We start from the raw sequence: 56,063 nt of genomic DNA on the forward strand, positions 1-56,063 counted from the left end.
GATGGCGGAGGCGGCGACGAGCAGGCCCCAATGCATGCGCGGGGCGGGCGGTGCGGCGGGCAGGGCGCTCATGCGGGTTCTCCGGCGGGGAGGGCGTGGTCGAGCTGGTCGAGGAGGGCGTTGAGGCGTGCGGTGGGGGCAGGGCCGAAGGTGGCCTCCACGGCGTCCTGCGCGCGCCGCCACAACGGGCGTGCCCGGCGCAGCACGGCCTTGCCGGCAGGCGTGATGGCAATCAGGCGTTGGCGCGCATCGTCGCCACGCGTGGCCTCCAGCCATCCGGCGGCGAGCAGGGGCTTGAGGTTGCGGGTAAGGGTGGTGCGGTCCATGCCGAGTGCATCGGCAAGTTCACCGAGCTGGCGTGGCCGTGGGGCGCGGCGAAGGATGGAATAGGCGTTGAGGCTGAGCCCCGCCGGCGCGAGGTGGGCGTCGTAGAGCTGCGAGAGCTGGCGCGAGGCACGGCGCAGGCGGAAGCAGGTGCAGGGGCTGGCGCTGAGCGGGTCCATGGCGGGCTGGCCGGATGGGATGGCCGATCATACGTGTATATGCACGCAAGTGGTCAAGGCAGCGTCGGTGGGCCGGGCGCTGGGCCACCATGGCCCACAGAAAAAGCCGGTGTTCCCGCCCCTTTGTTTTGCCCAGGGGCCTGCCGGCCGCCACGGGGCTCGGCTTGCGGCGCGACAGATCCGATTGGAGGCGCTCCCGCCAAGCATGGAGGGACCCAAAAAAAGGGGGCCTTTCGGCCCCCCGGGGGTGATGCGACTACCCCAGTGGTGGAGAGAACATCAGAAGAAGGCGCGGATGCCGAAGGCGACGCCACGGCCCGGCAGCGGGGAGTAGTCGCGCAGCAGCGAGGTGTGCGGGCGCACTTCCTGGTTGGTCAGGTTGTTGCCGTCCAGGAACACCTCGTAGCTGTTGCTGTCCGAGCGGTCCCAGCGGTAGGCGAGGTGTGCGTCCACCAGCGTGTAGCCGTTGCTCGGGTCCTCGTTCTGGGCCACGTCCTTCTGGCTGCTGTAGCGCACCGCGCCCACCGACGCGCGCCACCCGTCCCGGGACCAGCGCAGGTCGGCACCGACACGGGCCGGGGAGATGCGCGGCAGGTAGCCGGTGTTGGCCAGTTCCACGGTGTAGTTGTGGTTGTGGTCGCCGTGCGGTACGGCGATGTCCACGTTGCGGCTGCCACTGCCGTCCAGTTCGGCCTTGACGTAGTCACCGAACACGCGCAGGTCCCAGTCGCCGGCCACGCCTTCAAACAGGTGGAACACCGCTTCGGCCTCGGCGCCCTTGAAAGTGGCGTCCTGCTGGGTCCACAGGCGTACCGGCAGCGATTCGACCACGCCGGTGTCGGCCAGGTAGATGAAGTTCTTGAACGTGGTCTGGTAGATCGAGGCGGAGAATTCCACGCGGTCGCTGTGCGTGTGGATGCCCAGTTCCACGCGCTGGCCGCGTTCGGTCTTCAGGTCGGCGTCGCCGATCTCCAGCGAACGGGTGGCGATGTGCGCGCCGGCCGCGTACAGCTCCTCGTTGGTCGGTGCGCGCTCGGAGCCGTCCACGCCGAAGCGCAGGTCCACGGCGTCGTTGAGCGTCCAGATGCCGGCCGCGGACAGGTTGGTGGCATCGAACGTCCGCGCACGGTAGTCGCCGGTCGGGTCCAGCTTGACCTGGTCGTGGCGGCCGCCGAGTTCCAGCTTGAACGGCCCGAACTGCTTTTCCTGCAGCACGAACAGGCCGATGTTCTTTGTACTGGTATCCGGCACGAAGGCTTCCTCGCCCCTGGCGCCGAAATCGCCGTTGCCGAACTGCAGGCCGAACGCGCCGTCCCAGCCGCCGATCTGCTGCTGCACCGCTTCCAGGCGGCCTTCGATGCCGCGGTTGGTGAAGCGCGTGGACGGCGTGCCCGCCTCCAGTTCCACGTGCTCGTAGTCGGTGTAGGCGGTACGCAGGTTGATGTTCTTCAGGAACGAGGTCGGGTTGTAGATGCCGCCCTTGGCTTCGAAGCGGTTCTGCACCATGTCGATGCGCACGTCGTGCTCGTCGCCTTCTTCCTCTTCGTCGCCATGGTCATGATCGTGGTCATGGTCGTCGTCGGCATGCACGTGCGCGCCGTTGGGGATGCCGTAGTTGGTGCGGTAGGTGCTGGCCGACGCACCGAAGTAGCCGCCTTCGCCGAGCCAGGTGGCGCCGACGCCGCCGGCGCGGGTGCGCACGGAACTGTTGTCCAGGCGGCCGCGACGCGGTTCATCGGTGTCGCCTTCCTCATGGTCGTGGCCGCTGTGGTCTTCCAGGCCATCGATCACCGCATAACCGGGGATGCGGTAGTCATCGCCATTGCGCACCAGGCCGTCCACATGCAGCACCCAGTTGCCGTTGACGCCATCCAAGCGGAACATGCCGCTGCGCTCGTCGTTGACCGAATTGCCGCGCAGTTCGGCGCGGCCGCTGAGCGGTCGGTCGGGCAGTTCGCGTGCGATGCGGCCATCGACCACGTTGACCGCGCCGCCGATCGCGCCGCTGCCGAACAGCAGCGTGGCCGGCCCCTTCAGTACTTCGATCTGGTCGGCCAGGAACGGCTCGATGCTGGTGGCGTGGTCGGCGCTCACGGTCGAGGCGTCCATGTTGCCCATGCCGTTGGACAGCACGGCCACGCGCGGGCCTTCCTGGCCGCGGATGATCGGCCGGCCGACGCCGGGGCCGAAGAAGGTGCTCTGCACGCCGGGCAGCTTGGCCACGGTGTCGCCCAGGGTGCCCGCCTTCTGCTCGTCCAGGCGTTCGCCGGCAAGCACGTCGACCGGGCGCGCCAGCGATTCGGCATCGCCCTGCAGCGGCGAGGCGGTGACTTTCACCGCGGACAGCTCGGTCAGGTGGTGGTCGCGGGTGCCGTCCGCGTCGTCGGCGGCCAGCGCCAGCGAAGGAAGAAGCGCGGCGGCGAGTGCCAGGGACAGGGCGTGGGGCTGGAGGGAGCGGGAAGAACGCATGGGCAGAGGGTCCGTCGTCAATTGTTACAATGTATCAATGGTGGGGCGCGCGAATCCGATCGGGTGGGGCTGAACACGGGGGTACAGGGGGGAGGAGCGGAGTGCGGGAGTGCGCGCGGGATTGATGTTATATTATTCCATAACGCTTCGCCGACCCTGCTGGAAGTCATGCCCCTGTTCGCTCGAGTCCGTCATCTGCTGGATCGCTTCGGTGCCACCGGTTCGCTGCTGTGCGCGGTGCACTGCGCCCTGCTGCCGGTCCTGCTGGCCGCGGCGCCATCGCTGGGCCTGTCGGTCTGGTTGGGCGACGGCGTGGAACTGGCGCTGGTCAGCTTCGTGACCCTGCTGGGGCTGTTCAGCCTGGTCTGGGGCTATCGGCGCCACGGCGCGCTGCGCGCGCTGGGCTTCCTGGTGCCCGGTCTGGTCGCGTTGTGGGCCGGGCTGCTGTACGACCCGCTGCACCATTCAGCCGTGCCGCATGCGGTGGTGATGACGCTCGGCGGCGTGCTGGTGGGCGTGGCCCACCTGGTGAACCTGCGCCTGAACCACGGCCACATCCATGACGCCAGCTGTGCGCATTGAGGCGCTGTGGTAGGCTTTCAGATCGTGCGCGGGGGCGCCTGAGAGGGCGGCCCCGCCGAACCCGTGTCAGTACGGGGTTATCAGATTTCAGACTAAGGAGTTGACGACATGGGTAAGGGTGACCGCAAGACCGCCAAGGGCAAGCGCTACAACGCCAGCTACGGCAATTCGCGCTCGCACGCGGTGAGCAAGGTGGCCGTGGGCGCAGCTGCGCCGGTCGCCAAGAAGACCGTTGCCAAGGCACCGGCAAAGAAGGCCGTTGCCAAGAAGGCTGTCGCCAAGGCCGGTTGATCCCGCCTCGCGGGTCGAAGAAAACGCGGCGCTTGCGCCGCGTTTTTTTTTGCCGTTTTTCCAGGGCCGGATCAAGGTCCGGATCACGGCCCCCAGCGCAGTCGCGGCGCCTCGTGCGCGATCAACGCAGCGCCGGCAGCAGGGTCTGCGGGTCGCCGTCGTTGGGCGCAGCGGGGATGCCGAGCAGGCGGGTCAGCAGCGGATAGACATCCACGTTGTCGAACCCCGGCAACGTCTGGCCCTGCTTGAACGACGGACCGCGTGCAATGAATACCGCACGCATCGACGGCAGCGCGTTGTCGTAGCCGTGCGAACCGCGATTGCCGGGCGTGCGCTTGGCGATACTGGCGCGGCTCAGCGCGTTCCAGCCCTCGTGCATCTGGCAGATGATCGGCGGAATGCGCGGGTTGCTGCCGTAGTGCCAGCGTGCCGGCAGGGTCTGCCGGGTCCAGCAATCGTACTGCGCATGCGCGCCGAGCAGGGTCTTCTCCGCCTCGCGGCGCTTGCCCGGCAACGGCGCGAAACCGATCGACTGCCCCACCGACACGTCCTTGGCGATCGACGGATCGACCATGTCCTCGACGGCGATGGTGTGGCCTTCGGCGACAGTGGCCATGCCGTGGTCGGACATCACGATCACGTTGGTCCGCGCCTCCAGCCCGCGGGCCTGCAGGCCGTCCAGCAGCCGCCCCACGGCCGCATCCACCTCGACGACGGCCGCGGCGTACGCGGGCGAATCCGGGCCGTGGTCGTGGCCGGCATGGTCCACCTGTTCCATGTACAGGGTGACCAGGCGCGGTGCCTGCGCGTCGCTGCGCCCGACCCAGGCCAGCACCTGGTCCACGCGGTCGTCCAGCGGCACGCTCGCGTCGTACACGCGCCACGCACTTGGGCGCACGCCCTGGATCGCCGCCTCGCTCCCTGGCCAGGACCAGGTGGCCGTGCGCACGCCGGCCTTCTCCGCCCCCACCCAGATCGGTTCGCCGCCCCACCAGCGCGGGTCGGTCACCGCTTCGCGCTTGCTCAGCCGGAACGTGCCCAGCTCCTCGGCCTGCATGCTGTTGTGGATGATGCCGTGGTGGTCCGGACGCAGGCCGGTCACCAGCGTGTAGTGGTTGGGAAAGGTCAGCGACGGGTACGACGGCGTCATCCAGCGCGCGCGCACGCCGCCATCGATGATGCGAGAGAGGTTGGGCGTGATGCCGCGATCGAGCATGTCCGCGCGCAGACCGTCGATGGAGACCAGCAACAGGGTTGGCGCGGCGGCCGCGGCAACGGGCGCGCCGGGATCACGCGGCGGGGTGGGGGGAACGCTGGCACAACTGGTCAGCGCGAGGGCGGCGGCGAGCGCCAGCGAAAGGCGGACGGAAATCATCCGGCCATGATAGTTCGCGGCGGTGACGCGGCGAAGACACCGCATGGCAGGCGTGCGCTCAGGCGAACAGCGATTCCCGCCGCGCTTCCAGTTGCAGCAGCGCGGCCTTGGTCGGCAGCCCGCCGCCGAAGCCGGTGAGCGCACCGCTGCTGCCGATCACGCGGTGGCAGGGCAGCACGATCGGCAGCGGGTTGCGCCCGTTGGCGGCGCCGACGGCGCGGCTCGCGGTGGGATGGCCGATATGGCGGGCCAGGTCGACATAGCTCCAGGTGTGCCCGAACGGGATGTCGGCCAGTGCCTTCCACACGCGCAGCTGGAAGTCGGTGCCGTGCGGGGCGAGCGGCAGTTCGAAACGCTGGCGTTGCCCGGCCAGGTACGCCAGCAACTGGCCGCGCGCATCGCGCAGCGCATGCGCATCGCGCTGCCAGTGTTCGCGACCCTTGGCGTCGTAGCGGTTGTTCTCGAACAGGATGTGGTGGATGCCCTGGCTGTCGCCGGCCACGGTGAGGGGCCCGATCGGGCTGTCGAAGGTGTCGTAGAGCAGGGTCACGGGCGGTCTCCAGGAGAGGGGGCGGACAGGTACCACAGGTGCAGCACTGCATAGGCACGCCACGGCCGCCACGCGTGCGACCGCGCTTCGGTGGCCCGCTCGCTCAGCCGCGTGTCGCCGCCGAGCACCTGCTGCAGTACCAGGTCACCGGCGGGGAAGGCATCGGGCAGCGCCAGCGCGCGCAGCGCCATGTAGTGGGCGGTCCACGGCCCGATGCCGGGCAGCGCCACGCAGCGTGCGACGAAGGTTTCCAGGCGTTGGCCGGCACTGAAATCCAAGCGCCCATCGACCACGGCGGCCGCCACTGCGCGCACCGTGGCCGCGCGGGTGCGGGGCAGGCCGATGCTTTCCAGCGGCGCATCGGCCAGTGCCTGCGGGGTGGGGAACTGGCGGTCCAGGCCCGCCGGCATGCCGTCCAGGGCGCCGCCGAAGCGATCGACCACGCGGCGCGCCAGCGTGGTGGCCGCCGCAACGCTGACCTGTTGGCCCAGCACCGCACGCACCGCCACTTCGAAGCCATCCCAGCCGCCGGGCACGCGCAGGCCGGGGCGTTGCGCGATGCCACGCGCCAGCAGCGGGTCCTTGCCCAGCGTGGCGTGGACGATGCGCAGGTCGGCATCGAGATCGAAGATCCGGCGCACCCGGCGCACGATGCCGGGAATGGCGCGCGGGTCGACCTGGCCGAGCTGCAGCAGCAGTTCGGATCGCTTCGGGTCGGCGCTGACCCGGATCACGCTGGGGCGCTCGGGCGGCCCGATCACGCGCTGGTAGCTGTCCGGCCCGATGCACTCGATGCCCGGGATCGAGCGGCGGCGCAGGAAGTCGAGCATCGCCGCGAAGTCCAGCGGTGGCCGGTAGCCCAGGCGCAGGGTCAACGCGCCGGCGTCGAGAGTGCCGCGCTGCCGACGGATCGCGGTGGGCGGCATGCCGCAGCCGTCGACGAAGGCGGCGTTGAAGCGACGCAGGCTGTTGTAGCCCGAGGCCAGCGCCACGTCGGTGATCGGCAGCGCGGTCTCGGTGAGCAGCTGCTTGGCCAGCAACAACCGGCGGGTGGCGTGGATCTGCGCCGGCGCGGCGCCGAGCCGGGCGACGAACAGGCGTTGCAGCTGGCGCGCGCTCACCCCCAGCCGCGCGGCCAGCTCGGCCACCGGCGCATCCTGCAGGAAACTGTCGTGGATGAGCGCGAGGGCGCGCTGCAGGGTTTCACTGCTGAGCGCATCCTGCGCCTCCGGTGCCAGTTCCGGGCGGCAGCGCAGGCAAGGCCGGAACCCGGCGGCCGCGGCTGCGGCCGCAGTGGGGTAGTAATCGACGTTGCGCGGCTTCGGTGGCGGTGCGGGGCAGACCGGCCGGCAGTAGATGCCGGTGCTGCGCACGGCGGTGAAGAACACGCCGTCAAAGCGCGCATCACGGGCCAGGCGGGCGCTTTCGCAGGCGGCGTAGTCCAGGGGCAGGGCGGTCTCCATGGCGGCCAGTCTATGCCCGGGGCGCAGGCCAGGCTCGCCATATTCGGACATCAATGCGCTGCCGCGACCGCGTGGTTCAGGGCAGGTTGCCGCCGGGCTGGCCGGGCACACTAGACTGTGGGCACACGTGCCGCTGCGCACGCTCCTCTGTACGGGTACCGGGTTGTTCATGTCGCTCAAGTCGTGGTGGTTGCCGCTGTTGTGCCTGGGGTTGGCCGGCTGCAGCCAGCTGGAAAATCCGGGCAATGTCACCGCCGCCGACAAGGCGGTGCGCGCGCAGGCCGCCGACGGCGACCACATGGTGTCGATCAACGCCGCCGATGCCCCGGCGCCGGTGCCCGCGCCGCCCAAGCGCGGCGACCAGGGGTGGCCGGAGGCGGCGCTGGAGAACGGCAAGGCCTGGGTGAGCTGCGATACCGATTACGCCGGTGAGGCCGGCGACGGCCTCGCGCTGGAACGACTGGATCGGGCGAGCATCGATGCGGCGCTGGCGCCCTGCGCCGACCGCGGCCTGGTGCGCGTGCGCTACGTGGGCAAGATCAATCCCGGTTTTTCCGAACTGGTCGCGCGGCTGGCGATGGTGGCCGACGCGCAGCGCATCTCCAAGCGCATCCTCGACCTGGACTCCAGTGGCGGGCAGGTCGAAGCGGCGATCGTGGCCGGCGACCGCATCGGCGAATCCAACTGGACCATCTGGATCCGTGAGGGTTCGGTCTGCCACAGCGCCTGCGTGTTCGTGCTGGCGGCCGGCGACAACCGGCTGGTCGCCGGCAAGGTCGGGATCCATCGGATGATGCGGATCAGCTCCAAGGCGACCTCGCGCGCCGAACTCAACCGCGAGCTCCACGAGGTCTACGACAACGTCAAGGACTACCTGCAGCGCAATGGCGTGGCGGTGGGCGTGGCCGACCTGATGATGACCGTGCCCAACCGCAGCCTGCGCCTGCTCAGCAGCGAGGAGCTGCGCCAGTTCGGCCTGGACGGCACCAATGCGGTGCAGGACGATCTGGAGCGGATCAAGCAGATGCGCAAATGCGGCGATGATTTCGTGCGGCGCAAGGATGCATTCCTGGTTGCCTTCGACCAGGAATGCAAGCGCGACGGCAGCGAACTGGAAGCGGTCAACAGCTGCGGGCAGACGCTCAAGCAGCGCTACGGTTTCCCCGATGCGAGCTGCCCCGACGAGAGCCCGCTGTCGGAGATCGACGTGACCACGCTGCTGCCGTCGCAGGCGCCGCCGTCGCGCGAGCCGCCGGTGGAGCGGACCGCCAGCGACGCCGGTCAGCCGCCGCCGGACGCCGCCGAGCGCAACTGACGGACCACTCACGGGGTTCCCGTAGACTGGGGCGGTTATTTCCAGCCAACGGTGTCCCTGATGCGTGTTCCGCTGCTGCTGTCCTCGTTCCTGCTTGCCGCCGTCGCCCAGGCCCAGACCCCGCCGCCTGCCACCCCGGCACCGGCACCGGCGCGCCCGGCACCGTCCGCGGCGCCCGCGCCGGCGGCACGCCCGGCATTGACCCCGGCGCAGCAGGCGCAGGTGCACAAGCAGGACGCCGAGATGAGTGCGGCGGCCCTGCAGGTGGCACAGCTGGTGGATGGCAACCGCGCCGCCGAGGCATGGAAGGGCGCCTCGGCCGTGGCCCGCAAGTCGGTCACCGAGCAGGCGTTCGTCACCCAGATCAGCGCCGACCGCAAGCGCCTGGGCGCGCTGGCCGCGCGTGGCCAGCCGGTGGTGACCCGGGTCAAGTACGCGCCGGGCGCGACCGTGCCCGAGGGGCTGTACATCAACGTCAGCTTCCCCACCCGGTTCGCCAACAGCGCCCAGCCGGTGCGCGAGCTGGTCTCCTTCCGCCTGGATGAAGACCGCGTCTGGCGCCTGGCCGGCTACAGCGTGCGCGCCGCCACTCCCTGAGGAAACCGCCATGGGTATCGAGATCCAGATGCTGGTGTGGTCGATCGTGCTGGGCCTGGTGCATCTGTTCGCCGCCTCCACGGCGGTCACCCGCGAGCGCGGCCTGCAGTGGAACGCCTCGGCACGCGACGGCCAGAATCCGCCCGTGCGGCCGTTGACCGGGCGCCTGCAGCGGGCCCAGGCCAACTTCATGGAGACCTTCCCGTTCTTCGCCGCCGCGGTCCTGGCGGTGGTGCTGACCCAGCGCCAGGACGGGCTGACCGCGCTGGCCGCGCAGCTGTATTTCTGGGCGCGCGTGGTCTACCTGCCGCTGTATGCCGCCGGCGTGCCGTACGTGCGCAGCCTGGTATGGCTGGCCTCGCTGGTCGGCATCGTGCTGCTGGCCTGGTCGCTGCGCTAGGCGGCGGTGAACCGACGCCGACCCTGCTGATCCAGATCAAGGCAGCGGCGCGGGCAGCGGCGTTAAGCTGGTCCGGACGAGCAACCGCAGGATGGGACATGTCGGACGGACGCGCGCAGGCGCAGTGCATGACGGAACAGACGGTGGACGTGGTGGTGGTCGGGGCTGGGCCGACCGGGCTGTGTTTTGCCCGCTCGCTGGCCGGCAGTGGCCTGAGCGTCGCCCTGGTCGAGCAGCAGCCGCGCGCGGCGCTGGCGGAGGCTGCCGCCGATGGCCGCGAGATCGCGCTGACCCATGCCTCGCGGCAGATCCTGGACACGCTGGGCATCTGGGCGCGGCTGGACCCGGCCGAGATTTCCCCGCTACGCGATGCCAAGGTGCTCGACGGCGGCTCACCGTTCGCGCTCACCTTCGCCGATACGCAGCGCACCGGCGGTGACCTGGGCTGGCTGGTGCCCAACCACCTCATCCGGCGCGCGGCCTGGGCCAGCGTGCAGGGCCAGCCCGGCCTGCAGGTGCTGGACGAGGCGCGGGTGGCCAGCGTGGTGGCCGGCGCCCAACGCAGCGTGGTGACGCTGGCCGATGGCCGCCGTCTGGCTGCGCGGCTGGTGGTGGCGGCCGACAGCCGGTTCTCCAGTACCCGGCGCATGCTGGGGATCGGCGCGCGCCTGCGCGACTTCGGCAAGTCGATGCTGGTGTGCCGGATGCAGATCGAGGTGCCGCACCAGCACACCGCCTGGGAGTGGTTCGGCTATGGGCGCACGATGGCCCTGCTGCCGCTCAATGGCGCGCAGGCCTCGGCGGTGATCACCCTGCCGCCACGTCAGATCGAGGCGCTGATGGCGCAGGACGAGGGCGCGTTCGGGCGCAGCATCACCACGTTCTTCGAGCACCGGCTGGGCGCCATGCGGCCGCTCGCACGCCCGTCGGCTTATCCGCTGGTGGCGGTGTATGCCAATGCGTTCGTGGGTGATCGCTGCGCGTTGATCGGCGATGCCGCGGTGGGCATGCATCCGGTGACCGCGCATGGGTTCAACCTGGGCCTGCTCGGCCAGCACCGGTTGGCCACGGTGCTGGCCCGGGCGGCGGCGCGCGGTGGCGACATCGCCGCGCCGGCCGGGCTGGCCGCCTACGAGCGCGGCCACCGGCTGGCCTCGCGGCCGCTGTACGAGGCGACCAATGCGATCGCCACGCTGTACACCGATGACCGCCTGCCGGCACGGGTGCTGCGCAAGGCCGGGCTGCGCCTGGCGCACGGGGTGGCCCCGTTCCGCCAGCTGATTGCCGCCCACCTCACCCAGCGCGAGGCGCGGGCCTGACCCGGCTCAGGGGGCGTCGGTATCGGCGATGACGTTGATGGTGGTGTCGGCGAACTGCACCACCTGGCCGCCGCGGATCTTGCAGGCCTTGCGCAGTTCGACCTCGCCGTCGACCAGGACCTGGCCATCGGCGATCACCGTCTTGGCCTCGCCGCCACTGGTGACCAGGTCGGCCAGCTTGAGCAACTGCTTGAGCTCGACGTAGTCGCTGTCCAGTTCAAATTCGAGGGTCTGCATGGAGCGGGTATCCTGGGAAGGGGCGCGGAGGGGGCCCGGGCCGGAAGAGGGCGCGTATTGTGCGTCAGCACGCGCCAGAAACGGCATCCCGGCGGGAATCTGTACACGTTGTTCAGGAACGATGCGGTATCATCGCGCCCTGAGCGAGTGAATTCTCCTCCGACCGAGCAGCGCCAGGGCACGCGATAAGAAAGGGCGCCCAAAGCGCGGACCATCCCCTTTTTTATCTCACTGCCCCCTTTAATCGGCAGTGCTTTGGAGTTCCCCATGTCCCAAGAAACCTCCGCGCCGCTGCTGTTCGCAGACCTCGGCCTGTCCGACGCTGTGATGCAGGCCGTCGCCACCGTCGGCTATGAAACGCCGTCCCCGATCCAGGCGGCCACCATCCCGGCCATGCTGGAAGGCCGCGACGTCCTGGGCCAGGCGCAGACCGGCACCGGCAAGACCGCGGCCTTCGCGCTGCCGGTGCTGTCCAACCTCGATTTCAACCAGACCAAGCCGCAGGTGCTGGTGCTGGCGCCCACCCGCGAACTGGCCATCCAGGTCGCCGAGGCGTTCCAGACCTATTCCTCGGGCATCCCCGGTTTCCGCGTGCTGCCGGTGTACGGCGGCCAGCCCTACGGCCAGCAGCTGCAGGCCCTGCGCCGTGGCGTGCACGTCATCGTGGGCACCCCGGGCCGGGTCATCGACCACCTGGACCGCGGCACCCTGGACCTGTCCGAGCTGAAGACGCTGGTGCTGGACGAAGCCGATGAAATGCTGCGCATGGGCTTCATCGACGACGTCGAGGCCGTGCTGAAGAAGCTGCCGGAGACCCGCCAGGTGGCCCTGTTCTCGGCCACCATGCCGTCGCAGATCCGCCGGATCGCGCAGACCTACCTGAAGAACCCGGCCGAAGTCACCATCGTCAGCAAGACGACGACCTCGGCCAACATCCGCCAGCGCTACTGGTGGGTGAGTGGCATGCACAAGCTGGACGCGCTGACCCGCATCCTGGAAGTGGAACCGTTCGACGCGATGATCATCTTCTCGCGCACCAAGGCGGCCACCGAAGAGCTCGCCGAGAAGCTGCAGGCCCGTGGCCTGGCCGCGGCCGCCATCAACGGCGACATGCAGCAGGCCCAGCGCGAGCGCACCATCGGCATGCTCAAGGAAGGCAAGCTGGACATCCTGGTGGCCACCGACGTGGCCGCCCGTGGCCTGGACGTGGAGCGCATCAGCCACGTGCTGAACTACGACATCCCGTACGACACCGAAAGCTACGTGCACCGCATCGGCCGTACCGGTCGTGCCGGCCGCACCGGTGACGCGATCCTGTTCGCCACCCCGCGCGAGAAGGGCATGCTGCGTGCGATCGAGCGCGCCACCCGCCAGCCGATCGAAGAGATGCAGCTGCCGAGCGTGGACGCGGTCAACGACACCCGCATCAGCAAGTTCATGAGCCGCATCAGCGACGCGCTCGATGCCGGTGGCACCGAGTTCTACCGCGACCTGCTGCAGCGCCTGGAAGGCGAAAAGAACGTGCCGGCGATCGAGATTGCCGCCGCGCTGGCCAAGCTGCTGCAGGGCGATTCGCCGTTCCTGCTGACCCCGCCGGTGCGTGGCGCCCGTGAAGAGCGTGCGCCGCACCAGCGCAACGAGCGCAGCAACGACCGTGGCGAGCGCCCGGCCCGTTTCGAACCGCGCTTCGAGCGTGGCCCGCGTCGTGAAGACGACCGTGGCCCGCGTCCGCCGCGTCCGGAAGGCGACTTCGGCAACACCGACGGCGGTTTCGAACGCGCCCCGCGCCGTGACATCGCCCCGCGCGGTGCCGCCGAGCCGGGCATGGAAACCTTCCGCATCGAAGTGGGCCACGTGCACGGCGTGAAGCCGGGCAACATCGTCGGCGCGATCGCCAACGAAGCCGGGCTGGAAAGCCGGTTCATCGGCCGCATCGACATCCACGACGACTTCTCGGTGCTGGACCTGCCGGCGGAAATGCCGCAGGACCTGCTGACCCACCTGAAGAAGGTGTGGGTCTCCGGCCAGCAGCTTCAGATGCGCAAGGTGGAGCCGGGTGAAGACCTGACCCCGTCGCCGCGCCCGGCCTTCAAGCCGAAGTTCGGTGGCAAGCCGCGCGGTCCGGGTGGCCCGCGCAGCGGCCCGGGCGGCAACGACCGTCCGCCGCGTCGTGACGGCTTCAAGCCGCGCGGTCCGCGCAACGGCTGATCGCTCCCGCGGTCCCTGCAACGCCAGCCTCCGGGCTGGCGTTGTCGTTTCCGGGACCGGCCGGGCCCTGGCCGCCGGGTTTCGCACGGCGTCAACATTGCCCGATCTAGCCTGACCGCTCTGCGACAGGGACGTGCTATCCACTCCATGGTTCCCCGGGGAGATCGGCGATGCTGGCAACTGGCAAGGATGTTGGTGCGACGGCAGTTCCGTATCCCACGCGGGGGCTGACCCTGCGTTTCGTCCTGCTGACCGGCATGGCGATCGGCCTGGTGGGCATCTCGGCCGTGATCCAGGAGCTGCAGGCCGCCTCGACCGCGTGGATCGTGGGCCAGAGCCACTGGTCGCGCAGCCAGCAGCAGGCCAGCTTCGCGTTGGGCCGCTACATCAACAGCGGCGACCCGGCCGACCTGGGCGAAGCCCGCAGCGCGCTGGCGGTACCGCTGGGCGACCTCGATGCGCGGCAGGCGCTGGAGCAGGCCGACCCCGACCTGGGCCGCGCCCGGCGCGGGTTCCTGCAGGGCGGCAATGCCCCCGGTGACATCAACCGCCTGATCTTTTCCTTCCGCTATCTGGGCCACCTGGGCTATTTCCGCGATGCGGTGCGGCTGTGGCGGCAGACCGACCCCGGGCTGCAGCAGTTGTCGCAGATTGCCGGGCGTGCGGCGGCGATGCATGCCCGCGGCGCGCCACCGCCCGCCCAGCGGCAGGCGCTGCAGGACCACCTGCACGCGCTCGATCGCAGCCTGCAGGCGCAGGCCAAGGCGTTCTCGCTGTCGTTGCTGCGTACCGCTTCGATCGTGCGCCTGACCACGCTGTTGGTGGGAGGACTGTCGGTGCTGCTGATCACCGTGGTGGCGGTGATGCTGTCCAGACGCGTGCGGCGCGACCTGCTCGAGCAGGAAAGCCGTTTCCGCGCCGCCTTTTACCAGGCCACCGTCGGCATGCTCAAGCTCGACCAGGCCGGCGCGGTGCTGGAGGCCAACCAGGCCATCGCCGATATCCTCGACCATCGCCGCGAGGTGCTGTTGGGCATGCAGCTGCAGGACCTGCTGGTGGACGGCGAACTGGTGCTGGACGAGGCCGGGCGGATCGACTGGGTACGCCAGCTGCGCCCGGGCGAACTGCGCTTCCAGCGCGCCGATGGCGGGCTGTTGTGGGGCCGCTGCAGCGGCACCATCGTGCGCACGCCGGGGCGCGAGCCCACCGTGTTCGCCATCGTCGAGGATGTCTCGCAGAACCACGCCCTGGCGCGCGAAGTGGAGCACCAGGCCAGCCACGACCCGCTGACCGGGCTGATCAACCGCCGCGAAATCGAACGCCTGCTTGAACAGGCGCTGCTGGACGTGCGCAGCCACGGCGGCGTACACAGCCTGTGCTACATCGACCTGGACTACTTCAAGCTGGTCAACGACGGGCTGGGCCACGCGGCCGGCGACCAGCTGCTGCGCAACTTCGCCGACTACCTGGTCGGGGCGGTGCGCGACGGCGACTGGGTGGGGCGCATGGGCGGCGATGAGTTCGCCCTGTTCCTGGCCAACGCCGGCCAGGACGAGGCCAAGCAGGTGCTGCAACGGATCGTGCGCAGCCTGGGCCAGGCCAGCGTGCAGCACGGCGGCGGCAGCCCGCGGGTGAGCTGCAGCGTGGGCGTGGTCGAGGTCACCGGCGAGGCGACGGACGTCAACTGGCTGATGAGCGCGGCCGACAGTGCCTGCTACGCCGCCAAGGAAGCCGGGCGCAACCGCGTGCACTGCTACAACGAAAGCCGCCCGGCGCTGGACGAGCGCCGCCAGGAGGCCGAGCGCCTTGCTTCGGTGTCCAGTGCGATCGCCGAGAACCGTATGCTGCTGTACGCCCAGCGCATCGAGCGGATCGGCGATCCGGGGTTCCTGCATTACGAGGTGCTGGTGCGCATGCGCAGCCCCGAAGGCCTGCTGCAGACGCCCGGCGAGTTCATGCCGGCGGTGGAGCGTTACGGCATGGGCATGGCGCTGGACCGGCACGTGCTGGGGCTGCTGTTCCGCCACCTGCAGGTGTGTCCGGCGCATGTGCAGCGGCTGGGGCTGTGCAACGTCAACGTGTCGGCGCAGTCGATCGCCGAGCCGACCTTCCTGGCCTTCGTCTGCGACCTGCTCGAACGCAACCGGGGCCTGGCCCGCAAGCTGTGCTTCGAGGTCACCGAAACCGCGGCGATCAGCAACCTGGCCCAGGCCCGCAGCTTCATCGAGGCGGTCAAGGCGCGTGGCTGTCGCGTGGCATTGGACGACTTCGGGTCCGGCCTGTCCTCGTTCGGCTATCTGCGCCAGTTGCCCGCGGACATGCTCAAGATCGACGGCGTGTTCGTCCGCGACATGGACGTCGACCCGGTCAGCCGCGCGGCGGTGCGCGCGATCACCGAGATCGGCCGCGAGCTGCACATGACCGTGATCGCCGAGTGGGTGGAGTCGGCCGAGGTCGCCGAGCAGCTGCAACTGCTCGGCGTGGACGGCCTGCAGGGGTATGCGATCGAACGCCCGGTCGCGCTGGAGCGGATGACCCAGCCGGCGCTGTGGCCGGCGCGCACCGGTGCGGCCTCGGAGCGACATCCCGGACTGCAATGAGACCATCGGCCTGGCCTGCACGGCCGGCGTGGCGCGTGAAACGGCAAGGTTCGGGCGATAATCGCGGCCAGGGGCGGCGCGCAACCTGCGTGGCGGCATCGAGGGCGGGGCAGGGCGTGAGGGCAAGGCACGGCGGGAGAGTCTGGAAGGGCGCGGCGTTGGTGCTGCTGGCCCTGCTGTGGCTGTGGCTGCCGCACGCGGCCCTCGGCGCCACGCTGGACGCGGCCACCGCCCGCGCCGGCACCGACGTGCTGCTGCTGGGCGCGGCGACGGCCGAGCGCACGCCCCAGCGCGCCTGTACGGCCGAGGTCCTGGCCCGCCACCAGCAGATCCTGCACGTGCCGGCCCCGGCCGGGGGCTGGTCCGGCGAACCGCAGGCCGTGGATGTGTTCGGGGTGCTGGCCGGCGAAGTCCGGATCAGCCATGGCGATCGCCAGATCTGCGGCAGCATGCACGACGCGCGCACCCGTGATTCGCGCTTCCGCGCCGGCGTGGGCATGGTGGTGGTGCCCAAGGCCGGGGACCATGAACCGATCGTGGTGTCCTGGGCCGCACCGATCAAGCCGCGCTGGATCCCCACCGTGCAGTTGGGCGGGCCGAGTCCGGTGCAGCAGGACGACACCGCGCGGCTGCTGGTGCGCGCGGCCTGTGTCGCGGTGGTCATCGCGTTGGCGCTGTCGGCACTGATGGGCTATGTGACCACCAAGGACCGGTCGTTCCTGCTCTACGTGGCCATCTGTCTGCTGTTCGTGCTGTGGCAGGCGGTGCTGGGCGGCCTGAGCGGGTATCCGGAACCGTGGCTGCCGGTCCACAACCGGGCCTCGTGGTGGCTGGTGTCGTTGAGCGCCTTCACCGAGGCCGTGCTGCTGCCGGTGCTGTGGCGCCTGTGCGGTGGCGACCGCCGCTGGCCGCGCTCGCGGCCGGTCCAGCACGTGCTGCTGTGGGGGATGTTCGGCATCGGCCTGGTGGTGCCCTGGCTGCACTTCGCCGTGTTGCCCTGGCTGGCCGCGGGGCTGGAACACCTGTTCGTGCTCGGCTGCGTGGTGTGCCTGGCGGCGGGGGGCTGGGGCGTGCTGCAGCGCGACCGGTACGCGCTGGCAGGGTTGAGCGCGCTGGTGCCGTGGTGGGGCATGATCATCGCCGACGCGCTGCATGCCCAGTGGCTGGTGGCCTACCGGATCGAAACGCTGCAACTGTCGGCGACCTGGTTCCTGATGATGTCCGCCTACGCCTTGAACCTGCGCCTGGGGCGGCTGCGCCGGCAGCGCGACGAGATGCGCCAGCTGGCCGATACCGATGCGCTTACCGGCCTGCCCAACCGTCGTGCCGGGCTGCGCCTGCTGGCCGAGTACCTGGACCGGGCGCGCCAGGAAGACCAGCCATTGGCGATCGGGTTCCTGGATATCGACCTGTTCAAGGACATCAACGACCAGTTCGGCCACGAGGTCGGCGACCAGGTGTTGGTGGCGGTGGCGCGCAACCTGCGCGATTCGGTGCGCAACCGCGAGGATGTGATCCGGATGGGCGGGGAGGAGTTCCTGGTGCTGCTGCCCGGCGCCAACCGGGCCACCGCGCTGGCCCGCCTGGAAAGCGTGCGCCGGCAGGTGCAGGCGGTCACCGCGATCCTGGCGGTGCCCGGCCTGGAGGTCTCGGCCAGCATCGGCCTGGCGGTCCTGCGTGGCGACGGCGACGACCTCGCCTCGCTGCTGCGCCGCGCCGACCACGCCATGTACTGCGCCAAGCGCGCCGGTCGCAACCAGGTCTACGACGCCGAACAGGCGATGGCCGCCGGTGACCGGCAGCCGGCCTGAACCACGGTTGCCCTGCGCGGCCCGGGTTTGCCGGATAATGGGCCGATGACTATCCGACTCAACAAGCACATCGCCGACACCGGCTTCTGTTCCCGCCGCGAAGCCGACCGCCTGATCGGCGAGCGCCGCGTCACCGTCAATGGCCATCCGGCCGGCACCGGTGCGGTGGTCGGCGAGGGCGACGTGGTCCTGGTCGACGGCCAGCCGCTGCGCGCGCGCGAAGCGAAAAAGGCCGGCGGCCGCAAGCACGTCTACATCGCGCTGAACAAGCCGGTGGGCATCACCTGCACCACCGAAAGCTCGGTCAAGGGCAACATCGTGGAGTTCGTCGGCCACGAACAGCGGATCTTCCCGATCGGCCGGCTGGACAAGGATTCGGAAGGGCTGATCCTGCTCACCAGCAACGGCAACATCGTCAACCAGATCCTGCGCGCCGAGAATGGCCACCAGAAGGAATACATGGTGGCGGTGAACAAGCCGGTCACCGACGAGTTCCTGCGGGGCATGGCGCGCGGCGTGCGCATCCATGACGAAACCACGCTGCCGTGCCGGACCAGCAAGCTGGCCAAGTTCGGTTTCCGGATCACCCTGCAGCAGGGCCTGAACCGGCAGATCCGGTTGATGGCGGCGGCCTTCGGCTTCCGCGTCACCCAGCTGCGCCGGGTCCGCATCGACAACATCAAGCTGGGCGCGCTCAAGCCCGGCCAGTGGCGCAATCTCACCGATGCCGAGCTCAAGGGCCTGCTGCCCAAACAGCTGGAATGGTGATGCCCCGCGTCACGCGCTGAGCCGGCACTCGGGCTAGACTGCGCGGGCACAACGACCGCGCCTGCCCCGATGATCAAGCCGTCCAAGCCGGACAACGAAGAACAGCGCCTGCAGGCGCTGCAGCGCTACCAGATCCTGGACACGCCCAGTGAACGGTCGTTCGAGGATCTGGTCACCATCGCCACCGCGCTGTGCGGTACCGGCATGGGCGCGGTGACGCTGATCGACCGCGATCGCCAGTGGTTCAAGGCACGCCAGGCGGTGGAGGTGAGCGAGGGCAGCCGCGATGTGTCCTTCTGCGGCCACGCGATCCTGCAGCCGGACCAGGTAATGGTGGTCGAAGACGCGTCGCAGGACCCGCGCTTCCACGACAACCCGCTGGTGGTCCAGGACCCGCATGTGCGCTTCTACGCGGGCGCGCCCCTGTTGAGCCTGGACGGCCTGCCACTGGGCACGCTGTGCGTGTTCGACGCCCGCCCCGGGCAGTTGCGCCCCGAGCAGGCCAAGGCACTGTCGGCGTTGTCGCGGCAGGTCTCGCTGGTGATGGAGCTGCGCCGCTATGCGCATGAGATCCAGCAGCACATGCGCGACCGGGCGTGGTACGAACAGCGCCTGGCGGAATACAACAGCCTGCTGGAACAGCAGAACGCCGACCTGGCCGAACAGAGCCGCACCGATCCGTTGACCGGGCTGCCCAACCGCCGTGCCATGAGCGCGGCGCTGGAGACGGCGATCCGCGATGTCGACGGCCAGCCCCGGCAGACCGCCGTGGCCCTGCTGGACATCGACCATTTCAAGCGCGTCAACGACCTCTACGGGCATGCCACCGGCGACCACGTGCTGGCCGAACTGGCCCGCCTGCTGCGTGCGCATTTTGCCGGGCAGGGACTGGCGGCGCGCTACGGCGGCGAAGAGTTCGTGGTGCTGATGCCCGACACCGCGCTGGCCACGGCCGAGCTGCAATGCGATTTCCTGCGCATGGCCGTGGCCGACCTGCCGCTGGGCATCCCGCTGACGATCAGCATCGGCGTGGCCGCGCATCGTCACGGCGACAGCGTGGAGAAAACCCTCGCGCGCGCCGATGCGGCGCTGTACCAGGCCAAGCACCAGGGCCGCAACCGCGTGCTGCGCGCCGACTGAGCGCGCGTTCGCAGGCCCTGCGACCGCCTTGCGGCATGCTGGTGGCCCAACCCACCATTGCCCTCGCCATGCTGCAGACCCTGGCCATCGCCAACTACCGCTCGCTGTACGACCTGGTCGTGCCGATGGGGCGCCTGAACCTGGTCACCGGCGACAACGGCAGCGGCAAATCCAGCCTGTATCGTGCCCTGCGCCTGCTGGCCGAAACCGCGCAGGGCGGGGTTGCCGCCGCGCTGGCGCGCGAGGGCGGGCTGGGCTCGGCGCTGTGGGCCGGGCCCAGCCGGATCGACCAACGCATGGTGCGGGGCGAGATCCCCGTGCAGGGCCAAGCCCACGCGCCATCGGTCGCGCTGCGGCTCGGGTTTGCCGGTGAGGATTTCGGCTATGCGATCGACCTGGGGCTGCCGGTGGGCGGCGGGTCCATGTTCGACCTGGACCCGCAGATCAAATGCGAGAGTATCTGGGCCGGGCCGTTCCTGCGCAGCGCCAACGTGCTGGTCGAGCGACGCGGCGCGCTGGTGCGGCGCCGGCATGGTCGACAGTGGGACGTGATGGACGAGCACCTGTCGGTATTCGACACCCTGTTTACCCAACTGGCCGATCCGCAGCGCATGCCCGAAGTGCTGGCGCTGCGCGAGTCGATCCGCGGCTGGCGGTTCTACGATCATTTCCGCAGCGATCCGCACGCGCCGGCGCGGCAGGCACCGCTGGCCACCCGCACGCCGGTGCTCAGCCATGACGGCCACGACCTGGCGTCGGCCTGGCAGACCATCGTGGAGATCGGCGATCCGCACGCCCTTGCGCGCGCGCTGGACGATGCGTTTCCCGGTGCGCAGGTGCGCATCGAACCGCACGAAGGCCGGCTGCACCTGAAATTCCAGCAGCCGGGCCTGCTGCGTCCGCTGGCGGCGGCGGAACTGTCCGACGGCACCCTGCGCTACCTGCTGCTGATCGCCGCGCTGCATACGCCGCGGCCGCCACCGTTGATGGTGCTCAACGAGCCGGAGACCAGCCTGCATCCGGACCTGCTGCCGGCGCTGGCGCGCTTGATCGTCGCCGCCAGTGCGCGCAGCCAGCTGTGGGTGGTGTCGCATGCCAGCCGCTTGATCGCGGCAGTGCAGGAAGACCCGGCCTGCCAGCGCATCGGCCTGCACAAGGAACTCAGCCAGACCCGGATGGTCGGCCAGGGCCTGCTGGACGCCCCCGCCTGGTACTGGCCCGCGCGGTAGCCATCGGCACCGGGCCGGGCCGCGGCGGCGGCCTCAATCGGCGACGTTGTGCGCCTCGGCGGTGCCCAGCATCTCCGGGTGCTGCACCGGCTTGCGTCGGTTCAACAACGGGTGCAGGAACACCGCGCCGACGATGATCGCTACGCCCACGTAGAACAGCGGCGTCAGCTCACGCTGCTCGCTCAGCAGCACCATCGCCAGCAGGATCGCGTAGACCGGCTCCAGGTTGGTCACCAGTTGGGAGGTGTAGGCGCTGATGTGGCGCAGCGCGACCAGCGCCAGCGCGAACGGCAGCAGCGTGCACAGGCCGGCCAAGGCGAGCAGCAGCAGGCCGTCGTGCAGGCTGGGGACCACCCACAGCGGGCTGGCCAGCGGCGGCAGCAGGTAGGGCAGCAGCGGCGCCAGCAGGGTGAGGGTGACGGTGCCGGCGCCCAGTTCCAGCGCGGTCACCGTGAGCGGGTCGGCATGGCTGACCAGGCGCTTGTTGAGCGAGCCGAACACCGCCACCAGCAGCGCCGACAGCGCGCCGATCAACACCCCCAGGCGCATCCCATGCGGCACGCCACCCACCACCAGCGCCACGCCCGGCAGCACCGCGATGCCGAACGCCAGTTCGCGCAGCTGGAACGGGCGCTTGGCCACCCACGGTTCGATCACCGCGGTGAACACCGGTGCCAGCGCGATGCAGGTGGCCGCCACCGAGGCGTTGGCCAGTTTCACCGCGCCATAGAAGGTGAGCCAGTGCAGGGCAACCAGTGCGCCCACGCCGCAGTAGCCGGCAAACAGCGCCGGCGACAACTGGCGCAGCCCGCGCCACACCCGCGGCACCAGGGCCAGCATGGCCACCACCAGCAGCATCCGCCACCACACCAGCGGCAACGCGGGCAGGGTGATGAGCTTGCCGAGGATGGCGGTAATGCCCCACAGCAGCACGCAGAAGTGGATTTGCAGGAGCGCTTTACGGGTGTCGGTCATCGGCATCCCGCTATTGTGCGGCAAGCCGCCCGCCACCGCGATCCATCCACCCCAGGTTCAAGCCGGCGTGGCATCCTGCGCCGATGAACACCAGACCGCTCCCCGCACCGTCCCCGCGCGCCCGCGCCCTGGCCGGGATCACCGCGCTCACCGCCATCGCATCGCTGGTGCTGCAGTACGCGCTGCTGCTGCAGACCGTCGGCGCCACGGCCGGCACCGGCCAGGCGTTGCTGCGCCTGCTCGGCTATTTCACCATCCTCAGCAACATCGGCGTGGCCGCCGTGTGCCTGGCGCGCCTGCGTGGGCGCGGCGACGGCATGGCCGCGCCCGCAGCGAGTGCCGCAGTGGCGTTGTACATCGGCATTACCGGGCTGGTCTACGTGCTGGTGCTGCGCCCCCTGTGGCATCCGCAGGGGGCGCAGTGGTGGGCCGACACCGGCCTGCATTACGCCGTCCCGGTGCTGTACCTGCTGGGCTGGGTGGTGGGACCGCACGGTCATCTGCAGGCGCGCCAGTTGGCCTGGGCGCTGCTGTTCCCGGCGCTGTACCTGGGCTGGGCGCTGCTGGTGGGGCGCTGGACCGGGCAGTACCCGTATCCGTTCCTGGACCTGGCCGCGCTGGGCGCGGCGACGGTGGCGCGCAACGCGCTGGTGGTCGGGTTGGCCTTCGCCGCGTTCGGCGCGCTGCTGTGGCGGATCGATGCGCGGCTCGGCGCGCGCAGCGCCGTATCCGCCCGGCGGTAACGATCGACCGTCGGGTCGATACGCAGCGGGTGGTCGGCACGCCGGCCTTGGGTCGATGGGGATCTGGTGCGAAACGCTGAAGGCACCCGACCAACGGTCGGCGCTACGTTGCCCCGACGCGGGACAACTGCTCGCGCAGCGCCATCGCCGCGCCTGGATTGCGCTGTTTGGCCGCGCCAATGAACAGCACATAGACCTCGCGCGGCCCGCGCGCGGGCGCCTCGGCGGCGACATGCGGCAGGTCGGGGTTGTCGTCCCCGCGTGCCCAGCGCATCGCGCGCAGACACCATTGTTCCAGCGCCCGCTCCGGATAGCCTGCGCGCAGGTTGGCGCGCGCGTGCATCAACCGCGCATAGACGAAATCAGCGGTTGGATCGGAAAAGCTGGGGTAATCGTTGGAGCCGCTGAACACCAGCGCCACGTTGTGCGCGCGGGCCACGGCGACCAGGTCCGGCGTCCACGCGGCGGGGTTGCGCACCTCCAGGGCGTGCTGCAACCGGTGGCCGTCGGCCTCGCGCGGCAGCGCCTGCAGGAAGCCGTCGAACTCCGGTGCCGCGGCCGGGTGGGTATCGCCGAACTGCCAGACCAGCGGGCCCAGCCGATCGCCCAGCGTCGCGATCCCGTCGATGAACGCCTCCGCCCGTGCGCCTACCCGGGACAGGTCGTGGGTCTGGGTGATCGTGCGCGGTGCCTTGGCCGAAAAGCGGAAGCCGGGCGGGGTCTGCTCACGCCACTGCGCGTAGACCGCCGGTTTCTGCGCCCGGTAGAAGGTGCTGTTGATTTCGATGCAGCCCAGTGCGCGGCTGGCATGGGCCAATTCCTCGCGCTGCGCCAGGCCGGCCGGGTAGAAGGTGCCGCCCCGCCAGGCCGGGAAGACCCAGCCGCCGATGCCGGTGCGGATGCGTCCGGGTGCCGCGGTCATGCGCCGCCGGCGGCCGCGCGCCAGGGATCGTAGCTGCCGAACCACCACAGGTAGCCTTCCAGGTCGCGGCAGGCGTAGCCGCGGCCGCCATAGGCCTGGTCGGCGATGTCGATCACCACCTGCGCCCCGGCGGCGACCGCGCGCGCGTAATGCGCATCCGGATCAGCCACGATCACGCAGGCACTCTGGGTCTGGCGGCCGCCCACCTCGTCGGGGTGCGCGCTGTAGCGCCCCCATTCGCTGGCGTTGTCCACCGAGCCGAGCATCACCATGCCGTGGCCATACACCAGCTGTGCGTGGTGGACCACGTCACCGTCGGCGTACACCGCCTGCGCGTGGAAGCCGAACGCGCGCTGCAACCAGGCGATGGCCGCATGCGCGTCGCGGTAGCGCAGGCACGGGATGACGGTCGATACGGTATCGGCGGGCGCGGTCATGCGGGTCTCCGGAAACGGGCCTCCTTCTGGCACAGGCGAGCCTGCCGGTGCCCGCGTTACCATCGTGCGAAACCCGGCGCCGGGCCCCTGTCGGGCCTCAACGCCCCCGCGACATGCAACCGGAGACACTCTGTTTAAACACATCCTGGATCGGAGGCGTCGTGCTGCTGGCATGCGCACCTTTGGCGTCGGCAGCGGTGCCGACGGAACTGCAGCGGCTGGATGCCACTGTCGAACGCGTGCGCAGCCAGTTCGACGTGCCCGGCATCGCCGTGGCGGTGGTCAAGGACGGGCAGGTGGTGCTCGAGCGCGGCTACGGCGTGCGCGAGCTGGGCAAGCCGGCCCCGGTGCAGGCCGATACGTTGTTCGCGATCGCGTCGAACACCAAGGCCTTTACCGCCACCTCGCTGAACCTGCTCGCCGAGCAGGGCAGGTTGAAGATGGACGACCGGGTGATCGACCACCTGCCGGGCTTCCGCATGTCCGACCCGTACGTCACCGGCGAGATGCGCATCCGCGACCTGCTTTCGCACCGCAGTGGGCTCAGCCTGGGGGCGGGCGACCTGCTGTTCTGGCCGACCACCGGGTACAGCAACCAGGAGGTGGTGCAGCGCCTGGCCAAGGTGCCGCTCAAGGCGGGCTTCCGCGACCGCTACGCGTACGACAACATCCTCTACGCAGTGGCCCAGCAGGTGATCGAGCAGGTCTCGGGGCAGTCCTACGCCGACTTCCTGCAACAGCACATTTTCACCCCGGTCGGCATGGACGGTACCCGCTACAACGCCGACCATCTCAAGCCCGGCGACAACGCCGCGGTGGGCCACGCCAAATACGACTTCAGCACGTTGCGTACCGTCGCGCCGCTGACCTGGTCCAACAATGCCGGTGCCGGTGGCATCTATTCCAGCGTGCATGACATGGCGCGCTGGATGAACGTGCAGCTGGCGCACGGAACGCTGGAAAACGGGCAGGCGCTGTTCAGCGCCAAGAGCCAGCAGGGGATGTGGCAGATGATCACCCCGCAGGCGGTGCCCGAGCCGAGCGTGCCGCAACTGGCAGCGGCCAAACCCAACTTCGCCGGCTATGGCGAAGGCTGGAGCCTGAGCGACTATCGTGGCCAGAAGCTGGTCTGGCACACCGGCGGCTGGCCGGGCATGGTCTCGCGGGTGACCCTGGTGCCCGAACAGACGCTGGGCATCGTGGTGCTGACCAACCAGGAAGTGGGCGCGGCCTTCAACGCCATCACCATGGACGTGCTCGATGCGTATCTGCAGGCGCCGCAGACCGACTGGGTGGCCGCGTATGCCGCCGCCGTGGCGAAGGCGCAGGACAAGGCCGACGAAGGCTGGGCCAGGCACCAGGCTGCGCGCGACGCGAGCTCCCGGCCGTCGCTGCCGCTTGCCGGGTATGCCGGCGGCTACCGTGATGCCTGGTATGGCGACGTGGCCGTGGAGCAGAAGGGGCGCGCGCTGCGCCTGCGCTTCGGCAAGACCGCCCAACTGGTCGGCACGCTGGAGCATTGGCAGCACGACACCTTCATCGTGCGCTGGGACGACCGCTCGCTCAATGCCGATGCCTTCGTGAATTTCAGCCTGGACCCGGACGGCAAGGTACGCGACATGCGCATGCAGGCGATCTCCTCGCTCACCGATTTCAGCTTCGATTTCCAGGACCTGTTGTTTGTCCCGGTCGTGGCCGACGCCAAGGGCTGAACCCCGCCGCCGACCTGTGATGGAGGCGCGAGTAAAAGAACGGGCCGTGGTGGGATAATCGCGGCCTGTTTTGTTTCGGGTGCACTGCGATGTTCCGCTGGTTCGAGTCGCTGATTCCGGTGTTTCCGCCCCTCGACGGCCGCATGCCGCCGCGCCGGGTGGTGCCGTTCTACATCCACTATCTGCGCCCGGTGTGGCCGGTGCTGCTGGCCACGTTGATCGGCGGCCTGCTGCTGGCGCTGGTGGAAGTGGCGATGTTCGATTTCCTCGGCCGCATCGTGGACATGGTCGCCGAGCAGCCCGGCAGCGGGTTTTTCGACCGCCATGCGAACACACTGCTGTGGATGGCCGGCATCACCCTGATCGCGCGGCCGCTGCTGGTGTCGCTGCACAGCCTGCTGGTCAACCAGGCGATCGTGCCCGGGCTGAGCAACCGCTCGCGCTGGCTGATGCACAACTACGTGGTGCGGCAGAGCCTGAGCTTCTTCCAGAACGACTTCGCCGGCAGCATGGCCAACCGCGTCATGCAGACCGGCACGTCGCTGCGCGAGTCGGCCGTGCAGATGGTCGATTCGCTGTGGTACATCATCGTCTACACCGGCACCGCGCTGTACCTGTTCGCGCAGGCCGACTGGCGGCTGATGATTCCGCTCGGGCTGTGGATGGCCGCCTACGCGGTGATCATGTGGTACTTCGTGCCACGGGCGAAGCAACGCGCATGGATCGCCTCCGAAGCGCGTTCCAAGGCGATGGGCCGCATCGTCGATGGCTACACCAACATTCCCACGCTGAAGCTGTTCGCCCATGGCGGGCATGAGCAGGCCTACGTGGCCGAATCGATCCAGGAACTGGCGGTCAAGCACCGCGGCCAGACCCGCGTCACCACCGGGCTGGAAGTGACCATCGCCATCGTCAACGGCTTCCTGATCGTGGGCACCTGCGGCCTGGCGCTGTGGCTGTGGAACGGCGGGCACATCACCGTTGGCGCGATCACCCTGGCCACCGGCCTGGTGATCCGCATCCACAACATGTCCGGCTGGATCATGTGGACCATCAACGGCATCTTCGAGGACATCGGTACGGTGCAGGACGGCATCACCACGATCTCCCAGCCGCTGACCGTGCAGGACCGCCCCGATGCGGTGCCGCTGGTGGTGGCGCGGGGCGGCGTGCATTTCGATGACATCCATTTCCACTACGGCAAGGCCGGCGGGGTGATGGCCGGGCTCAACCTGGACGTCAAGCCCGGCGAGAAGATCGGCCTGGTCGGTCCATCGGGCGCGGGCAAGTCGACCCTGGTCAACGTGCTGCTGCGGCTCTACGACCTGGAAAGCGGGCATATCCGCATCGATGGCCAGGACATCGCGGCCGTCACCCAGGAGAGTCTGCGCCGGCAGATCGGCGTGGTCACCCAGGACACGTCGCTGCTGCACCGCTCGATCCGCGACAACCTGCTGTACGGCCGCCCGGACGCCACCGAGGCGCAGCTGCGCAGCGCGGTGGCCAAGGCGCGTGCCGAGGCGTTCATCGAGACGCTGCGCGACGGCGAAGGCCGCACCGGCTACGACGCGCATGTGGGCGAGCGCGGCGTCAAGCTGTCCGGCGGCCAGCGCCAGCGCATCGCCATCGCCCGGGTGCTGCTCAAGGATGCCCCGATCCTGGTGCTGGACGAAGCCACCTCGGCCCTGGATTCGGAAGTGGAAGCCGCCATCCAGGACAACCTGGACGAGCTGATGGCGGGCAAGACGGTGATCGCGATCGCGCATCGGCTGTCGACCATCGCGCGCATGGACCGGCTGGTGGTGATGGACCAGGGCCGGATCGTGGAAACCGGCACGCACGCCGAACTGGTGGCCGCCGGTGGTCTGTATGCGCGCCTGTGGGCACGCCAGACCGGTGGATTCGTGGCCGCCGACGCGTAGGGCCGGGTGGGGTGTGGTGGTGATTGCGTTCGGGTGCAGCGCTCGCCGACGCCAACCGCAGGGGCGGCAGGCGTCGGCAAGGGGCCATCGCCCCTATCCGGGGTAAGCAGAAGCGCGCGTTGACCCGTTCCGGGCGCGGCGGTCGGTTGGCCCGCGCTGGGCCCACACGCCCTTTCCGGCGAATGTCCCCGGCGTCGGCCTGCTGCTGCTTGCCGAGCATGGCTCGGCACTACCGGGGTCCTCCAAGGGCACGGGGGTTCAGCGCCCGACCCACCGACGAACCCCAGAAAATCCTGGCTACGGCCTGCTTACCGCAAGCCGAGCCCCGTAGCAGCCGGTAGGCCCCTGGGCAAAATAAAGGAGGAGGCCGCTTGGCGGCCGGGGGACATTTGCATCAGGGGCCTACCGGCTGCTGCGGGGCGCATACGCTCGCGGGTAGCGGAACGGAGACACCCACCCGATCAGCCACACGTCGCCGACACTATCCGTCAACGCGCGCAGCGTCGTGCTCATTCGGCGACGGCTCTTGCAACAAACCACGCCTGATCAGAGGGGAGAAGAACAAAAAAACGGCCCGGGTCACCCCGGGCCGCTTGCCTGTCTGACGAGGAACGAGGCAGTGCTTACTCGATCGGCTGGTCCAGCATCAGCTGGCGCGCGAAACGCACCGGCGGTGCGCCGTAGGACAGCATCTGGTCATGGTAGGCCTTCAGGTTGAACTTCGCGCCCAGCTTGTCCTGCATCGCCTTGCGCGTATCGAAGTGCTCCTGCGCACCCACGAAGTAGGTCGGCAACTGCGCCGACGTCAGCTGCGCGCGCACCCACTTGCCCGACGCCTCGCTTTCCTGCTGGAACGCATCGTGCGTCATCAGATGCATCGCCTTCTCGCGGCTCCAGTTGTCCACGTGCACGCCCTGGTCCAGGATCGCGTTGGAGATGGTGCGCAGGTAGAACTTCAGCTGCACCAGGTGGAACAGCGGATCGTTGTCCAGGTAACCCTGCTCCTGCATCATCCGCTCGGTATAGACCGCCCAGCCCTCCGCGAACAGCCCCGAACGCAGCACCGCGCGCAGCGTCGACGGGAACTTGCCCGAATGCCAGCCTTCCAGATAATGCCCCGGCGTGCCCTCGTGGATGCTCAGCAGATGGATCATCCGGCTGTTGTATTCGCGCAGGAACGAATCGACCTGCTTGTCGCTCCAATCGTCCGGAATCGGCGACACCGCGTAGAACGTCTTCAGGTTCTTGTCCAGCGGGCCGGGCGAATCGCAGTAGGCCACGGCCACGCCACGCTGGAACTCGGGCATCAGGATGATGTCCACCGGCGAATCGGGCAGCGTCATCAGGTCATGCTTGCGCACGAACTCGGTGGACTGCGCCAGCGCCGCCTTCGCATCGTCCACCACCTTGTCGCGCGCCGGCTTGTCGGCGTAGGCCAGTTCCAGCGCCGCCTCGATCGCGGCCTGCTGCTGCGCGTCGGTCGGGTTGGCCGGCAGCGCCGGCGCGCCCGGCTTGTCCTTCAGCACGGTCTGCGCGATGCCGTACATGACCCCGCGCACGCGCTGCAGTTCAGCGCGCGCACGCTCGCCGATCTCCGCGCGCGACAGCGAGGAGTTCAGCGCGAACTTCAGCTTCTGGTCGTACAGCTCGGCACCGACGCGGAAGTCGCCCTTGGCGTTGGGCACCAGGGTGGTGTCCAGCCAGGTCTGCTGCTCGTCGACCGCCTTCTTCAGGCCGTCGATCGCCGCCTGCAGCCGCTTGCCGTCTTCGGCCGGCAGCTCGCCGATGTGCGGGGTGATGAAGGTATCGACGATGCTGAGGATGCCGCGGTTCTGCTTGGCCACCGTCTCGGCGTGGATCTTCGGCACGCGCGCCGGGTCCAGGTTCTCGCGCGCCTGCGCGAAGATCTGCGGCAGCTTTTCCATGCGTGCGGTGGCCGCCTTCAGGCGCTCGGGCAGCGGCGCGAACTCACGCGCCATCAGCCCGTACAGCGCGCTGCCGGCCATGCCGTTGTAGATCTGCGGGTCCCACTTGGACGACTGCAGCACCTCGGCCGTCCAGATCTCGGACTGCAGCTGGTTGCGCAGGATCGCCGCGTCGACCTGGTTCTCGCGCGAGAGCTTGCTCACGTCGATGCGGTCGAGGTCGGCGACCAGGTCCTTGTAGGCGGTCAGCATCTTCTGCTGGCCGGCGGCACTGAGGTCGTCGATCTCGGCATCGTAGCGGTGGTCGCCGATCTGGGTGGCGCTGATCGGCGACAGCTGCATCCAGGTGTCCAGGGCGCGCTTGGAAAGATCGGCGAAGGCGGTATCGACCGCCGCGTCACCGGCGCTGGCGGGCGCCGCGGTGCCGGTCGGGGCGGGCGGGGCATCGGCCTGCTGGCAACCGCCGAGGGCGGCGATCAGGGCGAGGGCGAGAAGATGCTGGCGCATCGGCGATCCTGTGCTGTGGTCAATCGCCGAGCATAGGCCCCCCCGCCCGATCGCACCCGTGCCATTGGATTACCATGGCCCTTTCCAGCCGGAGGGCGTGCCATGCAGTACGAAGGGAGCTGTCATTGCGGGCAGATCGCATTCGTGGTCGAGGCCTCCGAGCCGATCAGCGAGGCGCTGGACTGCAACTGTTCGTTGTGCCGCCGACGCGGCGGCCTGCTGTGGTTCGGGCCGCGCGCCGCGCTGGACCTGAAGACGGCCGCGGCCGACGTGGCCACCTACCAGTTCAACCAGCACCACCTGGAGCACCACCATTGCCGCACGTGCGGCGTTGCCCCGTTCAGCGAGGGCGTGGACCCGCGCAGCGGGCAGGCGATGGTGGCGGTCAATGTACGCTGCCTGCCCGGGGTAGACCTGGATGGGCTCACGATCATGCGGTTTGACGGAGCAAGCAAGTAGATGAAACGGACGAACGGGCGCCACGCGGTCGCCTTGGCAGGGATGCTGCTGCTGGCCCTGGCCGGCTGCAGCAAGCACGAGAGTGCCGCCGATGGTGCTGCCGGCGGGGCCGGCGCAGTGGCCTCGCCCGATGGCGCGTCGCTGGCCTACGAGCATGACATCGACATCCAGCTGGACGCGGCGCAGATCGGTGCGCGCGTGAAGGCGATCGCCGATGCCTGCCAGGCGGCCCGCTTCGGTGACTGCGCGGTGCTGCAGGTCGGCCAGCAGGGCGGTGAGTACCCGACCGGGTCGATCCGCGTGCGCATCGCGCCCAAGGGCGTGGAGCCGATCATCGGGCTGGCCGGGCAGGGCGGCGAAGTGGCCTCGCGCAACACCCATGCCGAAGACCTGGCCCAGCAGGTGGCCGACACCGCGCTGACCAAGGCGCGCCTGCAGAAGGAGCACGAGCGCCTGCTGGCCTACCAGGGCAACAAGGACGTGAAGATGGCCGACCTGCTGGTGATCACCCAGCGGTTGTCCGAGATTGAAGCCGGCGTCGAGCAGGCCAGCAAGGAGGCCGCCCAGCAGCGGCGCCGCATCGATACCCAACTGGTCACGATGCAGTTCCACACGCCATCGGGGCAGCGCAGTCGCAGTGAAATCGGCGAGGCGCTGCGTGAGTCCGGCACGATCCTGACCACCAGCGTGGCCTTCGTGATCCGCGCCGTGGCCGCCTTGCTGCCGGTGGCGCTGATCGCGTGGCTGTTCGGCTGGATCGGGTTGAGGCTGTGGCGTCGGCGCCAGCGTCGCGCCGCGCGTGCCGGCTGAGTAACGCCCATGCGGTGCCGGCCTGGCCGGCACCGCAGGCGCATCAGCCTTCGTCGTTCTCGTACTCGACGAACACATCCAGTTCCAGCGCCAGCTCCTGCACCGCATCGCGCACGCGCTGGGCGGTATGGGCGTTGCCTACTTCCACTTCCAGTTCGTGGGTACCCGGGCCGATGTCGTCGGACAGGCCCGCCGAGCTGGAATCGTCGTCGTCCATGTGGGGCATCAGGTCGTCGGTCTCCTCGACATGCTCGATGCCCTCGATGCTCTGCAGCAGGTCGGAGATGGCACGCGCGTCGTCTTCGGTGCCGGTGATTCGGAGTCGCAACAGGGCCATGGAATGCGCCTTGGGGGAAAGGAACTCCAGCCTAGCCAGCGCGTGGACAAGGCCGGGTGAGGACGGGTTGAAACGTTCGTTGGCTCAGGGGCGGCCGAGCAGCTCGTCCGGCAGTGCCGGTATCGGCGTGCGTTCGTCCAGCGCCTCGCGCTTGAGCCAGTCCATGAAGGCCAGCGCGGTGGGGCTCAGCGGGCGGTGTTCGGCGTGCACCACGTAATAGGCGTAGCGCGCCTTCAGTGCCGGCCCCGGCAGGCGCACCAGCTCGTAGCGCTGCAGGTAGGGCTGGGCGATGTGCTTGCGCGCCAGCACGGCGCCGATCCCGTAAACCGCCGCACGCATCGCATCGGTGCTGTCGCTGAAGGTGTGCAGCGATGGCAGCGTCAGCCCGCGCACCCCGGCGGCACGGAACCAGTCGCGCCAGCCCTGCGGGGACATGTCGCTGATCAGCGGCAGCGCGGCGATCTGCGCAGGTTCGTGCAGTGCCGACACCCCGGCCAGCGCCGGCGATGCGACCGGGCACAGTTCGTCGTCCATCAGGTGGTGCGCGCGCAACCCCGGCCATTGCCCCAGGCCATAGCGGATGCCCAGTTCCGGCCCGTTTTCGTCGAAGCGGACCAGCTCGGTGCTGGTCTGCAGTTCGATGCGGACCTGCGGATGCTGCGCGGTGAACCGCGCCAGCCGCGGCACCAGCCAGCAATAGGACAGCGAGCGGATGGTGGTGATGCGCAGCGGCACGATGTCCGCGTGCGGATGCAGGTTGCCGGCGACCGCGTTGAGATCACCCAGCGCCGCCGCCGCCGCGTCGGCCAGTTGGCGGCCTTCGGCGGTCAGTCGCACCCCGCGTGCATGGCGCTGGAACAGCATCGTGCCGAGCAGGTCTTCCAGCTTGCGCACATGGTGGCTGACCGCGCTCGCGGTGAGGTGCAGCTCCTCGGCGGCGTGGGCGAAGTTCTGGTGGCGGGCGGCAACGGCGAACACCCCCAGGGCAGGGAGCAGGGCAGGGCGCAGCAACATGGTCGAGACCCAAATCAGATTTGTGGCTTGCCCGGATACTACGCGCTTGTAGGCCTCTGCCGGGAGGCGGATCCTGTGTCCCTGTCCACCGGAGCCGCCCCCATGTTGTCGTCCGCGAACGTTCCCCAGCCGCGCATCTGCCTGTGGTCCGGGGGCCGGCCATGAGCGGCGTGCCGACGGCCAGCGCCGCGCTCGAGCGCGACTGGCGCACGCCGCTGGAGCTGACCGTGCTCGGCGCGATCTGGGGCTGCTCGTTCCTGTTCATGCGGGTCGCGGTGCCGGCCTTCGGCCCGTACGCACTGGTGGAAGTGCGCCTGCTGCTGGGCGCGCTCGTGCTGCTGCCGTTCCTGTGGCAGGCGCGCGACCGGTTCCCGGCCCGGCGCTGGCTGTGGCTGGCGCCGATCGGGGTGATCAACTCGGCCATCCCGTTCGTGCTGTTCGCGTGGGCCGCGCAGCGCGCCCCGGCCGCCATCGGCGCGATCTGCAACGCCATGACGGTGCTGTTCGCCGCGCTGATCGCCTTCCTGTTCTTCGGCGAGAAGATCGGCATGCGCCGGGCCATCGCCCTGCTGGTCGGCTTTGCCGGCGTGGTGGTGCTGGCCACCGCCAAGGTCTCGGGCCTGAGCATCGGCGCGGCAGTGGTGGCCGGTGCCGTGGCCGCGCTGCTGTATGGGCTGGGCGTCAACCTGGTCAAGCGGCACATGACCGGCCTGCCGCCCGCCGCCTCGGCCGGCGCCACCCTCGGTTGCGCGGCCGTCGCGTTGCTGCCGATGGCGCTCACCCACTGGCCGACCACCCCGATCCCGACCCTGTCCTGGGCGTGCGCGGTCGCGCTGGGCGTGGTCTGCACCGGTCTGGCGTTCCTGATGTTCTATCGCCTCATCGCCCGCATCGGCCCGGCCCGCGCCTCCACCGTCACCTACCTCGTGCCGATGTTCGGCGCGCTGTTCGCCTGGCTGTTCCTGGGCGAGGCGGTGACCTGGGCGATGGTGGTGGCCGGCGTCTTGATCCTCGGCAGCGTCGCGGCCTCGCAGAAGCGGTAGCCCGGCCGGTCCGCGTGCAGCCACCCATGGGATGGCTGTAACCCGTGCATGCCCGCGCGATGCCGCTCCGTTACCGCACCGGCACCGCGATGTTGCACAGGTCGATATGCCCCGCCGGCCGCTTGTAGAAATCATCCACCCGGTTGCGGCGCGCCTCCACCACATCGGCGAACGTTTTGGATTCGGTGCGCAGCACCTCCAGCGTCGGCCGCTCGCCCGCCGGCACATCCGTCGCGCGCTGGATCGAGCGGATCGGCGTGCGCTGCGTGGCTTCGGCATAGAAACCCATCGGCGCCGGCCCGCGCGGCAGCGCGCTCAGCAGCTCCATCCCCTGCAGGACCCGGCCCACCACCGTGATGTTGCGGTCCAACTGGCGCGGCGACTGGCCGGTCACCACATACAGCTCCGCCCCGATGCTGCTGTCTTCCTCGTTGCTGCGGCCCGCGCCCAGCGTGCCGTAGCAGTGCGCCAGCCACGTCTTGCCGTCCCGCCGGTCCTGGCCGACCGCGAACCCATCGACGAACCCGGTCTGGTCCGCCCAGCCATCGCGGTCGGGCAGCACGCTCACCTTCAGCCCCTTGCTGTCGCGCTGGAACTCGGCCGGGAGCTTGCGCTGGGCCGACCCCAGTGGCTTGGCCTTGGCGGCATCGTCGGCATCGATATCACCGAACTGCACCACGAAGTTGTCCTGCGCCCGGTACACGGTTTCGCCGTCCCAGAAGTGCTCGTGCGCCAGCGTCTGGATATTGGCCACGTGCTGCGGCGCGAAGGCCGGTGCCAGCTCGATGATGACCTGGCCCTTGTCCAGGTTCATGTACAGCAGGTTGGCTGGATCGGGAATGCGCCAGTCGCTGGCCGGCGACGCGTCCAGGATCTGCTGTGGACTGCGGTAGGGCGTGGCCGCGCTGGCCGCGACGGGCAAGGCGCAGGCCAGGGCGAGGGCGAGCAGGGCAGGGCGACGTAGCGACATGGCGGACCCGATCAGGAATGTCGCCTGATTCTGCGTGAAGCGGCTACCGGGCCGCCACCCCGCGGCCCCCCCTGTCCCCCCTGTCCCCCGGCACGGTGACTAAGGGCACATTCGCTATAGCGGACTTCACACTAGTGTTGACTTCAACGTAGTGGAGACCCGGCCATGTCCGATGACGACGTCTACCTGAAGAAGTTCCAGAAGGAGCTCAGCGCCGGCACCGTGTCCCTGGCGATGCTCGCCGTGCTGGCCAGGGCCGGCGAGCCGCTCTACGGCTACCTGATCGCAAAGGAGCTGGAACGGGTCGGCGAGGGCGTGCTGAGCGGCAAGCAGAGCGCGCTGTACCCGGTGCTGCGCAACCTGGAGGGCGCGGGGTTGCTGGAGAGCCATGTCGAACCGTCGATGGCCGGACCGCCGCGACGCTACTACCGCATCAACGAACGCGGCCGCCAGGTACTGGAGCAGTGGAGCCAGGCCTGGCGCGCCACCCGAGATTCCGTCGATTCCGTGTTGGAGGGGGTACTGCAATGAACGACCAGACCACGACGGGCAGCCGCCTGCCCACCACCATCCCGGACTACCTGGCGCAGCTGCGCGCGGCCCTGCACGACGCCGATCCGGCGATGGTGCAGGACGCGTTGTACGACGCCGAGGAATACCTGCGCTCGGAACTGGCCGCGCAGCCCGGGCGTAGCGAGGCCGAGGTGATCGCCGATGTCGCCGGCAGCTATGGCGCACCGGAGGAGGTCGCCGAGATCTATCGCGAAACCGAAATCACCGTGAACCGCGCGCTGCGCACGCCGTCGGCCGGCGCGGCCCCAGTGCGGCAGGGCGCGGTCGTCGCCAGCGGGATGGCGGCCGCGACGGGCAGCGTCGCGCCGCCCCCCTCGCCGGCGCCAAAGCCACGCGGCGTGCTGGCGCGCTTCTTCGGTGTCGCGCTGGACGCCCGCACCTACGGCGCGCTGTTCTACATGCTGCTGTCGCTGGCCACGGGCATCTTCTTCTTCACTTGGGTGGTGACCGGGCTGTCGCTGTCGCTGGGGCTGCTGGTGTTGATCATCGGCATCCCGGTGGCGGTGCTGTTCTTCGGCTCGGTGCGCGGCCTGTCGCTGCTGGAAGGGCGCCTGGTGGAAGCCCTGCTGGGCGAGCGCATGCCGCGGCGGCCGGCCTATACCGACCGCAGCCGCAGCTGGCTGCAGCGTATCGGCGACATGTTCACCGATGGCCGCACCTGGCTGACCCTGCTGTACTTCGTGCTGATGCTGCCGCTGGGCATCGTCTACTTCACGATCGCCACGACCCTGCTGTCGATCTCGCTGGGCTTCATCTGGGCACCGGTGGCGGCATTGATTTCCCCCGAGTACGTGGGGATCCATATCGAGGGCACCCAGATGCTGCCGCTCTGGATCACTCCGCTGCTGGCGGTGGTCGGCATGCTGCTGCTGTTCGCCACCCTGCACCTGGCGCGCGGTATCGGCCGCCTGCACGGGATGATGGCCAAGCACCTGCTGGTGCGGCTGTAGCTGCCGACCGTTGATCGGCACGGGCAACCGGGGCGTGCCGGCCGTTGGCCGGCGCCACGCGATGCCCAACGAAAGCGCCGCCGGCCGACGGCCGGCATTGCCGTGCGTCAGCCCGCCTTGCGCCGCAGCGGGGTCACGTTGCTGGCGATCTTGGCCGCCTTCTTCGGCTTGGCCGTGGCCGGTTGCGCATGCGCCGCGAAGAAATCGCGCACCTTCGGGTACACCGTCTCACGCCAGCGACGCCCGCTGAAGATGCCGTAGTGGCCGGCGCCCTCGACGATGAAATGCTCGCGATGCTCGGCCGGAATACCGCTGCACAGCGCCTGCGCCGCTTCGGTCTGGCCCAGCCCGGCGATATCGTCCAGCTCGCCTTCGATGCTCAGCAGCGCGGTGCCGGTGATCGCGGAAGGATCCACGCGCTCGCCGTTGACTACCCACTCGCCGCGCGGCAGCAGGAACTGCTGGAACACCACCTCGATGGTGTCCAGGTAGTACTTGGCCGGCATGTCGAGTACGGCGTTGTACTCGTCGTAGAAGCGGCGATGCGCGTCGGCATCTTCCATGTCGCCCTTGACCAGGTCGGCGTAGAAATCCCAGTGCGAACTGAAGTGCCGGCTTGGGTTCATCGACAGGAACCCGGCGTGCTGCAGGAAGCCCGGATACACCCGGCGACCGGCGCCGGGGTAGGTGCCCGGCACGGTGTGGATGACGTTGTTCTCGAACCACGACAACGGGTTCTGCGTGGCCAGGTTGTTGACCGCCGTGGGGCTGCAACGCGCATCGATCGGGCCGCCCATCATCACCAGCGTGCGCGGGGTCGGCTCGCCACGGCTGGCCATCAGCGACACCGCCGCCAGCACCGGCACGGTCGGCTGGCACACGCTCACCACGTGCAGCTTCTCCGCACCGAGGTGGCGGATGAATTCCTGCACGTAGGCGATGTAATCGTCCAGGCCGAACTCACCCTCGCTGCCCGGCACCATGCGCGCGTCCACCCAGTCGGTGACATACACGCGGTGGTCGCGCAGCAGCGTACGCACGGTATCGCGCAGCAGCGTGGCGTGGTGGCCCGACAACGGCGCCACCACCAGCACGAACGGCTGGTTGAGCATGGTGTGCAGCTGTTCGGCTTCGTTGCTGTGGCGCTTGAAGCGCAGCAGCTTGCAGAACGGCTTGCTGACCTCCTCGTGCACCACGATCGGCACGCGTTCGCCCTCGACCTCGATTTCGTTGATGCCCCACTCGGGCTTCTCGTAATCCTTGCCGATGCGATGGAACAGCTCATTCACCGCGGACAGGCGATCGGCGCCGGGCATCTGCGACCACCAGTGTCCCGGGTTGGCGAAGAATTTGGCGTTGGCCTGGGCCTGGTGCACCCACGGGGCGAGCATGTTGCGGGTCAACTCATGCAGCTGATAGAGCATGGCGTCCGAATATGTATGGTCTTATGTTGCCGCGCAGCATAGCGCACCGATGGGATCGGCGCCTTAATGCGGGGCTTGTCTCAGTTGTTATCGAGATTCAGCGATCCGCGCGTTCCAGCGCGGCGGCTTGCCCGGCCAGCAGCGGCGACAGCCAGCAGTGCGAGCCCAAGGCTGTGAAGCCGGCCGCCGTGAGCTGGCGGCGGTACCAGCGCGCGGGGCGGGCCTGGAAGCCCTCGTGGTCGCCGTCGAACTCGTCCTCGGCGCTGAACGCCTCCAGGAATGCCACGCCGCCGGTCAGTTCGGCAAAGCCGTCCAGGGCGGGGCGCAGCTCACGGCTGGGGACGTAGTGCATCACGTCCGAGCAGACCAGCAGGTCGACCGGCGCACACGGGCGCAGCCAGGCGAAATCGCCGACCCGGGCCGGGTGCAGGTTGCGGCTGCGGCCATAGCGCTGCACGGCGTAGGCGCTGCTGTCGAAGCCCATGTACTGCACGCGCGGGCGCAGCTTCAGCAACGGTGCGCGCCACGCCCCTTCGCCGCAGCCGATGTCCAGCACGCTGCGGATCGGGCGTTCCAGGTAGTACTCGGCGCTGGCCACGGCCAGGGCGACCTTGCGCGCCAGGCGCGCGGCGCCACCGGCCTGGTCGGCCTGGTACCAGCGCTGGAAGTAGGTGGCGTCGTAGGTCTTGTCCATGGCGATCATGCGAAGTCGTGAAAACGGCGCCTATCGTACGGGTAGCGCCGCGCGATGGGGGCCGGGGTGAGTCGATGGGTCGCGCCGGCGCCCCGGCAGTGGTGCCCCCCGGGCATGCGAGAATGCGGAATAACCTACGCCAGCCGCCGGAGCGAGCGCATGCAGAGCTATTACTGGGTCAAGACCTTCCATCTGCTGTTCGTGGTGGCCTGGATGGCGGCGGTGTTCTACCTGCCGCGGATCCTGGTCAACCTCAGCGAGACGGCCGGGCAGTTGCCGGTGACCGAGCGGCTGCAGTTGATGGGCCTGCGCCTGTACCGGTTCGGCCACATGATGTTCGGCATCGCGTTGATCCTGGGCCTGGTGCTGTGGCTGGGCTACAAGGTGATCCCGGATTTCCCGACCATGGTCGCGCCGGGGGCGGCCGCGTGGCTGCACGCCAAGCTGGGGCTGGTGGTGCTGCTGCTGGTGTACTACTCGTGGACCGGGCGCCTGCTCAAGGGCAACGTGCGCGGCCGCCCGCTGCCGTCCTCGCGCGCGCTGCGCTGGTTCAACGAGCTGCCGCTGGTGCTGTTCATCGGCGTGGTGTGGCTGGTGATTGCCAAGCCATTCTGAGGGGCGGGCGGGGCGGTGTCGGCCGCGTCAGCGGTTGGGTCGCCGCGACGGCTGCGGTGACGGCAACGGCAACGGCAACGGCAACGGCAGCCGACCAACGGTCGGCTCTACGGGGCCGCGCATCGGGGTCGCGCATGGTGGGCCGCGCATGGGGGCCGGGCATGGGGCCGGGCATGGGGGCCCGCGCATGGGGCCGGGCACGGGTGTCGCGCATGGTGGGCCGCGCATGGTGGGCCCGTTGGATTTACTGGATGAGATGGCCGATACCGCCAAGGCCAGCCTCGAGCCGGCCGCAACGGCGAGGTGCTGCTGCGCCCGTGAGGGCGACGCCGGATCGGTAGAGCCGACCGTTGGTCGGCTGCCTTGGGTCGGGCACCGCGATAGCCGACCAGGTATGGGGGCCGGGCATGGGGGCCCGCGCATGGGGCCGGGCACGGGTGTCGCGCATGGTGGGCCGCGCTTGGTGGGCCCGTTGGATTTACTGGATGAGATGGCCGATACCGCCAAGGCCCGCCTCGAGCCGGGCCGCAACGGCGAGGTGCTGCTGCGCCCGTGAGGGCGACGCCGGATCGGTAGAGCCGACCGTTGGTCGGCTGCCTTGGGTCGGGCACCGCGATAGCCGACCAGGCATGGGGGCCGGGCATGGGGGGCCGGGCATGGGGGCCCGCGCATGGGGCCGGGCACGGGTGTCGCGCATGGTCGGCCGCGCTTGGGGCCGCGCATGAAAAAAGCCGGGCGCGTTGGCGTCCGGCTTTTTCGTGGCGCACTTCTGGGGTGGCTCAGACCGTTTCGTAGGTGCCGTAGCTGCGCAGGCGGGTGTAGCGCCTGGCCAGCAGCTCGTCCACCGACAGCTTCTGCAGCGCGTCCAGCTCGTTGAGCAGTACGGCCTTGAGGCGCTTGCCCATCTGGTTCGGGTTGCGGTGCGCGCCGCCGGTCGGCTCGCGCACGACCTTGTCGATCAGGCCCAGGCCCTTCAGGCGCGGGGCGGTCATGCCCAACTGCTCGGCCGCGTCCTTGGCCTTGCCCGCGTCCTTCCACAGGATCGAGGCGCAGCCTTCGGGGGTGATCGTGGAGTACACGCTGTATTCCAGCATCACGGTGCGGTCGCCCACGCCCAGGGCGAGGGCGCCACCGGAGCCGCCTTCGCCGATCACCGTGCAGATCACCGGCACCTTCAGCTCGGCCATCTCCAGCAGGTTGCGCGCGATCGCTTCGGACTGGCCGCGCGATTCGGCATCGATGCCCGGCCAGGCGCCGGCGGTGTCGATCAGGGTCAGCACCGGCAGGCCGAAGCGTTCGGCCATCTTCATCAGGCGCAGCGCCTTGCGGTAGCCCTCCGGCTTGGGCATGCCGAAGTTGCGCTTGATCTTTTCCTTGGTGTCGCGGCCCTTCTGGTGGCCGATCAGCATCACCGAGCGGCCGCCGATGCGGGCCAGGCCGCCCATGATCGCCTTGTCGTCGGCGAAGGCACGGTCGCCGGCCAGTTCCTGGAACTCATCGCAGATGATGCGGATGTAGTCGGCGGTGTACGGGCGCGAGGGATGCCGGGCCAGCTGCAGGACCTGCCAGGAGGACAGGTTGCGGAAGATCTGCGCGGTACGCACCCGCAGCTTGTCCTGCAGGGCGTTCACCTCGGCCTCGACATTGACCGCAGGGCCGGCGCTGGCGCTGCGCAGTTCCTGGATCTTCGCCTCCAGATCAGCGATGGGTTGCTCGAAGTCGAGGTAGTTCGGATTCATCGGAAACCGTCGTGAAGAAAAGAGGGAAAGTGTAGCCGAATGCGCCGAAAAGCCCCGTACGCCGTCGTCTGGAAACCGACGGTAGCGCAGCGGGGCGGGGGGCGCCAGTCAGCTCAGGGCACGACCAGGGCGGCGCTGCCCATCAGCGTGGCGCGGGTCTGCACGAAGGTGTTGTAGCCCGTGTTGGCCTCGACCGGCAGATCGGCGCCGAGGCGTGCGGTGGCGGCGGTGAAGGCCATCTGTGCCTGGAAGGCCTCCTGCTGCAGCTGCAGCTGGGCGTCGGCGGTGGTGGCCTTGAGGTAGCGCGCGTACAGCTCGCGCAGCGGGGCGGCATGGGCCTCGAAGGCCGGGGCCAGCGCGGGCAGGGCGGTCGGTGCCGCCTCCAGCGTGAAGACCGGGGCCTGGTAGCCGGCCGGCTGCTGGCGGCGGTAGGCCCCCGGCTCGCCGCGGCTGGCCTCGACATAGGCGATGAAGTCCGGGGCGGTGAAGATCTTGGTGCTGATCCGCCCGCCGGTCGCGTCGACGTGCGCCACGGTCTGTTCGTCGGGGAACGGTTCGCGCACGCCGAAGCTCCAGGCCTGGTCGATGAACAACGCGTGGGTCGCGCTGTAGGGCCCGTCGAAGCCCACGCCGCCCAGCTCGATGTGCTGGTTGGGGGTGCCGAAGTGCTTGAGCTTGTCCGGGTCGGTGACGTAGATCTCGCTGGCGATCACGTACTCGGCCAGCGTCGGGTTGATCAGGCCGCCCTTGCCGCGGGCGTAGACGATGAACCGCACATCGCCCAGTGCCGGGCTCTGCAGGTGGTGCTCGCCGGGCTTGAGCTTGACCGGGCGCGAGGCGTGCGCGGCGATCGGCAGTTCGTTGCCGTCGATGCGCAGGGTGAGGGGCACATCGCCCGGGTTGTCGATCTCGAAGGTCTGGGACGGGCTGGAGCAGCCGGCAATGGCAACGGCTGCAAGCAGCAGCACGGCGAAACGCTTGATCAAAACACGGTACCTGTCGAACGGATGGCGCGGGTCAGTTTGCCCACGGTGGGCTGTAGCGCACCTTCAGCGTGCGAACGGCGGGGTCGGCGCGCAGCGCGTCGACCAGGTGGCTGTCCACGCGCACGGCGATATCGCCGGCCACGTCGAGCATGCCGGCCACCGGTCCCTGTTCGGAACCGAGCAGCAGGTCCAGGCGCAGGGGCGTGCGGCCCGGGCGGTGGCGGTCGAGCAGCGCGTTGACACGGGTCCACACCGCGCTGTCCTGGCGCAGGTCCAGCCGCAGCGACAGGCGCGTGGCGTAGTTGGCGCAGATGTCTTCGTAGTCCCAGACCTGGCGGATGCGCAGGGCGTAGCCGCCGTTGAACTCGTCCTCGCGCAGGCCGCCCTTGACCACCAGGATGCGGTCCTTGGTCATCAGGTGGCCGAACTCGGCCAGGCCATCGGTGAACGCGCTGCACTCCACGCGGCCCTTGCCATCTTCGAGCTGCATGAAGATCTGGCTTTCGCCCTTGCGGCGCACGCCCACGACCAAGCCGGCCAGGATCACCGGGGTCTCCTGGCGCCAGGCCCGCTTCTCGCCATCCTTGCTCGGGCGCGCCGGCGGGATCAGCTTCTCAAGCATGCCCAGGTCGGTGCCGACCAGCTCCTTGACGTCATCGGCGTAAGGGTCGAACGGGTGGCCGCTGAGGTAGAACCCCAGCGTTTCGCGTTCGCCTTCCAGCAGCTGGCCCAGCGCCCACTCTTTGGCCTCGGGCAGTTCCAGCTGCATCGCGGTGGTCACCGGGTCGGGCGCGCCGAACAGCGAGTTCTGGCCGGAGGCCTTCTCGCGCGCCATCTGGTCGGTGGCCTTGAGCACTTCAGGCAGCTGCAGCATGAGCGATGCGCGGTTCTTGCCGAGCCCGTCCATCGCGCCGCAGTTGATCATCGCTTCCAGCGTGCGCCGGTTGAGCTTGCCCGACTCCGACCGCATGCAGAAATCCAGCAGCGAGGCGTAGCGGCCGCCACGCTGGCGTTCCTCCACGATCGCCTCGCAGGCACCCTGGCCGACGCCCTTGATCGCGCCCAGGCCGTACACGATGGTGTCGGCACTGGACGCTTCGAACATGTACGCGGACTCGTTCACCCGCGGCGGCAGCACGGTCAGGCCGAGGTTGCGCACCTCGGCCAGGAAGCCGACCACCTTGTCGGTGTTGTCCATGTCCGAGGACAGCGTGGCCGCCATGAACTCGGCCGGGTAGTGGCGCTTGAGCCAGGCGGTCTGGTAGCTGACCAGCGCGTAGGCGGCGGCGTGGGATTTGTTGAAACCGTAGCCGGCGAACTTCTCCATCAGGTCGAAGATGGCGTCGGCCTTGGCTTCGCCCACACCGTCCTTGGCCGCGCCTTCGCGGAAGATCTCGCGGTGCTTGGCCATTTCGGCCGGCACCTTCTTGCCCATCGCGCGGCGCAGCAGGTCGGCGCCGCCGAGCGAATAGCCGCCCACGATCTGCGCCATCTGCATCACCTGCTCCTGGTACACCATGATGCCGTAGGTGTCTTTCAGGATCGCTTCGGTGCGCGGATCGGGGTAGATGATTTCTTCCTGGCCGTGCTTACGCGCGTTGAAGGAGGGAATCAGGTCCATCGGGCCGGGGCGATACAGCGACACCAGCGCGATCAGGTCTTCGAAGCGGTCGGGGCGCGCGTCCTTGAGCAGGCGGCGCATGCCCGAGGATTCGAACTGGAACACCGCGCCGGTATTGCCGTTGGCGAAGATGTCCTTGTAGGTGGCCACGTCGTCGAGCGGCAGCGCGGTGATGTCCACCGGCGGGATGCCGGCGCGCTCGTGGCGCTTGTTGATCGCCTTGACCGCCCAGTCGATGATGGTCAGCGTGCGCAGGCCGAGGAAGTCGAACTTGACCAGGCCGATCTCTTCGACGTCGTTCTTGTCGAACTGGGTGACCGGGTTGCGGCCGCGGCCGCCTTCATCGTGTTCGGCGAACAGCGGGCAGAATTCGGCCAGCGGTTCGGGCGCGATCACCACGCCGCCGGCGTGCTTGCCGGCATTGCGGGTGAGGTCTTCGAGCTGGCGGGCCAGGTCGATCAGGTCGCGGACGTCGTCCTCGTTCTGGTAGCGCTGGATCAGCTCCGGCGAGGCCATTTCCGAGTCCTTGCCTTCGCCCATCGCATCCTTGAGCGAGATGCCCAGGATGTTGGGAATCAGCTTGGAGACGCCGTCGACCAGGCCATACGGGAAGCCGAGCACGCGGCCGGAGTCACGGACCACGGCCTTGGCGGCCATGGTGCCGTAGGTGATGATCTGGCTGACGCGTTCGCGGCCGTACTTGCGCGCGACGTAGTCGATGACTTCGTCGCGACGGTCCATGCAGAAGTCGATGTCGAAGTCGGGCATCGACACGCGTTCGGGGTTGAGGAACCGCTCGAACAGCAGGTTGTACGGGATCGGGTCGAGGTCGGTGATCTGCAGCGCCCAGGCGACCAGCGAGCCGGCACCGGAGCCACGGCCGGGGCCGATCGGGATGCCCTGGTTCTTTCCCCACTGGATGAAGTCGGCCACGATCAGGAAGTAGCCGGGGAAGCCCATCTTGATGATGGTGGCCAGCTCGAATTCCAGACGCTCGAAGTAGTCGGCGCGGGTCTTGCCTTCGGCGAGCGGGTTCTTTTCCAGGCGCGCTTCCAGGCCCCTGCGCGACTCGGCGCAGATCCAGCTGTCGAGGGTCTCCTCTTCGGGCACCGGGTAGTTGGGCAGGAAATAGGTGCCCAGGCGCATCTCGATGTTGCAGCGCTCGGCCAATGCGAGGGTGTTGTCGATCGCATCGGGGATGTCGGCGAACAGGGCGCACATGTCCTCGGCGGACTTGAGGTACTGCTGGTCGCTGTAGTCGCGCGGGCGCTTGGGGTCGTCGAGGACGCGGCCGGACGAGATGCAGACGCGTGCTTCGTGGGCGGCGAAATCCTCCGGCTGCAGGAAGCGCACGTCGTTGCTGGCAACGACCGGCAGGCCGCGTTGGCCGGCGGCGAGGAGGGCAAACTGGTTGAAGGCTTCTTCGCCATCGCGCCCGGTGCGGGTGAGCTCCAGGTGCAGGCCATCGCCGAATACGCGCTGCCAGTCGGCGAGCTGCTGTTCGGCCAGGTCGTGGCGGCCTTCGCTGGCCAGGCGGCCGGCGAGGCTGTCGCGGCCGGCGAGCGCAAAGAGGTTGTGGCACCCTGCCTTGAGCCACTCCGGATGCACGGCGACGCCGCCCTCGGGGCGATGGCCTTCCATCCAGGCGCGGGTGAGCAGGCGGGACAGGCTGAGGTAGCCGTCGCGATCGCGGCAGAGCAGGGTCATGCGCCAGGGGGTCATGCCCTCTTCGGCGATCATGATGTCGGCACCAGCGATCGGTTTGATGCCAACGGTTTCGGCGGCCTTGTAGAACTTGACCAGCGCGAACAGGTTGTTGAGGTCGGTCACTGCCAGCGCGGGCAGTTTCAGTTCGACCGCACGGCTGAGCAGGTTGGCCTGCTTGGCTTTCTTCGGGTCAGCCTGATCCGGCTTCGCGGGGACACGGATGGTCGAATCCGCCAGCGAAAACTCGGTGTGGACGTGGAGATGTACGAAACGGGAAGTGGACATGCCGGGCCAATGTAATGCCCGGTCAGGGTAGCGGCGCGGGCGGGGGCGGACAAGGCTTGACAGGCCAGGTCGGGGGGCGGGCGTTGCGGGGTGGGTTCAGGTTTCAGGGTTGGTTTTGCGGGTGCTGGGGCGATTGGCTGACGGCAACTGCAACTGCAACTGCAACTGCAACAGCAACAGCAACGGCAACGGCAACGGCGCCTGTCTTGTGCTGGTGCTGAGGGTGGGGTGGCGGAGGCAGGGTCGCGGGACACGCCGCAAGTACGTCCCTGTAGGCTCGACATGCGCCATCCATGGCGCATGACGGTCCCGCGACCCTGCCTCCACCACCCCTCTACACATCTCTGGGGCGCATGGGGGAAGCGGGAGCAGGAGCGGGAGCAGGAGCAGGAGCAGGAGCAGGAGCAGGAGCGGAGCCCGGAGCAGGAGCGGAGCCCGGAGCAGGAGCGGAGCCAGGAGCAGGAGCGGAGCTAGGAGCAGGAGCGGAGCCAGGAGCCGGAGCGGCTTGGTCGAGGGGTGAGAGAGGCGCCCCCGTGAGCGGAGGGGGAGGTAGTGCCGAGCGTTGCTCGGCACCTGAAGCCAAATCCAAACCCAAATCCAATCCCAGATCTAAACCCAGATCTAAATCCAGACCCAAACCCAAATCCAAACCCAAATCCAAACCCAAATCCAAACCCAAATCCAAACCCAAATCCAAACCCAAATCCAAACCCAAATCCAAACGCGGACCAAGAACAGACCCAGATAAAAATCAGAGCTGGACCAGACTCAGCTTCCGCGTCTGCATCATCCCCAGATATCGAACCATCCGCTGTTCCCCAGCGCCCCCAAGACCTGCTCCTAAAAACCCCTGCGCACCGATCATCTGTCGGAGGGGGGCACGGTTGGGTTTGCGGGACCCGTTTTGCGCCATGGATGGCGCAAAAGGAGCCTACATGGACGTACTTGCGGCGTGTCCCGCGAACCCAACCGTGCCCCCCTCAACCCGTAACCACCGGCAATCGGGTTTTGGCTCTGGCCTTGGCTCTGGCTGTAGCTGTAGCTGTAGCTGTAGCTTTCAGCTCCGGCTCTTAAAAAAAACCAAATCACCCCGCCAACACAACCCCGTCCTCAAAACACGCCCGCACCGGCGCGAAACTCCGCCGATGCTGCGGACAGGGGCCGTGCGAACGCAATGCAGCCAGATGGGCTGGCGTCCCGTAGCCCTTGTGCTGGTCGAACCCGTACTCCGGGTGCTGCGCGTGCAGCCCCAGCATGAAACGATCGCGACTCACCTTGGCCAGGATCGACGCCGCCATGATCGCCCGGTCCAGCCCGTCGCCGCCCACCAGCGCCTGCGCCGGGCAGGGCAGCCCCTTGGGCACCACGTTGCCGTCGATCCGCGCGAACTGCGCCACGTGCGCCACCCCCTCCACCGCACGCCGCATCCCCAGCATCGTCGCCTGGTAGATGTTCAACGCATCGATCTCGCCCACCTCCACCATCACCACGTGGAAGGCCAGCGCACGGTCCTGGATCCGTTCGAACAACTGATCACGCCGGGCCGCCGTCAACTGCTTGGAATCATCCAGCCCGTTCAGGCGCGGTCGGTCCGGGCAGAACACCACCGCCGCCACCGCCACCGGCCCCGCCAACGGACCACGTCCAGCCTCGTCCACCCCGGCCACATAGCGCGGCGCCACTGTCGCCAGTGCCGCCCCGTCGAACAGCGCCAGCGACGCCGCCGCTGCCTTGCGCCGGCTCACGCCGCCGCCTTGCGCGCCAGCAACTCGGCCACCGCATCGGCCGCACGCGCCGACGCGTCCTGCCGCAGTTGCAGGTGCAGCCGCTGGTAAGTGTCCTGCAGGTCGATCGCCCGTTGCGGGTGGTCGAACCACTGCAGGATCGCCGCGGCCAGCTTGTCGGGGATGCAGTCGTGCTGGATCAACTCCGGCGCCAGGTCCTTGCCCGCCAGGATGTTCGGCAGCGCGAAACGGTCCACCTTGATCAACCCCAGCGCCTTCACGATCCGATAGGTCAGCTCGGCCACCCGGTACCCCACCACCATCGGCCGCTTCACCAGCATCGTCTCCAGCGTCGCCGTGCCCGACGCCAGCACCACCACGTCCGCAGCGATCATCGCGTTGCGGGCATCGCCATCGAGCAGGTGCGAGTACGCCACCGGCAACGCCGAGCGCGACAACTGCTCGCTGATCAACTGGCGACACGCCGGGTTGGCTGCCGGTACCACCACGTGCAGCCCCGGAATGCGCTCGGATACCTGCCAGGCCGCCTCGAAGAAAGGCCCGCCCAACCGGCCGATCTCACCCAACCGGCTGCCCGGCAGCACCGCCAGCACTTTTGCGTTGGATGGCAGGCCCAGCGCCGCGCGCGCCTGCTCGCGGTCGCTGTGCAGGGGAATGTCGTCGGCCATCGGATGCCCGACGAAGCGGGCATCGATACCGTGCCTGGCGTAGATCGGCGGCTCCATCGGGAACAGGCACAGCACCAGGTCGGCGCTGGCCCCGATCTTCTCGGCGCGCTTCTCGCGCCAGGCCCATACCGACGGGCTCACGTAGTGCACCGTGGTGATCCCGCGTTCCTTCAGCCAGCGCTCCACGCCCAGGTTGAAGTCCGGCGCATCGATGCCGATGAACACGTCCGGTTCCCATGCCAGCGCCCGCGTGCGGAACTCACCGCGCAGCTTCAACAGCCGCGGCAGGTGGCGCAGGATCTCGGTCAGCCCCATCAGCGCCAGCTCGCTGGCATCGAACCAGGTCTGGCAGCCGGCGCTGCGCATCGCATCGCCGCCGATGCCGGCGAACTCCGCATTCGGGAACCGCGCCTTGAGCTCGCGCACCAGGCCCGCGCCGAGCAGGTCGCCAGAGGCTTCGCCGGCGACAAGCGCGATCCGCACCGGCCGCGTCGAGCCATGCGCGTGGACCACCCGCTCGAGGGCATCGGCCGCCGTCGCCAGGTCGATGATCTCGGCGGTCGTGCCCGCTGGAAGGTGCCCGCCCGGCGCCGTCATCGCAGCAGCGGCCTCTCGGCGTGCTCGATGAAGTCCAGCAGGTCCTTGACGTCGGCACTGTGCTCGGCCTGTTCGGCCAGCTGCAGCTTGGCTTCGGCCAACGGCAGGCCGGCCACGTAGAGCGTGCGGTAGGCGCGCTTGATGCTGGCGATGCGCTCGGCATCGAAGCCGCGGCGCTTGAGGCCTTCGCTGTTGATCCCGCGCGGGCGACCCAGCGAGTCGCTGCCCACCATGGTGAACGGCGGCACGTCGCCATTGGTCAGCGCGCCCATGCCCAGGAAGGCATGCGCGCCGATCCGGCAGAACTGATGTGCCCCGGCGAAGCCGCTGATGATCACGTAGTCGCCGACGGTGACGTGGCCGGCCAGCGTGGTGTTGTTGGAGAACACGCAGTGGCTGCCCACATGGCAGTCGTGGGCCACGTGGGTGTAGGCCAGCATCCAGTTGTCATCGCCAACGGTGGTGATGCCGCCGCCACCCTCGGTGCCGCGGTTGATGGTGACGAACTCGCGGATGACATTGCCATCGCCGATCACCAGCTGGGTGCGCTCGCCGTTGTACTTCTTGTCCTGCGGCTCGCCGCCGATCGCGGCGTGGCCGATGAAACGGTTGTCGCGGCCGATCCGGGTCGGGCCGTGGATCGAGCAGTGCGGGCCGACCTCGGTGCCGGCGCCGATCTCGACATCGGCGCCGATCAGGCAGAACGCACCGACGCGCACATCCGCAGCCAATCTCGCCGACGGGTCGATGACCGCGGTAGGGTGGATGAGAGGGGCGTTGTTGCTCATTGCAGGTCTCCTGCCTGGGTCATTCGCGGGTGCCGGCGCACAGCACTTCGGCGCAGGCGACCACCTCGCCGTCGACCTTGGCCACGCAGTCGTACACCGCCATGTTGCGGATGACGCGTTTGATCTCCACGTGCATTTCCAGCACGTCGCCGGGCACTACCTGCTTGGTGAAGCGGGCCTTGTCCACCTTGACCATGTAGAACAGCTTGGACTGCGCGTCACGGCCGAGGGTCAACTGGGTCAGCACGCCACCGGCCTGGGCCATGGCTTCGATGATCAGCACGCCGGGCATGATCGGCTGGCTGGGGAAGTGGCCCTGGAAGAACGGCTCGTTGATGCTGACGTTCTTGGTGGCGATGATGGTCCGCTTCTCGTAATCGATCGCGATGACCTTGTCGACCAGCAGGAACGGATAGCGGTGGGGGATCAGTGCCTGGATCTGCTTGATGTCAGGCATCTTCTGGTCGTGGCTCATTCCTTCTCCTTGCTCACAGACAGGATGCGACGGGCCAGGGCATCCAGCTGCTTGAAGCGCGCGGCGTTCTTGCGCCACGTGCGGTTGTCGGTCAACGGGGTGCCGGACGAGTACTCGCCCGGCTCATGGATGGAGTTGCGCACCACCGACTTGCCGGTGATGACGACCTTGTCGCAGATTTCGAGATGGCCGACGACGCCGACATGCCCACCGAGCAGGCAGTAGCGGCCGATCTTGGCGCTGCCGGCGATGCCGGTGCAGCCGGCGATGGCCGAGTGCGAGCCGATCTGGACGTTGTGCGCGATCTGCACGAGGTTGTCCAGGCGCACGTCGTCGTCGAGCACGGTGTCTTCCAGGGCGCCACGGTCGACGCAGGTATTGGCGCCGATCTCGCAGTCGTTGCCGATGCGCACGCCGCCCAGTTGGGGCACCTTGATCCAGGCGCCGGCGTCCATGGCCAGGCCGAAGCCGTCGGCGCCGAGCACGGCACCGGGATGCACGCGGACGCGCTTGCCGAGCCTGACCCGGGTAACCAGGGTGACCCGGGCAATCAGTTCGCAGCCGGTATCCAGGTGGCAGTCCTCGCCGATGATGCTGCCGGCACCGATGATGCAGTTCTCGCCGACGCTGCTGCCGGCGCCGATGCTGACGAACGGGCCGATATGCGCGCTGGCGGCCACCTGGGCGCTGGGGTCGATGACCGCGCTCGGATGGATGCCCGGCGGCCGCGACGGCGCAATGTCGAACAGCGCCGCGATCTTGGCGAAGGTGGTGTACGGGTCCTTGGCGATCAACGCGGTGCCGGGGGCGGCATCGGCGTCCTCGGCGCGCAGCACCACGATCCCGGCCTGGCTGTCGGCCAGCAGGGAGCGGTAGCGCGGATTGGCGAGGAAGGTCAGCTGGCCGGGGCCGGCATGGGCGAGCGTGGCCACGCCATGGATGGCGGTATCGGCCTGGCCATGGACCTGCAGGCCAAACTGCTCGGCGAGTTGCTGGGCGGAGTAGGTAGGAGTATTCACCGGGGGAGTTTACCGTGCGCCGCCGAAACGGTCATGCGGGTCGGGGTTTTGGACGTTGGCGGGCTAGTGGTGGCGTGGCGCCCTGGCAGCTGTCGCGCGGCCTCATGGCGGTCAGCCACGTCCAGGACAGGCGGTAAAGCCCATCCATGGGGGGCTGGTGGGCGGCAACCATGCAGCCCAACGGCCCAGGCCATGATGCCCCGCCACGGCCCGGACGATTCGGTGCCAGCGCGGACCAGGAGGACTGGCCGATGGCCGGCTCCCGTTGATCCCGGGCATTCGTACCAAGCAAGGGTCGATACGCACCCCACGCGGTACCGAGCAACGATCACGCCCAGCCCGACTCGGCACCGATCATTCCCCACCCAAAAACGAAAACGCCGGGCAAAGCCCGGCGAATGCGTACCGCATCTGGTGGAGAGCCCCCTTCTTGTTGAAGGGCGCGCGCCGGCAGGCGCGGGGTTAAGGAGGCAGGACAGGCCCCAAGGTTTGCAACGCAAACCTTGGGTTACCTTCGACGGTCAGAACTGACCGCCAAACGTAAATTGCAGGCGCTCGATTTCGTCGCCGTCTTCCTTCTTCAACGGGAACGCGTAGCTGATCGAGATCGGGCCGACCGGGGCGCGCCACAGCAGGGCCACACCGGTGGACACGCGCAGCTCGTTGGCCTTGAAGTTGTCCACGCCGTTGTAGACGTTGCCGAAGTCGACGAAGGCCGAGATGCGCGCCGACGGGCTGTCGAACAGACGCGGGAAGTAGGCTTCCACCGAGCCCACGGTCTTGAGCGAGCCGCCCAGCGGCTGCCCGTTCGGGTAGCCACGGGTCACTTCGCGCGGACCCAGCGTGTTGTCTTCGAAACCACGCACCGAGTTGGTACCGCCGGCGTAGAAGTTCTCGAAGAACGGCAGGCCCGAGGCGGTCACCACGCGGGTGGTGCCGTCCGGCTCGGTGACCACGGCGGACATGTCCTTGCCGTAGCTGTCACCGTAGCCGACTTCGGCGCGGGTGTTGATGACCAGCGACGGGATGATCGGCCAGTACTTGGAGAACTGGTAGTTCAGCTTGTAGTACTCGACGGTCGAGCCGGGCAGGGTGGTTTCCAGGCCGACACGCTGGTAGGTACCGCGGGTGGGCATGAAGTAGTCGTTGCGGGTATCGCGCGCCCAGCCCAGCTCGCTGCGCCAGGAGTGGAACGTCTTGCGGCCGACGGCGTTGATGTAGTCGATGATCGACTGCGGGGTCGAGCCCGGATAGGTGGTGATCTGGTTGCTGTCGATGCCCACCATCAGCGAGACGGTGTCGTTCTCGGTGATCGGCACGCCGAACACCACCTGCGCGGCACCGTTGGTGCTGTTGTACTGCGCGGTGTTGAAGTCGGAGTAGTCCAGTTCGCGCCAGGACAGGTTGTAGCCCAGCGAGACGCCGTCGTCGGTGAAGTACGGGTTGGTGTAGCTGAAGCCGTAACGCTGCAGGTAGCTGCTGCGCGACGCTTCGACCGACACGCGGTTGCCGCCGCCGAGGAAGTTGTTCTGCGACAGCTGCACCGAGGTGGTCATGCCGTAGGACTGCGAATAGCCCAGGCCGAACACGAAGCTGCCCGAGGTGGTTTCCTTGACGTTGTAGACCACGTCGACCTGGTCGTTGCTGCCGGTGACCGGCGGCGTTTCCACGTCGACCGACTCGAAGTAGCCCAGGCGCTGCAGGCGGATCTTGGAACGATCGATCGCGGCCTGCGAGTACCAGCTGTTCTCGAACTGGCGCATTTCGCGGCGCAGCACTTCGTCGGAGGTGCGGGTGTTGCCCTTGAAGGTGATGCGGCGCACCGACACGCGCGGGCCGGGAACGACCTGCATGTTGATGGCGACGGTCTGCTCGGCACGGTTGCTGGTCGGGATCGGGTTCACCTTGGCGAAGGCGTAGCCGATGTTGGACAGCGAGTTGGTGATCGCATCGGAGCTGAATTCCAGCAGGGCACGCGAGAACGTGTCGCCGGACTTCTGGATGACCATGCGCTCGACATCGGCCTGCGGCAGGATGGTGTCGCCGGTGACCTTGATGTCGGAGATCTTGTACTGCTCACCCTCGGTCACGCCGGCGGTGATGAACATGTCGCGCTTGTCGGGGCTGATCGACACCTGGGTGGAGTCGATGCTGAAGTCCACGTAGCCGCGGTCCAGGTACCAGGAGTTGAGCTTTTCCAGGTCGCCGGACAGCTTTTCCTTGGAGTACTGGTCATCGCGGCGGTACCACGAGGCCCAGTTGTGCTCCTTGGACTCCCACGTCTCCAGGATGTCTTCGGCCGGGTACTTTTCGGTGCCCACCAGGTTGACGTGCTGGATCTTGGCGGCCTTGCCTTCCTTGATCGCGATGGTGATGTCCACGCGATTGCGGTCCAGCGGGCTCACCGTCGGGGTGATGTCGACGTTGTATTTGCCACGGTCGTTGTACTGGCGGCGCAGTTCCTGGGTCACGCGGTCCAGGCTCAGGCGGTCGAAGGTGCCGCCCTCGCTCAGGCCGATGTCGCTCAGGCCCTTGAGCAGCTGGTCGCTCTTGATGTCCTTGTTGCCGGTGACGGTCAGCTTGTTGATCGCCGGGCGTTCCTTGACCGTGACCACCAGGATGTCGCCCTGGCGGGCCACCTGGACGTCTTCGAAGAAGCCGGTCTTGTACAGCGCACGGATGCTCTCGCCGACCTTGTTGTCGGTCAGGGTGTCGCCACGTTCCACCGGCAGGTAGGTGAACACGGTACCGGAGGTGATGCGCTGCAGACCATCGACACGGATGTCGCTGACGGTGAAGGGCTCGGCTGCCTGCGCCAGGGCGGGCACGCCGAAACCGGCGGCGAGTGCGAGGGCAAGCAGGCGGCGATTGGGGAGTCGCGTCATGTCACGTCCGGTTGGAGTCGAATGCAATGTTGCGGGATGCCGGCGCATAAGACGACGACAAAAGGGAAAAAGTTCATCGCAGCGGCAGGCTGAGGATGTCGTTGTAGAACGCCAGTCCCATCAGCCCGGCCAGCAGCGCCAGGCCCACGTACTGCCCGGCGGCCATGGCGCGCTCGCTCAGCGGGCTGCCCTTGACCAACTCAATAAGGTAATACAGCAGGTGCCCGCCGTCCAAGATGGGGATGGGCAGCAGGTTGATGATGCACAGGCTCAGCGACAGCAGGGCCAGGAAATACAGGAACCAGTCGGCCCCGCGCTGGGCCGAGACGTTGGCCACCCGGGCGATGGTGACCGGGCCGGAAATGTTCTGCAGCGAGGCGTTGCCGGTCACGATGCGGCGCATCATGCCCAGCGAGTCGCCGGCCATCCGCGCGGTTTCACGCAGCGCCGCCGGCAGCGCGGCCAGCGGCCCGTACTGGAGCTTGGCGTCATAGGCCGGGGCGCTGGCCTGCGCAAAGCCGATGCCCAGCTGCCAGACCGGCGCGCCCTGCGCGTCCTTGCCCTGGCGTGGGGTCAGCTCCAGCGCCAGCCGTTCGCCGCCGCGCAGCACCTCGACCATGCCGGGGCCACCGCGCTCGCCGAGCGTGCGGATCTGCGGGGTCACCTGGTCGGCACCTTCGATGCGCTGGCCGTCGATGGCCACGATCAGGTCGCCGGGCATCACCACGCCCTGGGCGGCCGAATCGGGCAGGACCTTGTCCACCAGCGCCGGTTGCAGCGAGGACAGCCAGCCCACGCCCGCCAAAGCCAGCACGTGGCGCTCGTTGAACCCGGCGGGCAGTTGCGACAGCGGCAGGCTGCGGGTGTGGGCCTGGTCCAGGCTGTCGCGCACCTCGATGCGGGCGTCGTGGCGGTCCATCGCCGCGGTGGTCAGGGCCATGCTGGCCTCGCCCGCGGTGGCCACGCTGCGGCCGTCCACGCTGAGCACGCGGTCGCCGGCCTGCAGCCCGGCGGCCTGGGCCATGCCGGTGCTGCGGCCGATGGTGGCCGAGTAGTCCTGGCGACCGAGCACGAACATCGCCCACAGCAGGGCGATGCACAGCAGCAGGTTGGCGACCGGCCCGGCGGCGACGATGGCAATGCGCTGCCAGACGGTCTTGTGGTTGAAGGCCTGGCCGCGTTCATGCGGATGCACCTCGACCTCGCGCTCGTCGAGCATCTTCACATAGCCGCCGAGCGGGATCGCGGCAATGGCGAACTCGGTGCCCGCGCGGTTGCGGCGCATCCACAGCGGCCGGCCGAAGCCGACCGAGAACCGCAGCACCTTCACCCCGCAGCGCCGTGCGACCCAGTAATGGCCGAACTCATGGAACGTCACCAGCACGCCAAGGCTGACGATCATCCACCAGACGGATCGGATGAACTCACCCATGGGCGACGATGCTGGAGAAGGGCGGGAAGGGCATTCAGGCGTGGTCGATGGCGGTTTGGGTGATCAGGCGGGCGCGCTGGTCGGCGGCCAGCAGGACCTCCAGTGTATCGGCGGACTCCACCGACAGTGTTGCCAGAGCGTTAGCGACCAGCGCTGGAATGGCAAGGAAAGCGGTCTTTCCCTGAAGAAACGCTGAAACCGCGACTTCGTTGGCGGCATTGAGGATGGCCGGGGCAGTGCCGCCGGCGGCCATCGCCTGCCAGGCCAGGCCCAGACAGGGGAAGGCGTCGTTGTCGGGGGCCTCGAAATCCAGCCGGCCCTGGCGCAGCAGGTCCAGCCCGCCGACGCCCGATTCGATCCGCTGCGGCCAGCCCAGGCCGACGGCCAGGGTGGTGCGCATGTCCGGCAGCCCCAACTGGGCCAGGGTCGATCCGTCGATGAACTCGACCAGCGAATGGACCAGGCTCTGCGGGTGCACCAGCACCTCGATGCGCTCGCCGGGCACGTTGAACAGGTGGTGGGCCTCGATGACCTCCAGCCCCTTGTTCATCAACGTCGCCGAATCGACCGAGATCTTCGGCCCCATCGACCACTTCGGGTGCGCCACGGCCTGGGCCGGGGTGACCTGCGCCAGCGCGGCGCGGCTGCGGCCACGGAACGGCCCGCCCGAGGCGGTCAGCAGGATCCGGCGCACGCCGGCCCCGTCCAGGCTGGCATCGCGCGAGCGCAGGCACTGGAAGATGGCGCTGTGCTCGCTGTCGATCGGGATGATCTCGGCGCCGCCCGCGGCGGCCTGGCGCATCAGCAGTTCGCCGGCCAGCACCAGCGACTCCTTGTTGGCCAGCAGGATGCGCTTGCCGGCCGCGGCGGCGGCCAGGGTCGAGGACAGCCCGGCGGCACCGACGATCGCCGCGACCAGGGTGTCGCACTGGTCGCTGGCTGCCAGGGCATCCAGCGCGGCGGCGCCGGCGTGGGCCTCGGTGGCAAGGCCGGCATCGCGCAGGCCATCGCGCAGCGCGGCGTACAGGGCCTCGTCGGCGATCACGGCGTGCGCGGGGCGGTGCGCGGCGCACAGCGCGACCAGCGCCTGCACCTGCCGGCCCGCCGCCAGCACGGTGACCTGGTAACGGTCCGGATGGCGCGCGATCACATCCAGCGCGGATGCGCCGATCGAGCCGGTGGCGCCGAACACGGCGACCCGGCGGGGAGCGTTGACGGCATCCATGG

At 68.8% G+C, this 56,063-nt stretch carries 48 protein-coding genes (1 of these 48 cut by a window edge); 21 read left to right on the forward strand and 27 right to left on the reverse strand.

Annotated elements, in window-relative coordinates:
• From AC1DGC_RS08630 to AC1DGC_RS08640, 3 genes are all read right to left on the reverse strand, one after another.
• A protein-coding gene (locus AC1DGC_RS08630) for an MFS transporter (RefSeq protein WP_449334828.1) crosses the window boundary here: on the reverse strand, positions 1-72 show its 5' end (the start). The gene continues 1,167 nt to the left of window position 1, outside the view; only the first 72 of its 1,239 coding nucleotides appear in the window; the start codon lies at positions 70-72; its stop codon lies off the left edge, out of view.
• Complete coding sequence (locus AC1DGC_RS08635; RefSeq protein ID WP_478047669.1) at positions 69-503, reverse strand: MarR family winged helix-turn-helix transcriptional regulator; 435 nt, start codon at positions 501-503, stop codon at positions 69-71. The genes AC1DGC_RS08630 and AC1DGC_RS08635 overlap by 4 nt, the downstream gene beginning before the upstream one ends.
• A 279-nt stretch (positions 504-782) precedes the next feature.
• A complete protein-coding gene (locus tag AC1DGC_RS08640; RefSeq protein ID WP_478047670.1) occupies positions 783-2,972 on the reverse strand; it encodes a TonB-dependent receptor in 2,190 nt (729 codons plus the stop codon).
• 168 nt (positions 2,973-3,140) lie between these two features.
• On the opposite strand from AC1DGC_RS08640, the gene AC1DGC_RS08645 reads away from it, so the two are divergent.
• Together AC1DGC_RS08645 and AC1DGC_RS08650 are read left to right on the forward strand one after the other, a co-directional pair.
• Entirely contained in the window at positions 3,141-3,554 is a 414-nt protein-coding gene (locus tag AC1DGC_RS08645; protein WP_259203982.1) for a MerC domain-containing protein, read from the forward strand.
• Between the two features lie 108 nt (positions 3,555-3,662).
• A complete protein-coding gene (locus AC1DGC_RS08650) occupies positions 3,663-3,845 on the forward strand; it encodes a 30S ribosomal protein THX (RefSeq protein ID WP_068850363.1) in 183 nt (60 codons plus the stop codon).
• Between the two features lie 121 nt (positions 3,846-3,966).
• Here the strand turns inward: AC1DGC_RS08650 and AC1DGC_RS08655 are convergent, their stop codons facing one another.
• From AC1DGC_RS08655 to AC1DGC_RS08665, 3 genes are read right to left on the reverse strand one after another with little or no spacing between them, the layout of a single operon-like run.
• Entirely contained in the window at positions 3,967-5,220 is a 1,254-nt protein-coding gene (locus AC1DGC_RS08655) for an alkaline phosphatase family protein (RefSeq protein ID WP_478047671.1), read from the reverse strand.
• Positions 5,221-5,278: 58 nt separating this feature from the next.
• Positions 5,279-5,770 carry a methylated-DNA--[protein]-cysteine S-methyltransferase gene (locus AC1DGC_RS08660; RefSeq protein WP_259203987.1) on the reverse strand — a complete coding sequence of 164 codons (492 nt, stop codon included), beginning with the start codon at positions 5,768-5,770 and terminating at the stop codon, positions 5,279-5,281.
• The gene (locus AC1DGC_RS08665; RefSeq protein WP_478047672.1) at positions 5,767-7,233 is read right to left on the reverse strand and encodes an AlkA N-terminal domain-containing protein; all 1,467 of its coding nucleotides are present in this window, start codon (positions 7,231-7,233) and stop codon (positions 5,767-5,769) included. Before AC1DGC_RS08665 ends, AC1DGC_RS08660 begins: the two co-directional genes overlap by 4 nt.
• 169 nt (positions 7,234-7,402) lie before the next feature.
• Between AC1DGC_RS08665 and AC1DGC_RS08670 the strand changes: the two genes are divergently transcribed.
• The 4 genes from AC1DGC_RS08670 (at position 7,403) to ubiM (ending at position 10,864) form a co-directional block, all read left to right on the forward strand.
• Positions 7,403-8,548, forward strand: coding sequence for a COG3904 family protein (locus AC1DGC_RS08670; protein ID WP_478047673.1), 1,146 nt, complete (start codon positions 7,403-7,405; stop codon positions 8,546-8,548).
• A gap of 57 nt (positions 8,549-8,605) precedes the next feature.
• Positions 8,606-9,145, forward strand: coding sequence for a DUF4019 domain-containing protein (locus AC1DGC_RS08675; protein WP_449334839.1), 540 nt, complete (start codon positions 8,606-8,608; stop codon positions 9,143-9,145).
• Between the two features lie 10 nt (positions 9,146-9,155).
• Positions 9,156-9,545 (forward strand): MAPEG family protein, encoded by a 390-nt coding sequence (locus AC1DGC_RS08680; protein ID WP_259203991.1) that lies wholly within the window; start codon positions 9,156-9,158, stop codon positions 9,543-9,545.
• A gap of 98 nt (positions 9,546-9,643) precedes the next feature.
• Positions 9,644-10,864 (forward strand): 5-demethoxyubiquinol-8 5-hydroxylase UbiM, encoded by a 1,221-nt coding sequence (ubiM, locus tag AC1DGC_RS08685; RefSeq protein WP_259203993.1) that lies wholly within the window; start codon positions 9,644-9,646, stop codon positions 10,862-10,864.
• A gap of 6 nt (positions 10,865-10,870) precedes the next feature.
• Here the strand turns inward: ubiM and AC1DGC_RS08690 are convergent, their stop codons facing one another.
• Entirely contained in the window at positions 10,871-11,101 is a 231-nt protein-coding gene (locus AC1DGC_RS08690; protein ID WP_259203995.1) for an RNA-binding S4 domain-containing protein, read from the reverse strand.
• Positions 11,102-11,368: 267 nt separating this feature from the next.
• Here AC1DGC_RS08690 and AC1DGC_RS08695 point away from each other — a divergent pair, with 267 nt between their 5' ends.
• The 6 genes from AC1DGC_RS08695 (at position 11,369) to AC1DGC_RS08720 (ending at position 20,857) form a co-directional block, all read left to right on the forward strand.
• Entirely contained in the window at positions 11,369-13,309 is a 1,941-nt protein-coding gene (locus tag AC1DGC_RS08695; RefSeq protein ID WP_394161362.1) for a DEAD/DEAH box helicase, read from the forward strand.
• 170 nt (positions 13,310-13,479) lie between these two features.
• Positions 13,480-15,909 (forward strand): putative bifunctional diguanylate cyclase/phosphodiesterase, encoded by a 2,430-nt coding sequence (locus AC1DGC_RS08700; RefSeq protein WP_478047674.1) that lies wholly within the window; start codon positions 13,480-13,482, stop codon positions 15,907-15,909.
• 161 nt (positions 15,910-16,070) lie between these two features.
• Positions 16,071-17,720, forward strand: coding sequence for a sensor domain-containing diguanylate cyclase (locus AC1DGC_RS08705; protein WP_394161359.1), 1,650 nt, complete (start codon positions 16,071-16,073; stop codon positions 17,718-17,720).
• Between the two features lie 45 nt (positions 17,721-17,765).
• Entirely contained in the window at positions 17,766-18,488 is a 723-nt protein-coding gene (locus tag AC1DGC_RS08710) for a pseudouridine synthase (RefSeq protein ID WP_394161357.1), read from the forward strand.
• 69 nt (positions 18,489-18,557) lie between these two features.
• On the forward strand, positions 18,558-19,628 hold the full coding sequence (locus AC1DGC_RS08715; RefSeq protein ID WP_259204007.1) for a sensor domain-containing diguanylate cyclase: 1,071 nt from the start codon (positions 18,558-18,560) through the stop codon (positions 19,626-19,628).
• A gap of 68 nt (positions 19,629-19,696) precedes the next feature.
• The gene (locus AC1DGC_RS08720; protein ID WP_478047805.1) at positions 19,697-20,857 is read left to right on the forward strand and encodes an AAA family ATPase; all 1,161 of its coding nucleotides are present in this window, start codon (positions 19,697-19,699) and stop codon (positions 20,855-20,857) included.
• Positions 20,858-20,890: 33 nt separating this feature from the next.
• On the opposite strand, the gene AC1DGC_RS08725 is transcribed toward AC1DGC_RS08720, so the two are convergent.
• Positions 20,891-21,838, reverse strand: a complete 948-nt coding sequence (locus AC1DGC_RS08725) for a DMT family transporter (RefSeq protein ID WP_259204011.1) — start codon at positions 21,836-21,838, stop codon at positions 20,891-20,893.
• Between the two features lie 77 nt (positions 21,839-21,915).
• On the opposite strand from AC1DGC_RS08725, the gene AC1DGC_RS08730 reads away from it, so the two are divergent.
• On the forward strand, positions 21,916-22,575 hold the full coding sequence (locus AC1DGC_RS08730; RefSeq protein WP_478047675.1) for a Pr6Pr family membrane protein: 660 nt from the start codon (positions 21,916-21,918) through the stop codon (positions 22,573-22,575).
• A gap of 103 nt (positions 22,576-22,678) precedes the next feature.
• On the opposite strand, the gene AC1DGC_RS08735 is transcribed toward AC1DGC_RS08730, so the two are convergent.
• The gene (locus AC1DGC_RS08735) at positions 22,679-23,497 is read right to left on the reverse strand and encodes a DUF72 domain-containing protein (protein ID WP_478047676.1); all 819 of its coding nucleotides are present in this window, start codon (positions 23,495-23,497) and stop codon (positions 22,679-22,681) included.
• Positions 23,494-23,934 (reverse strand): VOC family protein, encoded by a 441-nt coding sequence (locus AC1DGC_RS08740; RefSeq protein WP_259204017.1) that lies wholly within the window; start codon positions 23,932-23,934, stop codon positions 23,494-23,496. The genes AC1DGC_RS08735 and AC1DGC_RS08740 overlap by 4 nt, the downstream gene beginning before the upstream one ends.
• Before the next feature lie 113 nt (positions 23,935-24,047).
• Here AC1DGC_RS08740 and AC1DGC_RS08745 point away from each other — a divergent pair, with 113 nt between their 5' ends.
• Together AC1DGC_RS08745 and smrA are read left to right on the forward strand one after the other, a co-directional pair.
• Positions 24,048-25,646 carry a serine hydrolase gene (locus tag AC1DGC_RS08745; RefSeq protein ID WP_478047677.1) on the forward strand — a complete coding sequence of 533 codons (1,599 nt, stop codon included), beginning with the start codon at positions 24,048-24,050 and terminating at the stop codon, positions 25,644-25,646.
• Between the two features lie 89 nt (positions 25,647-25,735).
• The gene (gene smrA, locus AC1DGC_RS08750; RefSeq protein ID WP_449334817.1) at positions 25,736-27,568 is read left to right on the forward strand and encodes a multidrug efflux ABC transporter SmrA; all 1,833 of its coding nucleotides are present in this window, start codon (positions 25,736-25,738) and stop codon (positions 27,566-27,568) included.
• A 623-nt stretch (positions 27,569-28,191) separates the two neighbouring features.
• On the opposite strand, the gene AC1DGC_RS08755 is transcribed toward smrA, so the two are convergent.
• On the reverse strand, positions 28,192-30,000 hold the full coding sequence (locus tag AC1DGC_RS08755) for a DUF885 domain-containing protein (RefSeq protein ID WP_394161345.1): 1,809 nt from the start codon (positions 29,998-30,000) through the stop codon (positions 28,192-28,194).
• A gap of 102 nt (positions 30,001-30,102) precedes the next feature.
• Here AC1DGC_RS08755 and AC1DGC_RS08760 point away from each other — a divergent pair, with 102 nt between their 5' ends.
• Together AC1DGC_RS08760 and AC1DGC_RS08765 are read left to right on the forward strand one after the other, a co-directional pair.
• The gene (locus AC1DGC_RS08760; protein ID WP_478047678.1) at positions 30,103-30,459 is read left to right on the forward strand and encodes a GFA family protein; all 357 of its coding nucleotides are present in this window, start codon (positions 30,103-30,105) and stop codon (positions 30,457-30,459) included.
• Positions 30,460-31,269 (forward strand): DUF4349 domain-containing protein, encoded by an 810-nt coding sequence (locus AC1DGC_RS08765; protein ID WP_478047679.1) that lies wholly within the window; start codon positions 30,460-30,462, stop codon positions 31,267-31,269.
• A 43-nt stretch (positions 31,270-31,312) separates the two neighbouring features.
• Here the strand turns inward: AC1DGC_RS08765 and AC1DGC_RS08770 are convergent, their stop codons facing one another.
• Complete coding sequence (locus AC1DGC_RS08770) at positions 31,313-31,606, reverse strand: hypothetical protein (RefSeq protein ID WP_259204024.1); 294 nt, start codon at positions 31,604-31,606, stop codon at positions 31,313-31,315.
• Between the two features lie 84 nt (positions 31,607-31,690).
• On the reverse strand, positions 31,691-32,620 hold the full coding sequence (locus tag AC1DGC_RS08775; protein ID WP_259204025.1) for a LysR substrate-binding domain-containing protein: 930 nt from the start codon (positions 32,618-32,620) through the stop codon (positions 31,691-31,693).
• Positions 32,621-32,781: 161 nt separating this feature from the next.
• Between AC1DGC_RS08775 and AC1DGC_RS08780 the strand changes: the two genes are divergently transcribed.
• The gene (locus AC1DGC_RS08780) at positions 32,782-33,663 is read left to right on the forward strand and encodes a DMT family transporter (protein WP_394161338.1); all 882 of its coding nucleotides are present in this window, start codon (positions 32,782-32,784) and stop codon (positions 33,661-33,663) included.
• Positions 33,664-33,733: 70 nt separating this feature from the next.
• Here the strand turns inward: AC1DGC_RS08780 and AC1DGC_RS08785 are convergent, their stop codons facing one another.
• Positions 33,734-34,633 carry a peptidylprolyl isomerase gene (locus tag AC1DGC_RS08785; protein WP_478047680.1) on the reverse strand — a complete coding sequence of 300 codons (900 nt, stop codon included), beginning with the start codon at positions 34,631-34,633 and terminating at the stop codon, positions 33,734-33,736.
• Positions 34,634-34,798: 165 nt separating this feature from the next.
• Here AC1DGC_RS08785 and AC1DGC_RS08790 point away from each other — a divergent pair, with 165 nt between their 5' ends.
• Entirely contained in the window at positions 34,799-35,164 is a 366-nt protein-coding gene (locus AC1DGC_RS08790; RefSeq protein ID WP_259204028.1) for a PadR family transcriptional regulator, read from the forward strand.
• Positions 35,161-36,156 (forward strand): sensor domain-containing protein, encoded by a 996-nt coding sequence (locus AC1DGC_RS08795; protein ID WP_478047681.1) that lies wholly within the window; start codon positions 35,161-35,163, stop codon positions 36,154-36,156. Before AC1DGC_RS08790 ends, AC1DGC_RS08795 begins: the two co-directional genes overlap by 4 nt.
• Positions 36,157-36,263: 107 nt before the next feature.
• Here AC1DGC_RS08795 and AC1DGC_RS08800 read toward each other — a convergent pair whose 3' ends face one another.
• Together AC1DGC_RS08800 and AC1DGC_RS08805 are read right to left on the reverse strand one after the other, a co-directional pair.
• Positions 36,264-37,580, reverse strand: coding sequence for a polyhydroxyalkanoate depolymerase (locus AC1DGC_RS08800; RefSeq protein ID WP_259204032.1), 1,317 nt, complete (start codon positions 37,578-37,580; stop codon positions 36,264-36,266).
• A gap of 97 nt (positions 37,581-37,677) precedes the next feature.
• Entirely contained in the window at positions 37,678-38,274 is a 597-nt protein-coding gene (locus AC1DGC_RS08805; protein WP_478047806.1) for a class I SAM-dependent DNA methyltransferase, read from the reverse strand.
• 159 nt (positions 38,275-38,433) lie between these two features.
• Between AC1DGC_RS08805 and AC1DGC_RS08810 the strand changes: the two genes are divergently transcribed.
• Positions 38,434-38,889 carry a CopD family protein gene (locus AC1DGC_RS08810; RefSeq protein WP_259204036.1) on the forward strand — a complete coding sequence of 152 codons (456 nt, stop codon included), beginning with the start codon at positions 38,434-38,436 and terminating at the stop codon, positions 38,887-38,889.
• A 779-nt stretch (positions 38,890-39,668) separates the two neighbouring features.
• On the opposite strand, the gene AC1DGC_RS08815 is transcribed toward AC1DGC_RS08810, so the two are convergent.
• The 11 genes from AC1DGC_RS08815 to dxr all read right to left on the reverse strand — a co-directional run bounded on the left by AC1DGC_RS08815 (position 39,669) and on the right by dxr (position 56,061).
• Positions 39,669-40,628, reverse strand: a complete 960-nt coding sequence (locus AC1DGC_RS08815; protein WP_259204040.1) for an acetyl-CoA carboxylase carboxyltransferase subunit alpha — start codon at positions 40,626-40,628, stop codon at positions 39,669-39,671.
• A gap of 113 nt (positions 40,629-40,741) precedes the next feature.
• Complete coding sequence (locus AC1DGC_RS08820; RefSeq protein WP_478047682.1) at positions 40,742-41,614, reverse strand: hypothetical protein; 873 nt, start codon at positions 41,612-41,614, stop codon at positions 40,742-40,744.
• 31 nt (positions 41,615-41,645) lie between these two features.
• The gene (gene dnaE, locus AC1DGC_RS08825) at positions 41,646-45,227 is read right to left on the reverse strand and encodes a DNA polymerase III subunit alpha (RefSeq protein WP_449334808.1); all 3,582 of its coding nucleotides are present in this window, start codon (positions 45,225-45,227) and stop codon (positions 41,646-41,648) included.
• Between the two features lie 1,085 nt (positions 45,228-46,312).
• Positions 46,313-46,972: a ribonuclease HII gene (locus AC1DGC_RS08830; RefSeq protein WP_478047683.1), complete on the reverse strand. Its 660-nt coding sequence runs from the start codon at positions 46,970-46,972 to the stop codon at positions 46,313-46,315.
• Positions 46,969-48,237: a lipid-A-disaccharide synthase gene (lpxB, locus tag AC1DGC_RS08835; RefSeq protein ID WP_259204052.1), complete on the reverse strand. Its 1,269-nt coding sequence runs from the start codon at positions 48,235-48,237 to the stop codon at positions 46,969-46,971. Before lpxB ends, AC1DGC_RS08830 begins: the two co-directional genes overlap by 4 nt.
• A complete protein-coding gene (gene lpxA, locus AC1DGC_RS08840; protein ID WP_259204055.1) occupies positions 48,234-49,025 on the reverse strand; it encodes an acyl-ACP--UDP-N-acetylglucosamine O-acyltransferase in 792 nt (263 codons plus the stop codon). The genes lpxB and lpxA overlap by 4 nt, the downstream gene beginning before the upstream one ends.
• A 19-nt stretch (positions 49,026-49,044) precedes the next feature.
• Positions 49,045-49,500 (reverse strand): 3-hydroxyacyl-ACP dehydratase FabZ, encoded by a 456-nt coding sequence (gene fabZ, locus AC1DGC_RS08845; protein ID WP_259204058.1) that lies wholly within the window; start codon positions 49,498-49,500, stop codon positions 49,045-49,047.
• Positions 49,497-50,519, reverse strand: coding sequence for a UDP-3-O-(3-hydroxymyristoyl)glucosamine N-acyltransferase (gene lpxD / locus AC1DGC_RS08850; RefSeq protein ID WP_394161322.1), 1,023 nt, complete (start codon positions 50,517-50,519; stop codon positions 49,497-49,499). The genes fabZ and lpxD overlap by 4 nt, the downstream gene beginning before the upstream one ends.
• A gap of 521 nt (positions 50,520-51,040) precedes the next feature.
• The gene (gene bamA / locus AC1DGC_RS08855; protein WP_478047684.1) at positions 51,041-53,404 is read right to left on the reverse strand and encodes an outer membrane protein assembly factor BamA; all 2,364 of its coding nucleotides are present in this window, start codon (positions 53,402-53,404) and stop codon (positions 51,041-51,043) included.
• A 73-nt stretch (positions 53,405-53,477) separates the two neighbouring features.
• Positions 53,478-54,836, reverse strand: a complete 1,359-nt coding sequence (gene rseP / locus AC1DGC_RS08860) for an RIP metalloprotease RseP (RefSeq protein WP_478047685.1) — start codon at positions 54,834-54,836, stop codon at positions 53,478-53,480.
• 34 nt (positions 54,837-54,870) lie between these two features.
• A complete protein-coding gene (gene dxr, locus AC1DGC_RS08865) occupies positions 54,871-56,061 on the reverse strand; it encodes a 1-deoxy-D-xylulose-5-phosphate reductoisomerase (RefSeq protein ID WP_259204068.1) in 1,191 nt (396 codons plus the stop codon).
• Positions 56,062-56,063: the final 2 nt, after the last annotated feature.

Source organism: Stenotrophomonas sp. 05N37, assembly GCF_056397365.1.

What these genes read in the sequence shown, in the direction of transcription:
- AC1DGC_RS08760 (WP_478047678.1), top strand. Translation starts at nt 30,103, where the DNA reads ATGCAGTACGAAGGGAGCTGTCATTGCGGGCAGATCGCATTCGTGGTC.
- AC1DGC_RS08730 (WP_478047675.1), top strand. Translation starts at nt 21,916, where the DNA reads ATGAACACCAGACCGCTCCCCGCACCGTCCCCGCGCGCCCGCGCCCTG.
- AC1DGC_RS08680 (WP_259203991.1), top strand. Translation starts at nt 9,156, where the DNA reads ATGGGTATCGAGATCCAGATGCTGGTGTGGTCGATCGTGCTGGGCCTG.
- AC1DGC_RS08725 (WP_259204011.1), bottom strand. Translation starts at nt 21,838, where the DNA reads ATGCCGATGACCGACACCCGTAAAGCGCTCCTGCAAATCCACTTCTGC.
- AC1DGC_RS08635 (WP_478047669.1), bottom strand. Translation starts at nt 503, where the DNA reads ATGGACCCGCTCAGCGCCAGCCCCTGCACCTGCTTCCGCCTGCGCCGT.
- AC1DGC_RS08795 (WP_478047681.1), top strand. Translation starts at nt 35,161, where the DNA reads ATGAACGACCAGACCACGACGGGCAGCCGCCTGCCCACCACCATCCCG.
- smrA (WP_449334817.1), top strand. Translation starts at nt 25,736, where the DNA reads ATGTTCCGCTGGTTCGAGTCGCTGATTCCGGTGTTTCCGCCCCTCGAC.
- lpxA (WP_259204055.1), bottom strand. Translation starts at nt 49,025, where the DNA reads ATGAGCAACAACGCCCCTCTCATCCACCCTACCGCGGTCATCGACCCG.
- AC1DGC_RS08735 (WP_478047676.1), bottom strand. Translation starts at nt 23,497, where the DNA reads ATGACCGCGGCACCCGGACGCATCCGCACCGGCATCGGCGGCTGGGTC.
- AC1DGC_RS08790 (WP_259204028.1), top strand. Translation starts at nt 34,799, where the DNA reads ATGTCCGATGACGACGTCTACCTGAAGAAGTTCCAGAAGGAGCTCAGC.
- AC1DGC_RS08770 (WP_259204024.1), bottom strand. Translation starts at nt 31,606, where the DNA reads ATGGCCCTGTTGCGACTCCGAATCACCGGCACCGAAGACGACGCGCGT.
- AC1DGC_RS08640 (WP_478047670.1), bottom strand. Translation starts at nt 2,972, where the DNA reads ATGCGTTCTTCCCGCTCCCTCCAGCCCCACGCCCTGTCCCTGGCACTC.
- AC1DGC_RS08665 (WP_478047672.1), bottom strand. Translation starts at nt 7,233, where the DNA reads ATGGAGACCGCCCTGCCCCTGGACTACGCCGCCTGCGAAAGCGCCCGC.
- AC1DGC_RS08720 (WP_478047805.1), top strand. Translation starts at nt 19,697, where the DNA reads ATGCTGCAGACCCTGGCCATCGCCAACTACCGCTCGCTGTACGACCTG.
- AC1DGC_RS08710 (WP_394161357.1), top strand. Translation starts at nt 17,766, where the DNA reads ATGACTATCCGACTCAACAAGCACATCGCCGACACCGGCTTCTGTTCC.
- AC1DGC_RS08755 (WP_394161345.1), bottom strand. Translation starts at nt 30,000, where the DNA reads ATGCGCCAGCATCTTCTCGCCCTCGCCCTGATCGCCGCCCTCGGCGGT.
- AC1DGC_RS08785 (WP_478047680.1), bottom strand. Translation starts at nt 34,633, where the DNA reads ATGTCGCTACGTCGCCCTGCCCTGCTCGCCCTCGCCCTGGCCTGCGCC.
- dxr (WP_259204068.1), bottom strand. Translation starts at nt 56,061, where the DNA reads ATGGATGCCGTCAACGCTCCCCGCCGGGTCGCCGTGTTCGGCGCCACC.
- rseP (WP_478047685.1), bottom strand. Translation starts at nt 54,836, where the DNA reads ATGGGTGAGTTCATCCGATCCGTCTGGTGGATGATCGTCAGCCTTGGC.
- AC1DGC_RS08745 (WP_478047677.1), top strand. Translation starts at nt 24,048, where the DNA reads ATGCAACCGGAGACACTCTGTTTAAACACATCCTGGATCGGAGGCGTC.
- AC1DGC_RS08700 (WP_478047674.1), top strand. Translation starts at nt 13,480, where the DNA reads ATGCTGGCAACTGGCAAGGATGTTGGTGCGACGGCAGTTCCGTATCCC.
- AC1DGC_RS08775 (WP_259204025.1), bottom strand. Translation starts at nt 32,620, where the DNA reads ATGTTGCTGCGCCCTGCCCTGCTCCCTGCCCTGGGGGTGTTCGCCGTT.
- AC1DGC_RS08800 (WP_259204032.1), bottom strand. Translation starts at nt 37,580, where the DNA reads ATGCTCTATCAGCTGCATGAGTTGACCCGCAACATGCTCGCCCCGTGG.
- AC1DGC_RS08765 (WP_478047679.1), top strand. Translation starts at nt 30,460, where the DNA reads ATGAAACGGACGAACGGGCGCCACGCGGTCGCCTTGGCAGGGATGCTG.
- AC1DGC_RS08810 (WP_259204036.1), top strand. Translation starts at nt 38,434, where the DNA reads ATGCAGAGCTATTACTGGGTCAAGACCTTCCATCTGCTGTTCGTGGTG.
- AC1DGC_RS08740 (WP_259204017.1), bottom strand. Translation starts at nt 23,934, where the DNA reads ATGACCGCGCCCGCCGATACCGTATCGACCGTCATCCCGTGCCTGCGC.
- AC1DGC_RS08650 (WP_068850363.1), top strand. Translation starts at nt 3,663, where the DNA reads ATGGGTAAGGGTGACCGCAAGACCGCCAAGGGCAAGCGCTACAACGCC.
- ubiM (WP_259203993.1), top strand. Translation starts at nt 9,644, where the DNA reads ATGTCGGACGGACGCGCGCAGGCGCAGTGCATGACGGAACAGACGGTG.
- lpxB (WP_259204052.1), bottom strand. Translation starts at nt 48,237, where the DNA reads ATGACGGCGCCGGGCGGGCACCTTCCAGCGGGCACGACCGCCGAGATC.
- AC1DGC_RS08695 (WP_394161362.1), top strand. Translation starts at nt 11,369, where the DNA reads ATGTCCCAAGAAACCTCCGCGCCGCTGCTGTTCGCAGACCTCGGCCTG.
- AC1DGC_RS08645 (WP_259203982.1), top strand. Translation starts at nt 3,141, where the DNA reads ATGCCCCTGTTCGCTCGAGTCCGTCATCTGCTGGATCGCTTCGGTGCC.
- dnaE (WP_449334808.1), bottom strand. Translation starts at nt 45,227, where the DNA reads ATGTCCACTTCCCGTTTCGTACATCTCCACGTCCACACCGAGTTTTCG.
- AC1DGC_RS08655 (WP_478047671.1), bottom strand. Translation starts at nt 5,220, where the DNA reads ATGATTTCCGTCCGCCTTTCGCTGGCGCTCGCCGCCGCCCTCGCGCTG.
- AC1DGC_RS08715 (WP_259204007.1), top strand. Translation starts at nt 18,558, where the DNA reads ATGATCAAGCCGTCCAAGCCGGACAACGAAGAACAGCGCCTGCAGGCG.
- AC1DGC_RS08690 (WP_259203995.1), bottom strand. Translation starts at nt 11,101, where the DNA reads ATGCAGACCCTCGAATTTGAACTGGACAGCGACTACGTCGAGCTCAAG.
- AC1DGC_RS08815 (WP_259204040.1), bottom strand. Translation starts at nt 40,628, where the DNA reads ATGAATCCGAACTACCTCGACTTCGAGCAACCCATCGCTGATCTGGAG.
- bamA (WP_478047684.1), bottom strand. Translation starts at nt 53,404, where the DNA reads ATGACGCGACTCCCCAATCGCCGCCTGCTTGCCCTCGCACTCGCCGCC.
- fabZ (WP_259204058.1), bottom strand. Translation starts at nt 49,500, where the DNA reads ATGAGCCACGACCAGAAGATGCCTGACATCAAGCAGATCCAGGCACTG.
- AC1DGC_RS08780 (WP_394161338.1), top strand. Translation starts at nt 32,782, where the DNA reads ATGAGCGGCGTGCCGACGGCCAGCGCCGCGCTCGAGCGCGACTGGCGC.
- AC1DGC_RS08670 (WP_478047673.1), top strand. Translation starts at nt 7,403, where the DNA reads ATGTCGCTCAAGTCGTGGTGGTTGCCGCTGTTGTGCCTGGGGTTGGCC.
- AC1DGC_RS08805 (WP_478047806.1), bottom strand. Translation starts at nt 38,274, where the DNA reads ATGGACAAGACCTACGACGCCACCTACTTCCAGCGCTGGTACCAGGCC.